General features: G+C 29.3%; 52 protein-coding genes, 1 pseudogene and 2 riboswitches (1 of these 55 running past the window's edge). Of the genes and pseudogenes, 8 read left to right on the top strand and 45 right to left on the bottom strand.

What is annotated here, in order from left to right; translation table 11 throughout:
* The 21 genes from HBE96_RS24700 to HBE96_RS24600 form a co-directional block, all read right to left on the bottom strand.
* Nucleotides 1-929, bottom strand: partial view of a universal stress protein gene (locus HBE96_RS24700; protein ID WP_169300370.1) — the 5' portion only. The gene continues 196 nt to the left of window position 1, outside the view; the window shows 929 of its 1,125 coding nt (coding positions 1-929); it begins with the start codon at nucleotides 927-929; the stop codon falls past the left edge of the window.
* A gap of 14 nt (nucleotides 930-943) precedes the next feature.
* Nucleotides 944-1,549, bottom strand: coding sequence for a response regulator (locus tag HBE96_RS24695; protein ID WP_169300369.1), 606 nt, complete (start codon nucleotides 1,547-1,549; stop codon nucleotides 944-946).
* Nucleotides 1,550-1,636: 87 nt separating this feature from the next.
* Nucleotides 1,637-3,445, bottom strand: coding sequence for an ATP-binding protein (locus tag HBE96_RS24690; protein ID WP_169300368.1), 1,809 nt, complete (start codon nucleotides 3,443-3,445; stop codon nucleotides 1,637-1,639).
* A gap of 114 nt (nucleotides 3,446-3,559) precedes the next feature.
* A complete protein-coding gene (locus HBE96_RS24685; RefSeq protein WP_169300367.1) occupies nucleotides 3,560-4,198 on the bottom strand; it encodes a K(+)-transporting ATPase subunit C in 639 nt (212 codons plus the stop codon).
* Between the two features lie 30 nt (nucleotides 4,199-4,228).
* Nucleotides 4,229-6,289, bottom strand: coding sequence for a potassium-transporting ATPase subunit KdpB (kdpB, locus tag HBE96_RS24680; RefSeq protein WP_169300366.1), 2,061 nt, complete (start codon nucleotides 6,287-6,289; stop codon nucleotides 4,229-4,231).
* 78 nt (nucleotides 6,290-6,367) lie between these two features.
* Nucleotides 6,368-8,050, bottom strand: a complete 1,683-nt coding sequence (gene kdpA / locus HBE96_RS24675; RefSeq protein WP_169300365.1) for a potassium-transporting ATPase subunit KdpA — start codon at nucleotides 8,048-8,050, stop codon at nucleotides 6,368-6,370.
* Between the two features lie 30 nt (nucleotides 8,051-8,080).
* Nucleotides 8,081-8,158 (bottom strand): K(+)-transporting ATPase subunit F, encoded by a 78-nt coding sequence (kdpF, locus tag HBE96_RS27025; protein ID WP_169300406.1) that lies wholly within the window; start codon nucleotides 8,156-8,158, stop codon nucleotides 8,081-8,083.
* 538 nt (nucleotides 8,159-8,696) lie between these two features.
* A complete protein-coding gene (locus HBE96_RS24665; protein ID WP_169300364.1) occupies nucleotides 8,697-9,182 on the bottom strand; it encodes a DUF6803 family protein in 486 nt (161 codons plus the stop codon).
* Nucleotides 9,183-9,370: 188 nt separating this feature from the next.
* Nucleotides 9,371-10,657, bottom strand: coding sequence for an efflux RND transporter periplasmic adaptor subunit (locus HBE96_RS24660; protein WP_169300363.1), 1,287 nt, complete (start codon nucleotides 10,655-10,657; stop codon nucleotides 9,371-9,373).
* On the bottom strand, nucleotides 10,647-13,733 hold the full coding sequence (locus HBE96_RS24655; protein WP_169300362.1) for an efflux RND transporter permease subunit: 3,087 nt from the start codon (nucleotides 13,731-13,733) through the stop codon (nucleotides 10,647-10,649). Before HBE96_RS24655 ends, HBE96_RS24660 begins: the two co-directional genes overlap by 11 nt.
* Nucleotides 13,734-14,026: 293 nt before the next feature.
* Nucleotides 14,027-14,653, bottom strand: a complete 627-nt coding sequence (locus tag HBE96_RS24650) for a TetR/AcrR family transcriptional regulator (protein WP_169300361.1) — start codon at nucleotides 14,651-14,653, stop codon at nucleotides 14,027-14,029.
* A 698-nt stretch (nucleotides 14,654-15,351) separates the two neighbouring features.
* On the bottom strand, nucleotides 15,352-16,335 hold the full coding sequence (locus HBE96_RS24645; protein ID WP_169300360.1) for a type I phosphomannose isomerase catalytic subunit: 984 nt from the start codon (nucleotides 16,333-16,335) through the stop codon (nucleotides 15,352-15,354).
* Between the two features lie 112 nt (nucleotides 16,336-16,447).
* A complete protein-coding gene (locus HBE96_RS24640; RefSeq protein WP_169300359.1) occupies nucleotides 16,448-17,398 on the bottom strand; it encodes an ROK family protein in 951 nt (316 codons plus the stop codon).
* A 265-nt stretch (nucleotides 17,399-17,663) separates the two neighbouring features.
* Complete coding sequence (locus HBE96_RS24635; protein WP_169300358.1) at nucleotides 17,664-19,052, bottom strand: glycoside hydrolase family 1 protein; 1,389 nt, start codon at nucleotides 19,050-19,052, stop codon at nucleotides 17,664-17,666.
* Between the two features lie 11 nt (nucleotides 19,053-19,063).
* Nucleotides 19,064-19,369, bottom strand: coding sequence for a PTS sugar transporter subunit IIA (locus HBE96_RS24630; protein ID WP_169300357.1), 306 nt, complete (start codon nucleotides 19,367-19,369; stop codon nucleotides 19,064-19,066).
* Between the two features lie 67 nt (nucleotides 19,370-19,436).
* Nucleotides 19,437-20,768 (bottom strand): PTS cellobiose transporter subunit IIC, encoded by a 1,332-nt coding sequence (celB, locus tag HBE96_RS24625; RefSeq protein WP_169300356.1) that lies wholly within the window; start codon nucleotides 20,766-20,768, stop codon nucleotides 19,437-19,439.
* Between the two features lie 25 nt (nucleotides 20,769-20,793).
* Nucleotides 20,794-21,108, bottom strand: a complete 315-nt coding sequence (locus tag HBE96_RS24620) for a PTS sugar transporter subunit IIB (protein ID WP_169300355.1) — start codon at nucleotides 21,106-21,108, stop codon at nucleotides 20,794-20,796.
* A 399-nt stretch (nucleotides 21,109-21,507) separates the two neighbouring features.
* Complete coding sequence (locus tag HBE96_RS24615; protein WP_169300354.1) at nucleotides 21,508-24,237, bottom strand: sigma-54-dependent transcriptional regulator; 2,730 nt, start codon at nucleotides 24,235-24,237, stop codon at nucleotides 21,508-21,510.
* A gap of 286 nt (nucleotides 24,238-24,523) precedes the next feature.
* Nucleotides 24,524-27,043 carry an FAD-dependent oxidoreductase gene (locus HBE96_RS24610; protein WP_169300353.1) on the bottom strand — a complete coding sequence of 840 codons (2,520 nt, stop codon included), beginning with the start codon at nucleotides 27,041-27,043 and terminating at the stop codon, nucleotides 24,524-24,526.
* A 34-nt stretch (nucleotides 27,044-27,077) separates the two neighbouring features.
* Nucleotides 27,078-27,365, bottom strand: coding sequence for an ArsR/SmtB family transcription factor (locus tag HBE96_RS24605; RefSeq protein ID WP_169300352.1), 288 nt, complete (start codon nucleotides 27,363-27,365; stop codon nucleotides 27,078-27,080).
* Between the two features lie 149 nt (nucleotides 27,366-27,514).
* The gene (locus HBE96_RS24600; RefSeq protein ID WP_169300351.1) at nucleotides 27,515-27,871 is read right to left on the bottom strand and encodes a C-GCAxxG-C-C family (seleno)protein; all 357 of its coding nucleotides are present in this window, start codon (nucleotides 27,869-27,871) and stop codon (nucleotides 27,515-27,517) included.
* Between the two features lie 539 nt (nucleotides 27,872-28,410).
* Between HBE96_RS24600 and HBE96_RS24595 the strand changes: the two genes are divergently transcribed.
* From HBE96_RS24595 to HBE96_RS24585, 3 genes are all read left to right on the top strand, one after another.
* Nucleotides 28,411-29,271: a MurR/RpiR family transcriptional regulator gene (locus tag HBE96_RS24595; protein WP_169300350.1), complete on the top strand. Its 861-nt coding sequence runs from the start codon at nucleotides 28,411-28,413 to the stop codon at nucleotides 29,269-29,271.
* 290 nt (nucleotides 29,272-29,561) lie between these two features.
* Nucleotides 29,562-30,950 carry a 6-phospho-beta-glucosidase gene (locus HBE96_RS24590; protein WP_169300349.1) on the top strand — a complete coding sequence of 463 codons (1,389 nt, stop codon included), beginning with the start codon at nucleotides 29,562-29,564 and terminating at the stop codon, nucleotides 30,948-30,950.
* A 188-nt stretch (nucleotides 30,951-31,138) separates the two neighbouring features.
* Complete coding sequence (locus HBE96_RS24585; protein WP_169300348.1) at nucleotides 31,139-31,501, top strand: NifB/NifX family molybdenum-iron cluster-binding protein; 363 nt, start codon at nucleotides 31,139-31,141, stop codon at nucleotides 31,499-31,501.
* Between the two features lie 129 nt (nucleotides 31,502-31,630).
* Here HBE96_RS24585 and HBE96_RS24580 read toward each other — a convergent pair whose 3' ends face one another.
* The 21 genes and pseudogenes from HBE96_RS24580 to HBE96_RS24480 form a co-directional block, all read right to left on the bottom strand.
* The gene (locus tag HBE96_RS24580) at nucleotides 31,631-32,146 is read right to left on the bottom strand and encodes a C-GCAxxG-C-C family protein (protein ID WP_169300347.1); all 516 of its coding nucleotides are present in this window, start codon (nucleotides 32,144-32,146) and stop codon (nucleotides 31,631-31,633) included.
* Nucleotides 32,147-32,199: 53 nt separating this feature from the next.
* The gene (locus HBE96_RS24575; protein ID WP_169300346.1) at nucleotides 32,200-32,586 is read right to left on the bottom strand and encodes a DUF134 domain-containing protein; all 387 of its coding nucleotides are present in this window, start codon (nucleotides 32,584-32,586) and stop codon (nucleotides 32,200-32,202) included.
* 274 nt (nucleotides 32,587-32,860) lie between these two features.
* On the bottom strand, nucleotides 32,861-33,781 hold the full coding sequence (locus tag HBE96_RS24570) for a SufB/SufD family protein (protein ID WP_169300345.1): 921 nt from the start codon (nucleotides 33,779-33,781) through the stop codon (nucleotides 32,861-32,863).
* Entirely contained in the window at nucleotides 33,782-34,513 is a 732-nt protein-coding gene (locus HBE96_RS24565) for an ABC transporter ATP-binding protein (protein WP_169300344.1), read from the bottom strand. It abuts the gene before it with no gap.
* A gap of 277 nt (nucleotides 34,514-34,790) precedes the next feature.
* Nucleotides 34,791-35,111: a thioredoxin gene (trxA, locus tag HBE96_RS24560; protein ID WP_169300343.1), complete on the bottom strand. Its 321-nt coding sequence runs from the start codon at nucleotides 35,109-35,111 to the stop codon at nucleotides 34,791-34,793.
* A gap of 109 nt (nucleotides 35,112-35,220) precedes the next feature.
* Nucleotides 35,221-35,520, bottom strand: a complete 300-nt coding sequence (locus HBE96_RS26905; RefSeq protein WP_342590224.1) for a HesB/IscA family protein — start codon at nucleotides 35,518-35,520, stop codon at nucleotides 35,221-35,223.
* A 277-nt stretch (nucleotides 35,521-35,797) separates the two neighbouring features.
* Nucleotides 35,798-36,625, bottom strand: coding sequence for an AraC family transcriptional regulator (locus HBE96_RS24555; RefSeq protein WP_169300342.1), 828 nt, complete (start codon nucleotides 36,623-36,625; stop codon nucleotides 35,798-35,800).
* Between the two features lie 89 nt (nucleotides 36,626-36,714).
* A complete protein-coding gene (locus HBE96_RS24550; RefSeq protein WP_169300341.1) occupies nucleotides 36,715-37,104 on the bottom strand; it encodes a cupin domain-containing protein in 390 nt (129 codons plus the stop codon).
* Between the two features lie 241 nt (nucleotides 37,105-37,345).
* Nucleotides 37,346-37,792, bottom strand: a complete 447-nt coding sequence (locus tag HBE96_RS24545; RefSeq protein ID WP_169300340.1) for a DUF134 domain-containing protein — start codon at nucleotides 37,790-37,792, stop codon at nucleotides 37,346-37,348.
* Complete coding sequence (locus tag HBE96_RS24540; protein ID WP_169300339.1) at nucleotides 37,776-38,234, bottom strand: Fur family transcriptional regulator; 459 nt, start codon at nucleotides 38,232-38,234, stop codon at nucleotides 37,776-37,778. The genes HBE96_RS24545 and HBE96_RS24540 overlap by 17 nt, the downstream gene beginning before the upstream one ends.
* A 16-nt stretch (nucleotides 38,235-38,250) precedes the next feature.
* Nucleotides 38,251-38,607 (bottom strand): NifB/NifX family molybdenum-iron cluster-binding protein, encoded by a 357-nt coding sequence (locus HBE96_RS24535; protein WP_169300338.1) that lies wholly within the window; start codon nucleotides 38,605-38,607, stop codon nucleotides 38,251-38,253.
* 31 nt (nucleotides 38,608-38,638) lie between these two features.
* Nucleotides 38,639-39,544, bottom strand: coding sequence for an ATP-binding protein (locus HBE96_RS24530; RefSeq protein WP_169300337.1), 906 nt, complete (start codon nucleotides 39,542-39,544; stop codon nucleotides 38,639-38,641).
* A gap of 20 nt (nucleotides 39,545-39,564) precedes the next feature.
* Nucleotides 39,565-39,931, bottom strand: a pseudogene (locus HBE96_RS24525) (NifB/NifX family molybdenum-iron cluster-binding protein).
* Nucleotides 39,932-40,768, bottom strand: a complete 837-nt coding sequence (locus tag HBE96_RS24520; protein ID WP_169300336.1) for an Mrp/NBP35 family ATP-binding protein — start codon at nucleotides 40,766-40,768, stop codon at nucleotides 39,932-39,934. It abuts the pseudogene before it with no gap.
* A gap of 185 nt (nucleotides 40,769-40,953) precedes the next feature.
* Nucleotides 40,954-41,325 (bottom strand): NifB/NifX family molybdenum-iron cluster-binding protein, encoded by a 372-nt coding sequence (locus HBE96_RS24515; RefSeq protein ID WP_169300335.1) that lies wholly within the window; start codon nucleotides 41,323-41,325, stop codon nucleotides 40,954-40,956.
* 56 nt (nucleotides 41,326-41,381) lie between these two features.
* Nucleotides 41,382-42,014, bottom strand: coding sequence for a Rossmann-like domain-containing protein (locus tag HBE96_RS24510; RefSeq protein ID WP_243187059.1), 633 nt, complete (start codon nucleotides 42,012-42,014; stop codon nucleotides 41,382-41,384).
* Nucleotides 41,983-42,606 (bottom strand): DUF1847 domain-containing protein, encoded by a 624-nt coding sequence (locus tag HBE96_RS24505; protein ID WP_169300405.1) that lies wholly within the window; start codon nucleotides 42,604-42,606, stop codon nucleotides 41,983-41,985. The genes HBE96_RS24510 and HBE96_RS24505 overlap by 32 nt, the downstream gene beginning before the upstream one ends.
* A 242-nt stretch (nucleotides 42,607-42,848) precedes the next feature.
* On the bottom strand, nucleotides 42,849-43,022 hold the full coding sequence (locus HBE96_RS24500; RefSeq protein ID WP_169300334.1) for a hypothetical protein: 174 nt from the start codon (nucleotides 43,020-43,022) through the stop codon (nucleotides 42,849-42,851).
* A 306-nt stretch (nucleotides 43,023-43,328) separates the two neighbouring features.
* On the bottom strand, nucleotides 43,329-44,084 hold the full coding sequence (locus HBE96_RS24490) for a prolipoprotein diacylglyceryl transferase (protein ID WP_169300333.1): 756 nt from the start codon (nucleotides 44,082-44,084) through the stop codon (nucleotides 43,329-43,331).
* A 61-nt stretch (nucleotides 44,085-44,145) separates the two neighbouring features.
* On the bottom strand, nucleotides 44,146-45,885 hold the full coding sequence (locus HBE96_RS24485) for an ABC transporter ATP-binding protein (RefSeq protein WP_169300332.1): 1,740 nt from the start codon (nucleotides 45,883-45,885) through the stop codon (nucleotides 44,146-44,148).
* Nucleotides 45,886-45,969: 84 nt separating this feature from the next.
* Nucleotides 45,970-47,262: a hemolysin family protein gene (locus HBE96_RS24480; protein WP_169300331.1), complete on the bottom strand. Its 1,293-nt coding sequence runs from the start codon at nucleotides 47,260-47,262 to the stop codon at nucleotides 45,970-45,972.
* 455 nt (nucleotides 47,263-47,717) lie between these two features.
* On the opposite strand from HBE96_RS24480, the gene HBE96_RS24475 reads away from it, so the two are divergent.
* Nucleotides 47,718-48,035: a hypothetical protein gene (locus HBE96_RS24475; RefSeq protein WP_243187058.1), complete on the top strand. Its 318-nt coding sequence runs from the start codon at nucleotides 47,718-47,720 to the stop codon at nucleotides 48,033-48,035.
* 310 nt (nucleotides 48,036-48,345) lie between these two features.
* Here the strand turns inward: HBE96_RS24475 and HBE96_RS24470 are convergent, their stop codons facing one another.
* From HBE96_RS24470 to thiC, 3 genes are all read right to left on the bottom strand, one after another.
* Nucleotides 48,346-49,635: a glycoside hydrolase family 18 protein gene (locus HBE96_RS24470; RefSeq protein WP_169300329.1), complete on the bottom strand. Its 1,290-nt coding sequence runs from the start codon at nucleotides 49,633-49,635 to the stop codon at nucleotides 48,346-48,348.
* A 135-nt stretch (nucleotides 49,636-49,770) separates the two neighbouring features.
* A complete protein-coding gene (gene purF / locus HBE96_RS24465; RefSeq protein ID WP_169300328.1) occupies nucleotides 49,771-51,147 on the bottom strand; it encodes an amidophosphoribosyltransferase in 1,377 nt (458 codons plus the stop codon).
* Nucleotides 51,147-52,460, bottom strand: a complete 1,314-nt coding sequence (gene thiC, locus HBE96_RS24460) for a phosphomethylpyrimidine synthase ThiC (RefSeq protein WP_169300327.1) — start codon at nucleotides 52,458-52,460, stop codon at nucleotides 51,147-51,149. Before thiC ends, purF begins: the two co-directional genes overlap by 1 nt.
* Nucleotides 52,461-52,687: 227 nt before the next feature.
* Nucleotides 52,688-52,795: riboswitch (TPP riboswitch) on the bottom strand.
* A 210-nt stretch (nucleotides 52,796-53,005) separates the two neighbouring features.
* Between thiC and HBE96_RS24455 the strand changes: the two genes are divergently transcribed.
* From HBE96_RS24455 to HBE96_RS24440, 4 genes are all read left to right on the top strand, one after another.
* Complete coding sequence (locus HBE96_RS24455; RefSeq protein ID WP_169300326.1) at nucleotides 53,006-53,890, top strand: DegV family protein; 885 nt, start codon at nucleotides 53,006-53,008, stop codon at nucleotides 53,888-53,890.
* Nucleotides 53,891-54,041: 151 nt separating this feature from the next.
* Nucleotides 54,042-54,182, top strand: a riboswitch (cyclic di-AMP (ydaO/yuaA leader).
* A 4-nt stretch (nucleotides 54,183-54,186) separates the two neighbouring features.
* Complete coding sequence (locus HBE96_RS24450; RefSeq protein ID WP_169300325.1) at nucleotides 54,187-54,957, top strand: cell wall hydrolase; 771 nt, start codon at nucleotides 54,187-54,189, stop codon at nucleotides 54,955-54,957.
* A 532-nt stretch (nucleotides 54,958-55,489) separates the two neighbouring features.
* Nucleotides 55,490-56,260, top strand: a complete 771-nt coding sequence (locus tag HBE96_RS24445; RefSeq protein ID WP_169300324.1) for a CpsB/CapC family capsule biosynthesis tyrosine phosphatase — start codon at nucleotides 55,490-55,492, stop codon at nucleotides 56,258-56,260.
* Nucleotides 56,261-56,626: 366 nt separating this feature from the next.
* Complete coding sequence (locus HBE96_RS24440; RefSeq protein ID WP_243187057.1) at nucleotides 56,627-57,229, top strand: hypothetical protein; 603 nt, start codon at nucleotides 56,627-56,629, stop codon at nucleotides 57,227-57,229.
* Nucleotides 57,230-57,671: the final 442 nt, after the last annotated feature.

Raw genomic sequence — 57,671 nt, 5'->3', positions numbered from 1 at the left:
TTAGCATCTAATTTGTTACATAATACTACTATTTTCTGTAACTTTTCTAACCCCTGCTGTTCTTGTGTTTCACATTTATTATTTATATATAAAACATAAAGCTTAGCTTTAAGCATTTTAGCTATTCTATACCCCCTTCTTATAAGATATTCAGCATTAAAATTGAGACTAACACACACCAAAATCTTTTCATTTGCTCCTACTAATCCATCTACTTTCTTTTCGTTTTTATAAATAGTAAGTCTTTCGTCTACCTCATTTGCTACCTCTCTTAAAGCCAATTCTCTAAGAGCAGTTAAATTACCAAGACGAAAAAAATTATGAAGAGAAGTTTCAATTTTATCTTTTGAATATATTTTCCCATCTTTTAGTCTCTCTCTAAGAGCATCTGGTGAAATATCTATAACTTCTATTTCATCAGCAATATCCAAAATTTTATCTGGTATTGTTTCTCTAACCTTTACTCCTGTCATTCTAGCTACATGATCATTCAAACTTTCTATATGTTGAATATTAACCGCTGTCATTACGTCTATTCCATTACTTAAAATTTCAAGCACATCCTCATAACGTTTCTGATTTTTGCAAGTACTTACATTAGTATGTGCCAATTCATCCACAACAACAATCTTTGGTTTTCTTTTTATTATTTCTTCTAGATCAAGTTCTTTCAATATTACACTTTTATATTTTATTTCCTTTAAAGGAATCATCTCTAACTCACTAATTTGTTCGATAGTTCCTTTTCTCCCATAGGTCTCAATCAAACCAATAACAATATCTGTATTGTTTATTCTAAATTCATTTGCATCTCTGAGCATTTGATAAGTTTTACCTACTCCTGGCGCTGCACCAATATATATTTTAAGCCTTCCTTTTTTTGTTTTCTCCATTTCATCTAAATCTTTTTTAGACGGTTTATTTTTCATATTGACATTATCTCCTAACTATTCTCTTTTTCAAAAAGCTCAGCTATAGCATAAAATCTCTTTGCTTCTTTTTTATTATTAATATTTTCATTAACTTTACCAATTAAAAAATATATTTCTTTATTATAAGGATTAATTGCCAGTGCATTCTTTAAATTATTTTCAGCTTGTACAAAACTACATTTTTCAATTAATACTTTTGCTTTTTCAACTAAAACATTTTCATCTTTATTTTCTATAAAATAATTTTCATTGTTTACATTAAATATTTCATCTAAAACTGAATTTACTCTCTCTGGAGAAAATGGCTTTTGAAGATAAGCAACAGCTCCAAGTTTAGTACAATCTATTGCATTTTTTACTGTAGCAAAAGCAGTCATAATAATAACAGGACACTCCATTCCCATATTTCTAATATCTTTTAATACCTCAGTGCCATTCATTTCTGGCATTCTAATATCTAAGAAAATTAAATCAATATTGCTTTTTTTATTTTTTATAATATTTAAAGCTTCTTTACCGCTATCTGCAGTAATTACCTCATATTCTCTTAACTCAAGACAGGTAGTTAAAAGTACCCTTATATTTTTTGTATCATCTACTATTAGAACCTTTTTCATACTTAATTCCCCCATTAATTTATATATTTTCACAGAAATAGTAAGTCAAAAATACCTCCTATATTTTTCTGAAGATACCCTAACACATTATTCTTCAAGTGGCAGTGTAAAAGTAAAGGTACTACCTTCACCTATTTTACTCTCACACCAAATAGTTCCTTTGTGAGCCTCTACTATTCCCTTTGCTATGTATAGTCCTAACCCTGTACTCGCTAATTCCGAAACATATCTATTAGACTTTACAAACTTCTCAAATATTTTTTTTGTATATTCTTCTGGTATTCCTTTCCCTGTATCCTTAACATAAATCTTCATTGTTTTATCCTCTATATAAGCCCCTATAGTTATTTCATCTCCTGAACTTGTATATTTTAATGCGTTTGACAGCAAATTATTCAATACCCAGGTTATTTTTTCTTCATCTACATTTACTTTTGGCAAACTTTCATGCACAACATTACAGAGTTTAACTTTACATCTTTCTGCTTGCTCATAAAAATTACTCATACTGTTATTTATAATTTCATTTATAAAGGAAGGTTTTATATCAAATATAGCTCTATCAGATTGGATTCGTGATAATTTAAGAAGATTACCAACAAGGTCTGTAAGCTTCTGAACTTCTTCTTTTATAGTATCTAAAAGTTTTTTCTGTTTATCATTTAATATTCCAATATTTTTATCAAGTAAAAGACCTGTTCCCATCATAATTGAAGTAAGAGGTGTTTTTAATTCATGAGATATAGTAGCAATAAAGTCTGTTCTTATATTTTCAAGATTTTTAAATTCAGTAATATTTTTCAAAAGTACTACCACACTATTTATTTTTCCTGATTTATTTCTTACTGCTGTTACTATAGTATTAAAATAATAAATTTTATCTTTTATATTAATACTTATTACCTTTTCATTATCTATTGCATTGTTATTAATAACATAAAAAATGTAATCATATAATTCTCCATTTCTTATAGATTCTAAAAAATGTTTATTACAAACATCTTCTTCCTTTATCTGAAAAAAATCTTCACAACAGTGATTTATTAATGTAATTTTATAACTTTCATCTAATACTATTAATGGATCAGATATACTTTTTACTATTGCCACAGATTTATATTTTTCTGTTAACAAATTTCCTTTTGTGCTTTGCTCAAACTCATGAAGTCTTTTGGTCATATCATTAAATTCCCTAGACAACATACCAATTTCATCATCATAAACAATAGGAGCCTGCTTATTAAGCTCTCCTTCTTTAACAGATTTTATAGTTTCAGTTAAAAGATATATAGGCTTTAGTGACTTATTGGTACATATAATTGATACAATTAATCCTAAAAATGATAAAATTGCAGATACAATTAATATTATATATAAAGATATTTTAGCATTAACTTTTACTTTATTTTTACCATTAAACATTGCTTTTTCATTAAGCATTGATAAATCCTTTAGATCATTTTCTAACTTATTAACTTTTAAAGTAACCGTTGTATTATAAAATTCCATGGTTTCACTACTATTATGACTGCTTTGATACTCCTGAAGATTAGAAAATACTTTTACAAAATCAATATAATCAGCATTAATTTTTGTAACACTTTCCTTTTCTCCAGCTTCAGTTATATTATTTTTTTCTATATTAAAGCAGCTATAAAATTCATCATTATTTTTATAAAACAAATCTACAGCACTTTTTTTTTGAAATTGAATATATTGTAGTATTGCTTTATCTTGTAATTGTATAGACTGGTTCATATTATTAGCAGCAGCTATACTTTTGTAGTTATCTGTCATTAAACCTTCAATTGATTTTTCTAACTTATATACATTAAAACTAGAAATAATACCTACCATAGCTATGATAAATATCAAAAAACAATATATATAAGTCATTTTGCTTTTTAATGTTTTTATAAAAACGCCCCCTCTTATGAATTGACACTTTGAGCAAATTCCGTTGCAATTTGCTCAAAGTGCCTATGATTTAACAGTTATTAGATTTTACTTTTATTGTAGTTTTCCATTGTGTTTAAGAATATTGGAAATTTCTAAATTAGCTAAAAGTACATTTACTCTAGGTTCTCCAAATAATCCTAATGATCTACCTTTAGTATATTTTACTATTATTTTCTCTAAATCGCTAGATGGTATATTAGTAGCTTTTGAAATTGAATCAATTTGTATTCTTGCTGATTGTTCTGATATATCTGGATCTAATCCTGAACCTGAACTAGTTATTAAATCTACTGGTATATCTTCTTTCTTTACTTTAGGATTAGCTTTCAAAAAATCCTCTATATCTTTCTTTACTCTATCTTCTAATGCCTTATTGGAAGGCGCTAAATTTTGAGCTCCTGACCCTACTCCACTATAATTAATTTTTCCATTTTTATCTGGCTTTGTATCTGCTTCAGTATAAGTATTATAATTTACTGAAGATACTCTTCCTCTAAAAAATCTTGTATCTGTAAAATTTTGTCCTATAAGTTCTGATCCTACTTCCTTACCATTAACAACTATCATACTTCCATTAGCTTTTTTATTAAAAACAATTTGGCTTATTCCTGTCATAGCTAATGGATATATAATTCCACATAATACCATTAAAACTACTGTAAGAATTACTGATCTTTTTAACATTTTCATTACTTTATTCTCCTTTACTAAACAAAGTCATTAACCCAAACTTAATACTTGCAAAATTGGAGTTATAATTAAGTCTATAGCTTTTATGCCCACAAAAGGAACTACTATGCCTCCAAGTCCAAATACTAACATATTTCTAAGTAAAAGCATTTCTGACTTCATAGGTTTGTATTTTACACCTTTCATAGCTATAGGAATTAATAATGGTATTATAATAGCATTAAATATTAATGCTGAAAGTATAGCACTTGATGGTGTCGATAACCTCATAATATTTATAGCTTGCATTTGTGGAATTGCTACAGTAAATATAGCCGGAATTATAGCAAAATACTTAGCAACATCATTTGCTATACTAAAAGTAGTTAAAGCTCCCCTAGTAATAAGTAATTGCTTACCAATCTCAACAACTTCAAGTATTTTTGTTGGATCTGAATCTAAATCTACCATATTTGCTGCTTCTTTTGCAGCAGTAGTTCCACTATTCATGGCTAAACCTACATCTGCCTTAGCAAGGGCTGGAGCATCATTTGTACCATCTCCAGTCATTGCTACTAATTTTCCTTCTTCCTGTTCCTTTCTAATTACTTCTATTTTATCTTCTGGCTTACATTCAGCTACAAAGTCATCAACACCTGCTTCCTTTGCAATAGTTGCTGCAGTGAGCGGATTGTCTCCTGTACACATTATAGTCTTTATTCCTATTTCTCTAAGTCTTTCAAATCTTTCCACCATTCCAGGTTTTACAGTATCTTTAAGGTATATAACTCCATATATTTTATTATCTACACATACTACTAATGGAGTACCACCTTCTTTTGACACTCTAGTCAGGCTTTCATCTAAATCCTCTGGAATTTTTCCACCTGCATTAAGTACAAACTTTTTTATAGCATCCTGAGCACCTTTTCTTATTTTTCTTCCATCTTTAAGATTAACTCCACTCATCCTTGTTTGTGCAGTAAACTCTACAAATTCTAAATCTTTATATTCCTCAATGTTTACTACGGATCCTAACTTTTCACCTAAATCAACTATAGACTTTCCTTCTGGAGTATCATCTTTTAAAGAACATATCACAGCATAATTTATCAATTCTTTTTGATCAGCACCCTTTGCTTTAATAAACTCAGCTGCTAATCTATTACCATAAGTTATAGTACCTGTTTTATCAAGTATCATTGTATTAACATCACCACAAGCTTCAACAGCTTTACCTGACATTGCTATAACATTAAATCTAGTAACTCTATCCATACCAGCTATTCCAATGGCAGATAACAATCCTCCTATAGTAGTAGGTATAAGACATACGAGTAGCGCTATTAATGTTGAAATTCTAATAGTAACCCCTGAATAAACAGCTATAGGATACAATGTAACAATAACTATCAAAAATATTAGTGTTAAACTTACAAGGACTGTGTTCAAAGCTATTTCGTTGGGTGTTTTTTGTCTTGATGCTCCTTCAACTAAAGCAATCATTTTATCAAGAAAAGATTGTCCTGGAGTAACTGTTATTTCTATTTTTAGCCAATCACTAACTACCTTAGTTCCACCTGTAACAGATGCAAAATCTCCACCTGACTCTTTAACAACTGGTGCTGATTCACCAGTTATAGCTGATTCATCTACGGATGCTATACCTTCTATAACTTCACCATCATTAGGAATTAAATCTCCTGTTTCAACAAGGACAATATCTCCTTTTTTTAATTCATTAGCACTAACTACCCTGAAATTTCCATTCCTATCTAAAAGTTTTGCTGATGTATCTTTACGAGTTTTCTTTAAACTTTCTGCTTGAGCTTTCCCCCTTCCTTCTGCTACAGCTTCTGCAAAATTGGCAAATAAAACTGTTATAAATAAAATTACAGATACAATTAAATTGTAAGTTCTTAAACCAACACCCTTGTCCCCAAATATATTAGGAAACAGGGTAAGAAATAATGATATAACAAAGCCTATTTCAACTATAAACATAACAGGATTTTTAATCATATATTTAGGATTTAACTTTATAAAAGAATCTAATACAGCTTGATTCATTATTTCTTTAGTAATAAGTTTATTTTTTCTTTCCTTACTCATATAAAATGCTCCTTTTTAGTTTTCTCTATTTTTACTTCTGCCTCAAAGATTTTGCTTCTATACTTAATTTAATTATTTCTATTTAAACAACGTTAAATGTTCCGCAATAGGTCCCAGTGCAATTGCTGGAAAGAAAGTTAACGCACCTATTATTAAAACTATAGAAACTAATGTAATTGTGAACATTGCATTATCTGTTCTAAAAGTTCCATAAGTTACTGGTACAGCTTTCTTGGAGGCTAATGAACCTGCTACTGCAAGCAATATTATAATTGACAAATATCTACCTAAAAACATTACTATACCTGTAGTTGTATTCCAAAACATAGTATTATCTGCCATACCTTCAAAGCCTGACCCATTATTAGCAGCAGAAGAAGTAAATTGATAAACTATTTGAGTTAAACCATGAAAACCTGGATTTGATATTCCTGCTAATCCTTGTGATGAAATTAACGCTATTGCTGAGAACATTAATATCAAAAGTGGATGTATTATAATTGCTAGTGCTACTAATTTAATTTCTTTTCCTTCTAATTTTTTTGTTAAAAATTCTGGTGTTCTACCAACCATTAATCCACACAAGAAAACAGTAAGTATTGCGTACATAATCATATTCATAAGTCCTACGCCTTCTCCTCCAAATACAACATTAAGCATCATATTAACTAAAGGTACTGCACCACCAAGTGGCATTAAGCAATCATGCATATTATTTACTGAACCTGTAGTAAAGGCTGTAGTTACTGCAGTAAATAGCGTAGAACCCGGAATTCCAAATCTAAGTTCTTTACCTTCCATATTTCCGATTATGTTATTTAAACCCAAATGAACAAACATAGGATTTCCTGCTTTTTCTGCAAAATAACAAATTGGTAAACCTATAAGGAAAAGTATTCCCATTGCAGAAAATATTGACCATGCTTGTTTTCTATTTTTTAACATTAAACCAAAAGCGTAAACAATGGCACCTGGCAATAACATCATTGATAACATTTCTATTAAATTTGATATGGGCGTTGGATTTTCAAATGGATGTGATGAATTTGCTCCAAAGAACCCTCCTCCATTAGTTCCTAAATGTTTTATAGATTCAAGTGATGCTACAGGACCTACAGCTATATCTTGAAATTTTCCTTCTATTGTAGTTACTGTATGATTAGCTGATAAGGTTTGAGGAACTCCTTGTGAAACTAGAAGTAAAGTAACAATCACCGCTAATGGAAGTAATACTCTTGTAGTAATTCTTACTATATCCACAAAAAAATTTCCCATTGTCTTTTTCTTTCCAATTAATCCTCTCATAAATGCCAATGCTGCTGATATACCGGTAGCTCCAGAAGTAAACATGAAAAAAATGATTACAATCATTTGGCTTAAATAAGATAATCCTGATTCACCACTATAATCTTGAAGATTTGTATTTGTCATAAAGCTTATAACGGTATTAAATGTAAGTGATTGTTCCATATTGGCTATTTTATTTGGATTTAAAACATGAATGAATTGAATTCTTAGTATTATATAAGTAATAATAAGCATAACTCCATTCACTACTACTATTGATAATACATATTGCTTCCAATTCATTTCTTCTTTCTTATCTATTTTACATACCTTAAATATAAAATCATCTATAGGATTAAACAATTTATCTCCCCAATTTTTTTCTCCTGTACTTACATAATATAAATACTTACCAACAGGAATTATAAGTAATATAAATATGATTAAAGGTATTATTATTTGCAAAATATCCATTTTTATAGTTGCCTCCTTTATTTAACAATTTTAAAATTTTTCTGGATTAAAAAGTGCATAACACAAATAAACAAAAAGTAGAACTATTATTACAATTAAAGCCAACATAATTTTATTCCTCCTATACTACTCTTTTTTATTTTTCAATTTGAATTTCACATAGCTTTATAAATAATGCTAATACCCACAGTGATCCAAAAAGTACTATCAAAAATATTAAATCTAGCATTTGCTTTCCCCCTTCTAACTATGCTCTTATTTGTGATGTGTCATATCCTCTCTTCAAATATGATAGATAAATTATATATCCATAATATGAAAAACTAAAACCTTACATACTTTCATGAGAAAATTTCTTGCTATCGTTAGAGGTTGTCTATATAAATTAATGTTACTTTTCATATCATACTCTTTATTTTTTTCCATTTTAGGGCATTGTTAAAAATGAATAAGCCTCAAAAAATACTGCAATAATGCAAAAATTTAGTCATATTTTAATATGCACTCACAAAACTTAGTAAATTTCTGTATAATAAAAAAGCTATATTTTCAATGATTATTAATCATAACAAAATATAGCTTTCCTTATTACATAATTATATAACATTATATTTTATCTAAATCATGGTTAACTTAATTATTCCTATTACATCTTCATATTTGACATACTTCCTACTATTTCAGGGTTCACCATACCAAATATCATTGCCACATGAGCAACCACTAAAAATCCACTCACTAAAATAAAATGAATTTTCATTCTTTCTTCATCAGTTTTTCCCCTAAATAGAATTCCAAGTTCCATAAATGCTATTGGAAGAAGGAATAGAACTCCACTTAAATAAAAACCTACTGCTACAACATCTACCCAAGTATGCCATCCAGAACTTTGAGTTAAAGGTATTACTGCATTCATAAGTAAATATATAAAAATTCCTGTAAAATAGAATCCATCAAAAATACCTACAACTTTATTTAAAGTTCTAATTCCACCACTTTTCAACCTATTGAACACAATAAAAAATTCTGTAATTGTAAGAGTTTCCGCCATTATAACTGGTATTGCCATAAATATTATAAGATTCCATGGCTGATTATCTGCCAAAAGAGACATATAATGTGTCATATTCATAATTTAATTACCTCCTGTTATTTGTTTGAGGTAATAATAACATTTTTTTATGAAGATATTATAAAGAAACTACACACCAATTTTAAATATGATATTTAAAAAGAAGCTGTTTATAGCAACTTAAAAATTGCTATAAACAGCCCCAATTTACTATACTTAACTCTTCTCTTTACTTAAAAGTTAAAACCTTACTTGACTATATTAACTTTTTCACCATCACTTAACAAACTTTGGCCTTCTGTAATTATATCATCATCTGATTTTACATTACCTAATACTTCAATTGATTTATCATTTGAAATTCCAGTAGTGACAGCTGTCTTTTTTATCTTTCCATTTTTAACTTCATAAATGTAATTTACACCATTTTCTACCTTTACGGCTTGATTTGGAACAATTAATACATTGCTCTTATTTTCAGCCTGTAATGATACTTTAGTAAACATACCAGCTTTTAATTCACCACTTGCATTATCAATTTTAACTTTCACAGTATAAGAATTATCTTTTGAATTAGTATTAGGACTTATATTATCTATTGTACCTGTTAACTTTTTATCGTCTAATGCGGTTATTATTACAGGAACTGATTGTCCTACTTGGATTTTTTCAACTATTTTGTCTGGAACATTTATTTCTGCATTTAAACTGCTTGAATCTATGATAGTAACTGAACCAGATTGTCCACCTGCAATTTGACCTACTTCAACATTTTTTACCGATACAACTCCTGAAATTGGTGCTGTAACTGTAGCATTGTTTATTTGTATTTGTGCTGTGCTCACACCTGCTTGGGCTTGTGTAACAGCAGCTGCTGCAACTCTAGTATCTTCAGTTCCTATTTGATTCTCGAACAAATTCAAATTTTGCTGTGCTGTTTGTAGATCCGTGTCAGCAGTATGGTATACATCCGCTTTCTGATCGAAATCATTTTTTGATGCAGCACCTGCATTGTACAATTTCTGATAATTTTCATAATCTCTCTGTGCTGCATTATACTTTATTTGTTTACCTTTAAGATCTTGTTCATAGCTTGCTAATTGCTTTTGATAGTTTGAACCACCTGTTTGTTGAAACTTAGCATTTGCAGAATCTACCATTGCCTGCTGTTGCTGAAGAGTAGCTCTAAGCTCTGAAGTATCCAATGTGAATAATGTTTGCCCAGCTGTAACCTTATCTCCAACATTAACATTTACACTGGCAACTTTACCACTGCTCTTTGGCAAAACCTCTACCTGTTTTGTAGGTTTTAAAGCCGATGCATACTGTACATCAGAAGATATTGAACTAACTTTTATTTTTTCTGTTTTTACGTTCTTAACATTCTGCTTTATTTCTACTTTTTTATTACCTTTACCTAGGAAACGGGAACCTATTGCTACAACAACTATCAAAACTACAAGTATTATTATATTTCTTTTCTTTAGTAAGCTTTTTAACTTAGCAGCGTTAAATTTAATACCTTTAAACTTCATACTGTCCTCTACCCCCTACATTCTTAGATTTTCTTTTTCTGAAAATAAAGTTTTTAAAATCTTCCATTAATGTGTAAACTACTGGTATTACAAAAAGGGTAAGTACCGTTGACATAAGCATACCACCTATTATTACTATGCCCATACTCTTTTTCAATTCAGCACCTTCTCCAAGAGATAATGCAACTGGAAGCATTGAAACTATTATTGTAGATGTAGTCATTACTATAGGTCTCAATCTGGTAATTGCTGATTCTACAAGAGCCTCTCTTAAGCTCATTCCTCTATCCATAAGAGTATTAGTATAATCTATAAGCAGTGTACCATTTTTAGATGATAATCCTTCAAGCATGATTATACCAATGAATGACATTGTATTTATACTTTGCCCCGTTAGTGCAAGTGCAATAAGCGCTCCCATCATAGCTGAAGGCAAAGATAACATTCTTATAGCTGGAGTCAAGTATGATTGATAAAGTACTACTAATATCATATAAACAAGGGCTATTGAAGCTGCCAATGCCTTTCCAAGAGACGAAAATGAGTCATCCATGCTTTTTCGCTCTCCACCAAAGCTTACAGTATAACCTGAAGGTATTGTAGTAGCCTTTATTTTACTGTCAATAGCCTTTGATACTTCTCCTAAGGATTTTCCTTGAGCAATGTTAGCACTAACAGTAACTATGTCTTGTTTATCTTCCCTTGATATTGATTGTTTAGTATCTGCTTTCTCAACAGTAGCAACTTGACTTACTGCTATTTGCTGACCTGATTGATTAGCTATTTTCATATTTTTTATATCTTCAACACTTTTTATTTGTCCATCCATAAACTTAAGAGTTATGTCATTTTCATTATCATTTGCTCTATATGTTCCTGCACTGCTGCCTGCTAATGCTACTCTAATAGTACTTCCTATATCTGTAGTAGAAAGACCATATTGAGAAGCAGCAAGATTATCTATATTTACCTTAATTTCATTATCTGTTTGCTCAGCCGAACTTCCAATATCTATAACACCTGGAACCTTCTTTATTATATCTTCAACCTCTTTTGACAATTCCTTTATAGTATCTGAATTACTACCTTTTATCTCAATAGAAATTGGCTTACTAGCACCACTTGAACCACCCTCTGATTCTGATACATTAAAGTCTACTCCAGTCAAATTTTTACTTCCAAAATCACGAACTTGACTTACAAGCTGACTTTGGCTTTTTTTACGCTTATCCTTTGGAACTAAGTTAACTGTAATTTGTCCTGATGCTGCTTGAGAATTTCGTCCACTTGCTCCAATTGATGAATAGTAACTTTTTACTTCCTTTAATCCATTTAAATAATTTTCTACCTGTGCTACTTTTTCATCTGTTTGCTTTAATGTAGCTCCAGCTGATAGTTTTATATCAATAGTAAATTCACTTTGGTCATACTTTGGCATATTTTCCAATTTTACTAATCCCATTGGAATAAGGGCCACACTAAATATCAATCCTATAACAAAAGCAATTATAACTTTCCATCTATGATGTAATGATTTTATAATTAAACCTCTATAAATTTCTATTGATTTAGTAAATAATCCACTTTTTTCTTTACTACTTTCTTCTCTCTTTTTAAGTAAACGTGCTGACAACATTGGAGTTACTGTAAAGGATACTATAAGTGAAAATATTGTAGCTACAACTATAGTTAAACCAAATTCCTTAAACATCTGACCTATTTGTCCAGACATAAGTGAAATAGGTGCAAATACAACCATGTCACAAAAACTTATTGCTATAGCTGCTAGTCCTACTTCTTTACGACCACCAATAGCTGCCTCTATAGGAGGTTTTCCCATATCAAAATGCCTCTGTATATTTTCTATTACAACTATAGAGTCATCCACCAGAGTACCTACAACAAGAGATAATCCCATCATAGACAGCATATTCATTGAAAAATGCAATTCATACATCATAAAGAAAGTAGCTATAAGTGATGTAGGTATTGCAACTAAAACAACTAAAGAAGAACGTAAACTACGGAAGAATAAGTAAAGTACTATTGCAGTAGTTATAATTCCTTCAATAAGATTGTGCTTTATTTGAACCAATGAAGAAGTAATAAAAGTAGTAGTATCCATTGCAATATCCATATTAATTCCACTTGGAATATCTTTTTTCATTGATTGTAATTCTTTTTTTACAGTATCTGCTACTTCTACTACATTAGCATCACTTTGCTTGCTAATTACAACTGCTAAAGTTTTCTTTCCCTTATACCTCATTATTGATGTATCTTCAGGTGCTTCCAAGCTTACTTTAGCAATATCACCAAGACGTACAGTTCCACCACCTGTTGTAGGAATTAACATATTTTTTACAGAATCTATATTATTAAATTGTCCAATAACTCTAACTGACTGATTCATATTATCCTGCTTAATTTGTCCTGCTGGTACTGTAGTATTAGCTGCTTGAATTTTACTAGATATAGTGTTAGTGCTCACTCCATAATACTCCATAGCAGTTTTATCAATCCTTATAACCAACTCTTTCTTTTGTGCGCCCATTATACTAACCTGTCCTACACCAGGTACCTTTTCTAATTTTTGCTTTAACGTATCTCCTTCATTATACAATTCATCAGAATTAGCATTTCCATTTAATGAAACCACTAGAATTGGAATAGCATTAGTATCCATTTTAAATATAGTAGGTTTGCTAGCATCTTTAGGAAGCTGTCTGGATGCATTGTCCATAGCCTTCTGCACATCTAGGTATGCAGTATTCATATTAGCACTTGACTTAAATTTTATCATAACAGAACCGCTTCCTTCTTGGGAAGTGGAACTAATAGTATCAACGCCGCTTATTCCTGATACTGAATCCTCTATGGGCTTAACTATATCTTTCTTTATATCTTCAGCACTTGCACCATTATATGTTGTCATTATTGATAAAATAGGCATATTCATATCTGGTAATAAGCTTGATCCCATGCTTTTATAACCAAATACACCTAATGCAAGTATTAATACTACAGCCATCCACACTGCAGTTGGTCTTTTTACTGATATTTCAGTTACACTCATGCCTTACCTCCATTAACAATCTTTACTATAATTTTTAGTATGTCTAAATTTAAATACTACTCAGTTAAAAAACTTTTACATAACCACCTCCGTAAATCCACTATTAACATCCATAATACATAGCCCTAAATTAATCATTTTATATTTCTAACTTTTGCTACTTTGTATAATTTAGTCATATTTACATGAATATATTAGTCTACAAGCTGTCTTAATTATAGTTACTTTTGTTATAAAAATCACTATGACTTTTGTCATATATTTAATTTGCTGATACTTAGTTAAATTCTTTATCACACCCACAAATTCAACATGAAATCTACTACTTTTTCTATTTCATCAACATCATTTTGTTTACATATATCATAAATTCCCATATACTCCAGTATAACTAAAGTTATAATAGTGCTTATAAATTGATATGCTACCATTTCAAAATCTAATTTTTTCATTTCCCCTTTTTCAGCTCTTTTTCTGAAAAAGTCTGCTAATATGTTAATCTGTTTCTTAAAAATTTGTGAAAGAAAATTAACATCATCATTCTCTAATAAATCTTTTTCACGAAAAATAATAGATGCAAACTCATCATCTTTTCTATAGTTTTCCTTGAAATTATTACCTAAATAAATCATTGCTTCTCTTAGTGTCATTTCATCTTTTATCCCTTTTAGTGTTTCATACAAATGCTTGTCTAAAGTTTCATTACCTTCCTTAAACAGACTTTTTAGTATTTGCATTTTACCATTAGGAAAATAGTAATAAATTAGTCCATCAGCCATACCTATACTTTTAGTAATAGATCGAACAGATGTACTATAATAACCATTTTGTGCAAACAATTTTTTAGATGTTTTAAGCAATTGTTGTTTTCTTTCAATAGCTTGCAATTCTCTACTGGTCATTTTTTTTCTACTATTCATATTCTCCTCCATTTTATTCATCGAGCGTTCAATAAAGTTATTGTAATCCTAAATATTACTACCGTCAACATATTTTTACTTTACTTAAAAATAAAACTTTTGCTTTAATTTTAATGCGGCAGCTCATTTCATTTAAAGTTAATTAGCATAATTGTTACTTTTAAGATAACTTTTTGTATCGAAAAGCCACACTCAAGCATTTTTTTCACTTCTCTAAATATACTTTTTCTTATCTTATCGGAATATAATATTATGAACTTCAATTTGGCAAGCAAATCTGCAAATTATTAATACTACTTAATTTCTCTATGGAAAAATTTTTATACCAAAATATAGCTATATCAATTCTTATATGGATTACTTGCCGAATTCAAGATAAACTCATTTCAATGTTCTCCAAAAATCTTTTTAATTACGCTCATTTTCTTATCCTCTAAAAAATACTTTAGTACATTTTACCTTATTATTACTTTTAAGTCCTGTTAATATTTTTAATTAAAGCTGCATATAAGTTTTTTTAAACTCTCTCGAACACCTTTTTTAGATCGAAAATAGAAAGTTTCTATATAATAAAAAAGCCTTCTGTTCCAATTGAAACAGAAGGAAAAAATTACAGTACCACCTCTAACTTAGAGAATATAAAAAGTAAATTTACAAAATAACATATTTATGAATCAATGCTAAATCCAAAATTTCATTTAATTTTTTACAACATATTCAAATATTTGATTCTTTAACTTTTCTATATCTGGTACATAGCTCTTTAATAATTTTACATTTCCTTCAATCATATATTCTCCAAGAAAAGCAGGAATCAAGATACTCTCTCCCTTTTCTATACTTTCAGTTCCATTATCATATTTAATTTTTCCTTTACCTTCTACACACGTAAATACATAGAATCTTTCGTTATCGCTATTCTCTGAAAAAGATTCATTCACATCATATAATTCTAATGAAAACTTATCACAGGCACAATAATATATTTTGTTGTACCCATTCATCTCAACTTTAATTCCCATACTTCTGGTACCTTTTAGATTTAAATTGACCACATCTAGTGCTTTTTCAACATGAAGTTCTCTTCCTCTGTTATAATCGTATACTCTATAGGTAGTATCACTATTCTGCTGTATTTCTGCTATAATTACTCCTTCACCAATAGCATGAATTAGACCACTTTTAACAAAATACACATCTCCTTTTTTAACAGGGATTTTATTCATATACATTTCTAATTTTCCATCTTCTATAGCCTTTTTAAACTGCTCCTTAGTGCATCCTTCCTTTGTTCCAACTACAAGATTAGCACCCTGAAAAGCTTCTACAACATACCATACCTCAGTTTTTCCCATTTCTCCTTCTGTTTCCATTGCATATCTATCCTCCGGATGAACTTGAACAGATAACTTATCCTTTGCATTTATAAGTTTTATTAAGAGTGGAAATGTTTCTTTGACTATTTTTGTACCAATTAGTTTTGAACCCGTAAGCTCAATTAACTCATCTAACTTTTTACCTTTAAACTTTCCATTTTTAACTACAGATGTACCATGTGAATGGCATGCCACATCCCAACTTTCCCCTATACTTCCTTTTGGCAGATTATCTCTAAATAATTCTAAGTCTCTACCTCCCCATATTTTATCAAAATAAATATTTTCAAACTTTATAGGATACATTAATTTTTCTCCTTTCATATATATAATCTACTTTACACATTACAACTAAAGTTTATGTAGACTTTATCAAATAGTTGCACTTACCTTAATTTCTAGTAATTTAAGTTTACCTTTATTTGCTTTCGGTAATGGCAACTGCTGCTGCACCAATTATTCCTGATTTTGTTTTTAGTGATGCTTGAACAATCTCACAGCTTTCATTTAAAACCTTAAAGCATCTTTCTTTTACTACTTTCCTAACTTTATCAAATAGCATATCACCAGCCATAGCTACTCCTCCACCAATAATAACCTTTTGTGGATCAAAGGCAGTTATAGCATTAGCAATGCCTATTCCAAGATACCCTAAAGCTTTATTAACAACTTCAAGGGACATTTTATCTCCTAAACTAGCTTCCTTAAAAACTTCATATGAAGTAATCTTCTTGTAATTATTTAATGAACTTTCTATACCATGTGCCAAATTCTTATTAGCTTCTCTAGCAATTGCTGTGCCTGATGCAAGTACTTCCAAACATCCAAAATTGCCACAGTTACATCTTGGTCCATCTGGTAGAATAGTAACATGTCCTAACTCTAATGCATTGCAAGTAGCACCTCTATATATTTTTCCATCTATAATAGCTCCTGCACCAATGCCTGTACTAACTGTAATATATACCATATTTCTTGTTTCTTTACCTGCACCAAACAAATACTCTCCTATAGCTGCAGCATTTGCATCATTTTCCAAATAAGTCTTTATTTTAAATCTATCTTCTATATACTTAACGATATCAACATTTTTTAAAGGCAAATTAGGAGGATCTAAAATAATTCCTTTATCCGAATCTAATGGACCTGGTGAACCTATTCCTATTGCTTTAATTTCATCAGAATTCTTTTTACTATCTTCTAATACTTTTTCTATTACTAAAAACATTCTTTTTAAAACTTCCTGTTCTCCTTCTTGAGCATTAGTCGGAATAGTGTTTTCATTTATTATATTTCCTTCTAAATCAGTAAGAGCGCAAGCAATTTTGGTTCCTCCTAAATCTACAGCTATTACATACTTTTTTTTCATATATATCCACTCCAATTTAAAATATATTCATAAATATAAAAATCTTTAATCTACAATGACAGCATAGAACATTATTTTTTCAACCACTTTTATAATAATTTATACTTTTCTTATATTTCTTTACCTAGAAGCTTGGTTAAAATATTATTTTGTTTAGATTTATCTCATAATATATACATAAGACTTCCGCTTATTTTTTAAGCGAAAGTCTTATCTAATTTTAACTCACAAACTGTTATAAAACTATACAATATTACTAATTAACTTAAAATCCATTGTTCTTCGATACTTCTCTTATCCAATATCCACTCTTTTTAATAATTCTCTTTTGAGTTTTTAGGTCTAACTGTATGAAACCATATCTATTTTTATAAGCATTACTCCATGACCAGTTATCTATAAATGTCCACATATGATAGCCTTTTACATTACAGCCTTCCTCAATAGATTTATGAAGCCATATTAAATGATCTCTTATAAAATTTATTCTATAATCATCTTCTATTCTACCGTTCTCTATAAATCTCTCTTCATTCTGTACTCCCATACCATTTTCTGATATATATGATTCAATATTCCCATAATTTTCCCTTAAATTTATTGCTATATCATATATACCTTTTTCATAAATTTCCCATCCTCTATACACGTTCATCTTTCTACCTGGCATCTCATAGTTATCAAAGAAATTATCAGGCATGAGGGGTGCTTCTGGATTTGGCATACAAGCTTTAGCCTTTACTCTTCTTGGCTGATAATAGTTAACTCCTAAAAAATCTATGGTATTGCTCGATAGCAAACTCTTATCTTTCTCTTCTACAACTGGCATTAAACCTTCTCTTTTAATTATTTCAACTAACTCTTTAGGATATTCTCCCTTTACTGCTGGATCTAAGAAGCTTCTATTAAAGAATAAATCTGCTATATTTGCTGCTTTTAAATCTGCTGGATTGCTGCTTCTTGGATAAGAAGGAGTTAAGTTCAATACTATACCTATTTTTGCATCTTTAATACTTAAACTTCTAAATGCTTCTATAGCTTTAGCACTAGCTATCATAGTATTATAAGCAACTTGAACTGCTCTATTAAAATCTACTACGTTAGGATAATGAAAATCATATAAATATCCACCTTCTACAGGTACTATAGGCTCATTAAAAGTTAGCCATCTTTTAACTTTATGTCCAAATAACTCAAAACATACTTTTGCATACTCAACATAAGCATTAACTACTTCTCTGCTTTCCCATCCGCCCTTTTCTTGCAGTTCTAAGGGCATATCAAAGTGAAACAAATTTATAAAAGGTTCTATATTATTTTCTAATAACTCATCTATTACATCGTTATAGAATTTTACGGCTTTTTCATTGACTTGTCCAATTCCCCCAGGAATCAACCTTGCCCATGAAATAGAAAATCTAAAACTATTATGTCCTATCTCCTTCATAAGTTTTATGTCTTCTTTATATTTATGGTAAAAATTCGAAGCAATTTCTGGTCCTACTCCATCAAAAAATCTGTTTGGCTCTTTTTCATACCAATAGTCCCATATATTTAAACCCTTTCCATCTTCTCTTGCAGCACCTTCCATTTGAGTTGCAGAGGCTGCACTTCCCCACCAAAATCCTTCTGGGAATTTATATTTAGCAGTCATTTTATATCCTCCTATTTTAATCTGTATAATTCGACTATTTCTCTTGCCAAATCCCTAACTGTCATTGCTGTCATAAGATGATCCTGTGCATGAACTAATAATATATTAACAGGATTTGATTCTCCATTTGCCTCTCCCTGTATTAACTTAGTTTGAAATTTGTGAGCTTTTCCTAGTTCTGTTGTTGCTTCTTTAAGCAAATCTTCAGCCCTTTCAAAATTTCCTTTCTTGGCTTCTTGTATTGCTTCCATTGCATTAGATCTTCCATTACCTGCAAATAATATTAGTTCAAATGCTATATTATTTATATCATCCATAATTTATTTCCTCCATTATCATTTATCAACAATTTAATATATAATCTATCATAAATCAATTGGTATGTTATTCATTAACTACACTATCTTTATCAGTAATTTCAGCTTCTTTTTCTGATTTATGATATTGTCTATCAAGCATTATTATAAACGGCGTCCATATTATAAACACTATTAACAGGTTCACAAGCTGTAATATTCCTCCTGCTATAGAACCAGTTGCTAGCATTCCGCTAAAGAATATTGGTACTGTCCATGGCACGTCAACTCCTATTGGTACAGGAACAATGCCAATTGACATTACAAAATATGTGAATGCTGTTACAACCATTGGTGCTAAAATCCAAGGTATTAGTATCATTGGATTTAAAACTATTGGTAATCCAAATATTACTGGCTCATTTACATTAAATATACCCGCTGGTCCTGCTAATTTACTTAGTTCCTTTAGCTGTTTGCTTTTTGCAAATATTATTATTCCAATGATTACTGCTAAAGTCATACCCGTTCCACCCATTCCAACAGTAAATGTATCCATAAACTGCTTGTTAACAATATGTGGTAAATGTTTTGCTCCCGCTTGGTATGCCTGAAAATTTTCAAGTGATAATGCTCTCCAAATTGGATCTAAAACTGAGTTTACAATTATTTGTCCATGTAACCCAAAGAACCAAAATAACTGTATAAAGAAAATTGCAATTAGGCTAGCAACTAAACCCGATCCTAAAGTCATTAATGGAACTTGTATTATTTTATATATAAAATCATGTATGTTGTTCCAAGGAGTAAATGTAAATAATATTCTTACCATAAGAAAGAAAGTTAATGTTATAAACGCAGGAATAAGTGAACTAAAGGACTTAGAAACTGCTTCTGGAACTCCTGCCGGCATCTTGATTGTCCAATTTTTTTGTATTATTGTTCTATAAATTTCTATTGCTATAAATGATGCTATTATTCCAACAAACATTCCCTTAGCTCCGAGTCTATCAAGTGGAATAACTCCATCTACTACATCCTTTGCTGTTTTTCCAAACTGAAATGTTGTAGGTGTTAACACTACAAATGAAGCAACAGCTACTGCCGCACCATAAACACTCTCCACCTTATATTGCTTACTTAAACTATACCCAATACCAAATACTACAAACAATGTCATTATTGACATTGTGGAATTGGATGCTGCACCTAATAAGTTCTTTAGCTGATTTAAACCAGCAGTACCTAAAACCTTATCTAAATATGGCAAATTAGATATAACTACAAATATTGAACCAAATATGATTAAAGGCAAACTCAACATAAATCCTTCTCTTAAAGCAGCTAAGTATTTATTATTGTTTAGTTTATCTGCTATAGGCATAAGATGTCTATCAAGAAAATTCATTATATTATCCATAAATTAATACCTCTTCTTTCTTTAGTTATTTTGTATTATTTTTTATCATAGAAATTGCTGTGTTTAAAATAGCGTTTCCATCGCATCTTCCATAATCCATAGGTTTAATAACATCAACTTTTATTCCAACTTCATTGGCCTTTGGTTCTAATTTTCCTTTCAAAAATCTCATTTGTGGTCCTATTAATAAAACATCTGCCTTTTTCATTTCTTCCTCAACTATATCCTGAGAAACTGCCCAGATCTTACAATCTATGCCTTTTTGCTTTGCTGCTTCCTCCATCTTCTTTACTACTAAACTTGTTGACATTCCTGATGCACATGCTAATAAAATATTCATAAGTAATTCCTCCTAAAAATTTAATTTTTACTTTAGTTTTTTTATTTCTGTTTGTTACACTTATTTATATAGCAATACTCATGCCAAACTTTTTTATATTTAATGAATTATAATATCTTTTTGATAACCTTTCCACCATTTGTACTACTCACATAGCTATTTAAGCTAATTTAAATATTTTTATAACCTAAAAAATTTTATAATTTTTATAAAAAATGTAGGATAACTAATATTATTTATCCTACATAAATTCGTGTTTTTTATACACATTATATATTTTTTATACACATTGCATATTTTTTATACACATTCTACTGTTTAGTAACACTTTATATAATTCATCTTATACACATAAATAAATACATAGAAAGTTAACTAATTCTATACTTATCTATATAGCTAAATACTTAAAATAATCATAAGCATATAACATAATTCATCCTGTGAAAACTGTATGTTATAATGACTTTCTATTGATATCAATGCTTCTTTTAAACTAGTATATTCTTTTATATATGTATTTTTTATTTCTTCTCTTCTCGAACACACTGAAGTTGGTTCTTTATTTATCATTCTCACCACTGCACATGCTAAATGCAGTATAAACCCAGATACTATATATATATCTAAATTTGTAGTAATGTTTCTCCTAATAGTATCTATAAGGTTTACACATAAAGGTTTAAAATCACTTATGTTTAATTCTTTTACCTCTTTCTCTAAACTTTCAAAAATATCCTTATAAATATCCTCTGGAATCTTTATTCTTTCAACTATATTCTTAATTCTAGTATAGCTGCTATCTAAAAATAATTCCGAAGTAGGAATAAATGGTATATCATAAATATTAGGATTCACTGTTCCTACTATTGCAATTATCTTCTTACCTTTAGATAAAACATTTATAGTGTTATACATTTCTTTCTTGTCACCAGCTGATATGGCGATAACTTCTATATCCTTATTGCTTAAATTTACTTTTTCTTCTATCATATTTTTTAATTTAATAGCACTACCTTCGCCTGTAATACAGTTTGTTATTATTATGTTATCTTTGCTAGGCATATAAGTTTGAGTTAAACTAGTGTTATACTTATTCAAGAAACTTATTGAATATTTTACTTCCTCATATATTTGATGTATGTTATTAATTGTCTGTGCTTTTCTTAAACACTCAATAACTAAAAGAGTAGATACCATATCTATAACTCTTATTTCTATACCTGTTTCCTCAGTTATTAATTCTCCAAACATTCCTAATGATCCCATATCCACTAGAAGCATTACTCCTGCCCCTTGATGGTTTTCAACTATTAAATCTTTCAGTTCCCTATATGCTATTTCAGATTTTTTATCAAGGTTCATATCATAAGCATAAATATTATCTCCACCAACTAATTTGTTAGCCACTTCCGCCATTGAGGATGCAGTATTTTTCCCATGCATTGCCACAACAATAATTGGTTTACTTCTTTCTGCAGCTTCATCTATATCATCTATACATAAAAACATAGCCATAAAACCTACTTCATCAGCAGGGATTTTAATATTAAATTCTTCTTCCAATTTATTAGCTATAATTAAAGCCAAACCATACTCTTCTCCATGTTTTTGTATTATCTCTTCTAAATTATAGTTTACTATTTTCTTATGTTTTAATATTCTCTCAATACTAGAACTTATATGAAGGCATAAGCCATAAAATACTTTAGCTTGGAAAATTCTTTTTAACTGTTCAGAAGCAGTTTTTAAAAAATCTTCTACTATAGTGATAATATTATTATCTACAATTTTAGATAGTTCTTTCTTATTTACTGATTGCTCAAACTTTCTTATATATTTATTAAAATAGTTCTTTATATCAAAAGACATTATAAAATCTATATCCTCTTCTTCAACTCCACGCTCTTTAAGTTCCTGAATTCTCTTTTCAATACTCTCATAAAAATTATTTGGCAGTAAATCATAATTAGACTCAACATGAAGTTTTGTACCCTTAGAATTAAAACTAAGCTTCATATCATCTCTTATAATTTCATCTACCTTTTGAGAATATTGCTTATACATAACCAATCCATGTCTCACATTACTGGAAAAATCCGTACTATGTACTTCTATATTCTTTTCACCTTTAGATACATATTTTAAAAATGCATTTGCACATCCCAACTGAATGTCACTTTTTAACTGACCAATGTTTCCAGTACAATTGTAAAGTAATAAAGCTCTTATTGCATCTGCGGATACTGTTATTTCTTTACCTATTCTTGTAGATTCAGTTTTGAAGAATCCACCAATAAGTTCAAATCTTTCATTTAATGTTCTCTCCTTTAAGGAAGGTATATTAATTGTAATGGGAATTCTTCTTGTAAATGTGGATAAAAGAGTACTATCTGCATCCTCAGTAGTAGCACAAATTATAAGTACTTTGCTACTTTTCTTTTTATCTATATCTCCTAAAGGTGTATACACCCCTTTATCTATAAGCATAAATAACATTTCCTGTCCTTCAGGCGGTAGTCTATGAATTTCATCTAAAAATAAAATTCCATCATTAGCTTTATCTACAAGTCCTAACCTATCTCTATCAGCTCCAGTAAAGGCTCCTTTTTTACATCCAAAAAGATGAGCTAGAAGCAACTGTGAATTATTTGCATAATCTGAACAATTAAACGCAACAAAAGGTGCTCCTTGTGGGAAAACTGACTTTTCTATAGTAAACTTATACATTAATTCTGCAAACATTGTTTTTCCAACACCAGTAGGTCCTAAAAGCAATGTATGAAGTCCATTAGGAGGATATAATATAGCTGCTTTGGCCTGTTGAATACATTTTTTTAAGCTTCCATTTCTTCCAATAAGGGTTTCAAAACTCCCTTGAACCTTCATGGATTTTTGCATTTCATCAGTTACAGCTACTGCATAAATAATAGGTTTACCCTTTATTTTATACACTTTTCCTGAATTACAAAGCTTATTCAAAATAGTACTAACATTTGTCCTTTGAAGAGATAATGCATCTGTAATTTCCTTAGTAGTACATCCAATAACCTTACTTTTACCTTCTAATCTTTGTTTAGTACATTTATCATTTAAATAATCAAAAATTATATCCTCAGATTTTTTCATAATATCACCTACTAAATTTAAATATTTATAGTCTCATCTTCCCATTATTATATCTTAATATATCAAAAAGTTACACCTTCAAAACAAAAATTGTATCTTTTAATAAATTATATATGATTCTTCTTCCAATAAATTGAGACTCTTTAGCTATTTCTGATGCCATATACTTTATATCTGAATTATTTGTTATAATGATTAATTCATTGAAAAACATAAAGCCAGTTAGAATAATTTTTAAAACTATTCTAACTGGCTTTTAATAAAGATATAGAGAACGTACATAGATTTATATAAACAAGTTAACGTTAGAATCTTCTGCTTCCCCTAAATAGTACCCTACTCCACCTATTTTAACACCATCTATTAGCTCTTCCTGTTTAAGTCCCATTACATCCATACTCATCTGACATGCAACTATTTCTATTCCACTATCAATAGCTGATTTAATTAGTTCATCCAGTGATGAAACATTTTTGTTCTTCATTACCATTTGCATCATTTTTGTACCCATTCCAAGCATATTCATCTTAGAAAGTTTTAATCTTTTAGCTCCTCTAGGCATCATAAATCCAAACATACTATCCATAAATCCCTTTGAAACACTAACCTTTTCATGCTTTCTTAAAATGTTTAGTCCCCAGAAGGTAAAAAACATTGTAACCTTTTTACCCATAGCAGCTGCTCCATTTGCTATTATAAAGGATGCTAAAGCTTTATCTAAATCTCCACTAAATACAACTAATGTTTTATTATCCTTCTGTTGAGTAGTGCAAGCATTTACAGAACCATTATTTTGAGTTACCTTACTTTTATTACCTTTTCTTATAAATGCTATTATGTTACCTTTATCTTTTTCTCTAGAAACCAGCTCATTATCAGTTCTTTCACACCAAGATTTTATATCCACATAAAATCCTTGATCTGATGCTGTAACCTTTAATACTTCTCCTTCTTTCATGTTCTGTATATCCGCATTAACACGCATTAGAGGTCCCGGACAACATAATCCGCAAGCATCAAGATTTTTGTCAAAGTATCCCTTTTTATATGCCTCGTCAACTTCTTTATATTCATTTAAATTACTTTCTAAACTTACACTAGCTTCTCTTCCCCTTAAATCCATAAAACCATCTTCACCTTTCTTATTCATTACAACATCTCTTGGTTTAAACTTACTCATAGTATAAGTTTTATATCCACCTGTTAGATTCTTTACCTTAAATCCATTTGCCTTTAAAATTCTTGAAACTATATATCCTCTAAGTCCTACCTGACAATAAATTAGTATTTCTTTATTCTTATCTAACTCATTCATTCTAGCTCTTATATCAACTGAAGATATATTTATAGATCCTTCTATATTGCCATTACTATATTCTAATTCAGTTCTTACATCTACAAGCTGTGTTTTATCTTTATCTCTATTATCTATATCCTCTGGAAATATTACTTCAGACTTACCACTTAAAACATTTTCTGCAATAAATCCAGCCATATTTACAGGATCTTTAGCTGAAGAATAAGGTGGAGCGTATGCAAGTTCCAGTTCTTCTAAATCATAAATTGTACCCTGCAGCCTCATAGTAACTGCTATATCGTCAATTCTCTTATCTACTCCAACATATCCAAAAGCTTGCGCTCCTAATATTTTTCCTTCATTATTAAAAATAAGCTTTATTGTCATTGGTGCTGCCCCTGGATAGTAACCAGCACTTGAATTAGGATGAAGATAAATAACTTTATATGGTATGTTCTTTGATTTTAATGTTCTCTCGTTGTTTCCTGTACTTGAGCCAGTAAGTCCAAATACTTTAATAATTGCTGTTCCCATAGTTCCTTTATAAATTGAATTTAAACCACATATATTATCTGCTGCAATTCTTCCCTGTTTATTCGCTGGCCCAGCAAGTGCAATAGCAGTTTTGCTTCCATTTACAAAATCAACTATTTCAATAGCATCTCCTACAGCATATACTCCTTCTATATTAGTTTCCATTTTATTATTTACTATTATGTGACCTTTAGGTCCAAATTCTATTCCTGACTCTTTTAAAAATTCTGTATCTGGTTTTACTCCTGCAGCAAATATAACCATATCTGCATATAAAGCTTTTCCACTGTTTAAAATTACGTTTAATCCAGTTCCTTCTTCTTTAAATTCTTTAACTCCATCATTTAGTACAATTCCTACACCATTATCCTCTAATTCCTTCTCTGCAAAGGTTACCATTTCTGAATCAAAAGGTGCTAATATATGTGGTGCTGCTTCAACTAAAGCTACATTTAAACCTCTTTCTTTAAGGTTTTCTGCCATTTCAACCCCTATATATCCTCCACCAATAACAACTGCATTTTCTATATTTCCCTTATCAACATAAGCTTTTATTCTATCAGTATCTGGTATATTTCTTAGTGTAAATATCTTATCACTTTGTATACCAGGGATAGGAGGTTTAATAGGGGATGCTCCAGGTGATAAAATTAAATGATCATAGTTTTCTTCATACTTGCCTTTATCTTTACTATTAACCTTTACTTTTTTATTTTTAGTATCTACTGTTATCACTTCACTATTTACTCTAACATCAATATTAAAGCTTGCTTTCATAGCCTCAGGAGTTTGTACTAACAGTTTTTCCCTTTTCTGTATAGTTTCTCCTGTATAATAAGGTAATCCACAGTTTGCAAAAGATATATATTCACCTTTTTCAAATAATACTATTTCTGCATTTTCATCAAGTCTTCTAAGTCTTGCAGCTGCCGATGCTCCTCCAGCTACTCCACCAACTATTAGTATTTTCTTCATATACATTTCCTCCTAATACAAAAATTATATTAATCTATTTTTCTCCATTTAAAAGCACACTTATTAAATCAGATACTTTTTCATCACAAACAGTGTAATATATTTCAAGACCATTTCTTCTCCCTTCAATTATCCCAGCCGTTCTAAGTTTTTGTAGATGTTGAGAAACAGTTGACTGAGGAGTATTTAAACAATTTTGCATATGACTAACATTACGTTCCCCATTATCTAAAAGACCTTTCACTATACAGATTCTTACTGGATGTGCTAATACTTTAAGCATGTCAGCAGTTTCACTATATTTATTAAAATCCTTCTCCATGATTTTTCCCTCCCCGTCAAAAATTATGTTTTGTCTTTACATTTGTATATATTAATATAACGATTTATAAAGTAAAATTTTTTATATTTAACTAATATTATATTTAGGTAAGATAGATTATATTAACCTATCCTACCCTAACTTCTATTTTATAGTATTTTATTTAAAGTTTCATAAGTGTAATCTACAATTTCAGCACAACTAACACCATTTTTCTTTAAATCTCTACAAAGCTCTGTTCCATATTTTTCTTTTATATTTATCATTAGATCTTTTGCATAACCTCTAGCTTCATTAGCTTCAGCATTACTTTCTCTTCCCTTTAAAAATCCTATTACTGCTGTTGCTCCTCCTATAGCTCCACATAAACTTCCTATAGTATATCCAGCTCCCATACTACTTCCAATGCTTACTGGTATATTAGTGTTATGTTCCTCATTATATTTTTTTATTATAGCTTCACCACATGTAAATCCTTGCTTATGATATTCTGATGCTTTTGTCATATTAACAACTCCTTCTTATATTAAAACATTATTAGACATTTTCATATTATCACTTTTCTGATAATCCTGTACACTAGTAATTTCACTAGCTGCATTTTATTTCTAGTTAAGAATATATAATTTAACATTATTTTTTAATATAATCTTCGGTATTAATTTAAATATTTATATGCAATCCTTATATTTATATATTACGATATAATGATGTAAAAAGCAATAGTTTTTTTTACTTCTAATTAAACTTTTAATACTAAACATGAATGCGCTTGTAATCATCTATCCTTAGGCATCTTCAAAAAAATAACAAGTTTACATACCATTTCATTTTTTGTAATAATGGATTGTTTTTGTTTATTCAACTTTTCCAAGTATACAACTTATAATTAGTATTATAAATATTTTTAAAGCTACTATAGGCGAAGGGAAAATCAAAAAAATCCAAATCTATAAGCGAAAAAAGCAATTTGATATAATAAAAAGAATGTATTTGTGCTAAGATTAAATTAAAAATTTAAGATGAATCAACCTAGGAGGTTATTATGACAATAGAAAATATGATTAAATGCTGTGATAATTTAACCCCAACAGAAATTCAATTAGCACAATACATTCTGCAAAATAAAAATCAAATTAAAAAATTATCTATCCAAGAACTTTCTGAGGAAACCTTTATATCAAAATCTGGAATTCATAGGTTTTGTAAAAAAATAGGAATTAACGGATTTAATGATCTTAAGGTAAAGCTTGCTCAAGACATTGTGGAAGAAAGTAAAGTTGATAATCAAATTGATGTTAATTTTCCGTTTAATTCTAATGATACTCAAAAAATAATAGCTCAAAAGCTGTTAAAATTATATGAAGCATCAATAGCTGATACTTATAATTCTATTGATTTAGAGGTGTTAAATAAATCTGCTAAACTACTAAAGAATGCAGATATTATAGATATATATACACATGCACATAATATTAATGTTGCTGAAAATTTTCAAGATAAGATGCGTACAATTGGAAGATTGGTTAATTGTCCAAAATCATTTTATGATCAACGTTGTACTGCAACGGCATCTAAAAAGAATCATGTATCCATTATTTTATCATATTCAGGAAGGGCAACTTTTTTACCTTCTATTGTAGAAATATTACATAAAAAGTGTATAGAAATAATTTGGATAGGTAGACTTGGAAAGAGTGTTGAATCAAATCATATAAAGCATAATTTATATATAAGTAATAGAGAGAATTTAAGAAATAGAATATCTCAGTTTTCATCGCATATTGCAATGCAGTACATGTTGGATTTAATTTTTAGCTGCATTTTTAAAATAGATTATGAAAAAAATATACATTATATTAAAGAAGTTGAAAATATTGTTGATGATAGAAATATTAACGAATAGGAAAAATACTATTTTTATTACATTATTATAAAAGCTCATTAGAAAAAATTTCTGATGGGCTTTTTTCAATTTGGAATGCGAAAATTAATTAAAAGTTTCAAAAAGTTTCAATATAATGTATCGATTAATGATAATTTTAAAAAAAAATATCAGAATAACTTACATCCATTGATTTAAGTAGTTGTAGAGAATATATTATAACCATAAAAATGTTCTTCTACTTAAAATTTAAGAAATTAAAAAATTATATAAGTAAATAAATTTATAATATTAGATTGGAGGAGAAATACATGAAAAAACCTATAAAAATTGTAACTATTGGTGGAGGAAGCAGCTATACACCAGAATTAATTGAAGGTTTTATTAAGCGATATGATGAAATGCCAATAAGTGAAATTTGGTTAGTTGATATTGAAGATGGAAAGGAAAAGTTGGATATAATCGGAAGACTAGCTCAACGTATGTGGGATGCTACACCATATGATGTAAAAGTGATTACAACCTTAAATAGAAAGGAAGCATTAAAAGGTGCTGATTTTGTAACAACGCAGTTTAGAGTTGGTTTACTAGATGCACGGATTAAGGATGAAAGGATACCCTCATTACATGGAATGTTAGGACAAGAAACTAATGGCGCAGGTGGGATGTTTAAAGCATTCAGGACAATTCCAATAATAAAAGAAATTGTTGAAGATATGAAAGTATTATGTCCAAATGCATGGCTAATTAATTTTACTAATCCTAGTGGAATTATTACAGAAGCAGTAATTAAACATTTTGAATGGAAAAAGTGTATTGGATTGTGTAATGTTCCTGTGATCGCAATGATGAATGAACCAAAAATTATTAAAAAACAGACTTCAGAGTTAAATTATCAATTTGCAGGACTAAATCATTTCCATTGGCATAAAGTATTTGATGAAAATGAAAAAGATATAACTGGTCAGTTAATTGAGCATATTAATGAAAAAGGTGGTGGAACACCAGTTAACATTTATCAAGCTGAATTTTCATTAGAATTATTACATTCTATGGGTTTGCTTCCTTGTGGATATCATCGTTATTACTACTCAGAAAAAGAGATGTTAGAGCACAGCATAGAAGAATTCAAAAAAGGTGGAACCCGTGCAGAACAAATGAAAGAAGTAGAAGCTTCTCTCTTTGAAATATATAAAAATCCAAACTTAAATAAAAAGCCTGAAGAACTTCAAAAACGTGGGGGAGCATATTATAGTGATGCAGCTTGTGAATGCATAAGTGCAATATATAATAATAAGGGAATTCGTATGGTGGTAAGTACACAAAATAATGGAGCTATACCTTGTCTTAGTCCAGATTCTATTGTTGAGGTTTCATGCATAATTTCTGCTAAAGGGGCTGAACCAATTGTATGGGGTAATATGGGACCGTTTGAAAAAGGGCAGCTTCAGATTATGAAAGCAATGGAAGAATGTACAATAAACGCTGCATTATCAGGTGATTACGGAACAGCGTTACAAGCATTTACAATAAACCCATTAGTTCAAAGTGGGCGTGAAGCAAGGCAAATATTAGATGAATTATTGGTTGCACATGAAAAGTATCTTCCTCAATTTAAAGGAAAGATAACAGAATTAAAGAAGCAAGGGATAGCATCAAAAGATCCTGTGGTAGTAGATTTAATGAAAAATGGACATTAAAAGACTTATGTAAATAAGCATAATGACTAAGTTATCAAGGAGGAAAGAGAAATAGGTATTGGCTTTACTTTGAGCAATTTTATTTTATTATTATTGACATATGTCGGATATAAGTTTATTATATATATAAAGAGCATATGACAATAACTTATAATATGTTAAATAATTTAGAAGGAAGGTATTTATACATGAAAATTGCATTGCCATCTCGTGGAAATAAAATTGATGATCATTTTGGTCACTGTGAATATTTTACGGTTTTTACAGTTGATACAGCTGCTAAAAAAGTAGTTGATTCACAAGTTGTTCCTTCACCAGCAGGCTGTGGCTGTAAATCAAATATTGCACAAACTCTTGCATCAATGGGTGTTACACTTATGCTTGCAGGTAATATGGGAGAAGGTGCAGTAAGAGTACTAAAGAATTCTGGCATTAATGTAGTACGTGGATGTTCAGGTGACATAAATGCAGTAGCTAATAGCTGGCTTCAAGGTTCACTTGTAGATTCTGGTGACTGCTGCCATGAGCATGAACATGGATGTCATAGTTAATTTCTATTTAACATATACCCATTAAAAAGCCAGTTAGAATAGTTTTTAAAATTATTCTAACTGGCTTTATTAATTGCCTAGATATGAAAAATCCACTTTGTTACTACAACACATCTATTTTATCCGATGCTAAGAACTCTGTTTATTGGATTTTATATATTCATACATAATTTCTGCGGCACTGCCAACAATCTCTACACAGGGACGTTTTTTATAATATTCCTTTGTTCTTTCTTCAGGTATGTAGCTTTCACTTTGAACAGATAGTCTTAAAAGTTCTCTACAAATTAATGAGCCGTTATTTTCTTTAAATTTCTCAGCAAGCTGTTGAATACGCTTATAATGTTCCACTTTTGACAATCTATCCTTTGGATCAACATAACCATACTTCATACCAGCCACCATAAACATGCCACTTGCTGCTCCACAAACCTCTCTCAGCCTACCCATACCTCCGCCAAAGGAAGATGATATTTTAAGAGCTGTTTCAAAATCCATTCCACATTCTTCACAAAAAGCTGCAAATACAGACTGTGAGCAATTATACCCTTGCTTAAACAATTCCAACGCACGCTCCTTAAAGCTGTTAATCTCACTGTATTTACTACTGCATATATTATGATTATACTTACAATTTTCGCTCATTTTTTGTAACTCCTTTTACTTCATATTATTAATTATGCTTTATAGAAGTACTTCTATTTCAATACACCTTTATCTTCATTTCTTACAAAATTTCTATTACAATCATGTCTGCAACATCTTGGACCACCACAAAACTTTTCAAATCCATTACAAAGTTTATAATCTCCTCCCTCAATTCTTAGCCCCCTGCCATTTACTAGTGATTCTGCAAGTTTTCTTCTCGCATCATTATATATACCTTGAACTGTGGTACGTGCAATATTCATTTGATTAGCACATTCTTCCTGAGTAAACCCTTCCAAATCAATTAGTCGTATGGTTTCATATTCATCAACAGTCATAGTTATAAAATCATCTTCATCAACAGGAACATTAAGTGGCCCATATATATCTCTTTGTGGTAAGCAACATACTCTTCTGCATTTTCTTGGTCTAGGCATAAAACATTCACCTCATTTACAACAAAGTCAGCACTTCATTTAGTTATTGACATATATCGTTTTGATTTTATTTTACTCTTTTTATGATATATGTCAAATAAAGATCTACCATATATAAACAAGTTCGTCTATGGAAATGAAAAACGAATAACCTATATTTTATTAAAGTACCACTTAAAATAAGATATAGGTTATTGTTTTTAGTATAAAAACTTTGATATTTAATTTTAATATACTACTCTATACAATAAAAAAGTTATATATCAATTTTTAATTATTTAAGAAATCCTTTTAATATAGTATCTTCCGCTTCTTTTTCTGAAAGTCCTAAAGACATAAGCTTTATAAGCTGATCATTGGCAATTTTTCCTATGGCAGCTTCATGTATAAGTTGTGAGTCTGAATGAAATGCTGATATTTTAGGTATAGCTTCTACTTTAGCTTTATCCATTATTATGGAATCACATTGTATATGACCCCTGCATCTTTCATGTCCAGACATATTTAAATAAAATATTTGTTTTGATTCATCTCGTGCTACAGAACGAGAAATTATTTGTGCCGAAGAATCTACCCCTACCATTTCTACATTTATCTTGGATTCTGCATCTTGATTTTTGTATGTAAGCATTCTTTCTACTACTACTACTCTAGCATTTCTATGAAGTTTTATTTCTGTATCCCTTTTAGTACTATCTACTCCTTTTATTTGGACTAGTTCTAATTCTGCATATCCTCCTTCTTCAACCTCTATTATTGTTTTAGGATTCAGTACTTTTTCACCATTACCATTCCCTTCTCCAAAGTGCTTTTCTACATACTTTATACGAGCACCCTTTCTAACTAAGAATTCATGTACTCCATCATGTTGGGATTTTTTATCACCAGGATTATGTATACCACAGCCTGCTACTATAAGTACATCTGAGCCCTCACCAATATCAAAGCTGTTATAAACAAGATCATTTAAACCTTCTGCTGTTATAATTACCGGTATATGCACACTCTCACCTACTGTTCCAGGTTTCACTATTATATCCATTCCAGGCTTATCTTGTTTTGTTACTATATCTATATTTGCTGTAGTATTTCTTGCAGCCTTTTCTCCATTTTTTCTTATATTATAGGCACCAGCTGGCAATTCATGAAGTCCCGTCATTTCGTCTAACATATTTTTATCTAATGCATCCAACATCTAAAATGTCCTCCCTTTTTCACATGTTTCACCACAGTTACAACTATCATTTTTTATTATTTGAGCAAGTATATTCTCTTTTGAAGTTATTTCTTTAATTTGTCCATCTTTAAGTACAATAACTTCATCTGCTAAATTTAAAATTCTCTCTTGATGAGATATTATAATTATAGTTGTTTCCTTACTTTTATTCATACTTTCAAAAGTTTCAACTAACTTTTTAAAGCTCCATAAATCTATTCCTGCTTCTGGCTCATCAAATAATGCGACTTTAAGATTTCTCGCAAGTATAGTTGCTATTTCTATTCTCTTAAGCTCTCCACCAGAAAGACTTGAATCCACATCTCTATTTATATAGTCTTGAGCACAAAGACCTACATCCAAAAGCAAATTACATATACTTACTTCCTTATCCTCTGCAGCCAAAGTTAACAATTCATTTACTTTTATACCTTTAAACCTTGCTGGTTGTTGAAATGCAAAGCCTAATCCTTGTCTAGCCCTCTCTGTGATATCCAAATCTGTGATATCTTCCCCATCTAATAATATACTTCCAGAAGTAGCTTTATATATTCCCATTATTGTCTTAGCCAGGGATGACTTTCCTCCGCCATTGGGACCAGTTATTGCATATACTTTATTTCTTTCAAACTTCAAGTTTATATTTTGTAAAATATCAATTTTTTTATTATCATTTTCTACTTCTAGGGATAAATTTTTTAATTCTAACATATGTCCAATCCTCCTTGCTACGCTTTTAATTGCAAAATTATTTTGTATTTACATCAAATTAGTATATTGTGCTACTCTTAATAGTTATTATATCATATGCATACTACAGTCCTATATGATATAGAATTTGTATACCCGCTTGTTATACAAATTCTATACCATAAAAAGCATTTTTATGATAATAGCCTATATCTTAAATTACCATGTAAAATAAGATATAGGCTTTACTTCATTTACTATATAATTTTAATTCATAAATATTAGCTACTTTAATTTTTTAATTTGAATATTGTTGTAATTTAGCCTTGAGCGTTTCTTTAGGTTGAAATCCTACTATTTTGTCAACTTCTTTACCATATTTAAAAATTATTAGTGTTGGTACACCTGAAATTCCATATCTTTCAGCTAAATCACCACTTTTATCTACATCCACTTTAAATATTCTAGCTTTTCCCTCCATTTCTGTACTTAATTCTTCTAAAACTGGAGCAACCATCTTACATGGTCCACACCACTCTGCAAAAAAATCCACTAATATTGCTCCATCACTGTTTAAAACGTTATTCTGAAACTCATTACTGTTTATTATTTTAGCCATGATTAATAAACCTCCTATATATCTTTTCCATTTTATTCAACTCAATTTTCGCACATAAAAAATTTTGACCTAATGTTCTTAAACTGCAAAAATTGACTTATTTAATATTTTAATATGAAGAAGAATTTCTTCCACTTATAGTAAATCCTTGTCCAAACCAACTATTTGAATAGTCAATAACTGATCCATTTATATACGCTTCAAGATCTGTACTATAAACAACATTTATACCTTCTGATTTAACAACTACGTCATTATTATTTTCTAACTCATCCAGAGTTACCTGTAATTTTGGACCTCCTCAACCATAACCTGCAAAAACAACTCTCAACATTGAATTTTCAGAATTTTTAGTCTTTTGCAACATTTCATTAAACTTTTCAGCTGCCTGTTTAGTAACCTTAACCATAATAACATCACCTTTCTTTCATTTGAAACTTTTTATTTCAATTAATATTTATATAATTAATTTCTGCCTAGCTTATAATTTTTATAAGTATGAAAATACGGTTGATTAACAAGTATTCACATAAACTTGCATATAACAACATATTTTCAAATTCATCCTTTTATCTTTATATTTATATTTATATATTATGATATTGTAATGTACATGTCAATATGTTTTTTTTTAATGTTTTAAAAAATATTCCCACTTAAGAGACTACCTAAATTTAAAACTATTATTACTTTTTCATTTCATTAAAATATTTACTAGAGATGATTCCTACACTATTTTTAAAATGTTTAATCATATGGCTTTGATCAACAAAACCTACTTCTAATGCTATATCTGTCATTTTCATTTTTCCATCTTTTAAAAGCTCTTTCACCTTCCTTATTCTGATATTATTCTGATAACAATGGGGAGCAAATCCATATTCATTGGAAAAAAGCCTAATTAAATAGTAAGGACTTAAACCTGAAATTTGAGATAGTTGGTTTATTGAAATATTTTCTTTATAATTATCTTCAATATATTCTTTTAATAACTTTATAACTCTTTGTTCATTACCTGTACTTTTTAAGCTATATATTCTATCCAAATAGTTTATATTTAATTGCTCCATAATTTTAAGAAACAAACCTTTACTTTCAGAATCTATATTTTTATCTAAAAGATTACAGCAAAGTTTATTTATTAAGACGTACAAATGTGAATCATCAATTATATTGTGAAAAAATAATTTTCTTGAACTTTTTTCTTTTGTATCTCTTAAAACATTTTTAATACAATCTTTATCAAAACAAATACACATATAATCATGCGTCCTTCTATTTAAAGATTTAAATGAATGAACTTCACCTGTATTAAGAACAAATACTTTACCTTTATCAGCACATAATTGCCTTTTATCTATGGAGTATATTCTTGTCCCCCTATTTATAACTCCTAAACACATACTGCTGTGTGAATGTTTAGGAAACGCTCTTCCTACATTAATACCTTCAATTACATCAATATTATAAAAGTCATTTAAATGACGAAATTTAATTTTTTCCTTATCTATCAAGTATACTCCCCCATATTTTTATTGATTTAAAACAAAAACTTCCAATATAGTAATTATATCAGAAGCTTTACATATAATATAACTTTTTTCTATACCAACGCAGGTATAAATTTAGCAAACAAATATAGGTCACCATTAACAGCTTTAACTTTATGTTGTATGCCTTGTGGTATTACACTGAGTGTTCCAATAGAATAAATTATTTCTTTATCCTCTAAAAAGCATTTTCCTTCACCGTCAATTACCTCATGCAGTTCCCAATTGCCTTCATGAATATGTTGTCCTATTTCACATCCTGATTCAATCTTTACAATATGACAACTAAACTTTCCAGCTGTGTCCTCACCTTTAACAATGTGCTTTAGATACACACCTTTATTAGGATTTTTGTTCCATTCTAACTTTTCAATATTAATTTCCTTGTTTTGGTATATCACCTTACCACCATTAAAAACTTTAACAATACTATCATTTATCATAATTAGCCTCCTTGTATTCCTATGAAGTACCTGAAAGATATTTAAATCTTAAGGTCTCCAAAATGTTTTTTTATTTTTATAATAAATGAATTTAAAAGCTTCGTATTGTACGTTATTGCTATTTCGCAACTAATTTTCGCTAAATTTTATACCTATTTGTATTACATATATGTTTTCTTGATAGCTACAATTCATATTTTTTCAAAGTAGTAGTTTTTAAAGCCATAAAGTTTTCATTATTCTATGTTAAACTTTCTGTATTACACCATCGTCTGCAAAATGCAGCCTTTTTGCTGCACACCACTCTCTGAGATCCGCAATTAGGACAAACTAATTTATCATGCTTATAATTTATTTCATAAATTTCTCCACAGTCCATACACTTGAATTTACAATGATTTGTAGTATAATATCCTCCACTGATTCTTATAGCCTTCCCTTCTGTTAGTGCCATTGCAATCTTTTTTCTAGCACTGTCAATTATATTTTGAAAGGTTTGGCGGGATATTTCCATTTTTTCAGCACATTCTTCTTGATTCAGTTCTTCTATATCCTTAAGCCTCATCGCTTCAAGTTCTTCTACCTTTAAAACTATTTCTTCAGTTTCACATTTAGGTTTTCCCCATGGTACAAAATAATCATCTTTTGGAAAAAACTCAACTTTTCTAAATTTAGTTGGTCTTGGCATTTTCATCCTCCCTGCATTTATTGCATAATCCAATTAGCATTATATCAGCATCAGATACAATTAAATTATTTTCCTTTTCAATTTTACTATTTAATTTCAAATAGTAAAGCTTTAAAGATTTATTATCTATATCTATTATACTATTACATTTAACACATTTAAAATGTATATGCAGGGGTTTTCCACTAAATATTTTCATTTCATAATAATTTGTACCATTTATATTTATTTCTTTTATTATATTTAATTTGCTAAATACTTTCAAACTCCTATAGACTGTAGCAATGCCAACAGAATACTTTTTAACATCCTTACTTATTTCTTCAGCACTTAAATGAATATTAGATTTAATTAAAGTTTTTAGTATATATTCCTTTTGTCTTGTAAACATATATCCGCTATCTTCAATCATTTTTTTTAAAAAAATTAAATCTTTCTCCATTTAATTCTCCTTAATATTAATCTTCACAATGGCCTTCATGCTGATGTTCTGTACAAACACTTCCTGTGGATTTTAAATCTCCCTTTACATACTGCTGCACTAAATCATCACAATTACCGCTTGCTCCAACAACTACTTTTATTCCATTTTCCTTAAACAATTCTTGAGCTGTTTCTCCCATACCACCTGCAATAATAACATTTATTCCTAAATCCTTTAAAAATACTGGCAAAAATCCTGGTCTATGTCCTGGGTTTTGAACAAATTTTTTCTTTAAAGCTTTTCCTTCCTCAACTTCATAAGTAGTAAAACCTCCACAATGACCAAAATGTCCACTTACTAATTTTCCTTCACTTGCAATTGCTATTTTCATTTTATATTCCTCCTAGAATTCATTTATATTTTTAATAAATAATGGCTTTTATATTATTCCACATATGTTCTATTGCCTTTCTAGCTTCACTATTTTCATAACAAATTATAGGCTTTAGTTCATTAATGGATTTCATAACCATATCATCATAAGGTATTTTTCCTACTACCTTAAAACCTTTTTCAGTACAAAAGTTTTCAATTTCTTTTGCTATTTCTTCATTAATATCATATTTATTGATACATACCAATGCAGGAATCTCAAAATGCTGACAAAGAGACATTACTCTTATAAAATCCTCCATACCTGACTTTGTAGGCTCTGTAACTATTAAAGCAAAATCACAACCTGTTATTGATGAAATAACTGAACATCCTATACCAGGAGAACCATCTGTTATAATCAAATTGGATTTCTTATTAAACATACCTTTAAAGCTATTTATTAATGAATTACCACTCTCTAAATCCTTTTTATTAAATTCTCTACCATTTTTTCTTAATATGCTAATAAGTTTTCCTGAACCTTCACTTCCAATTTCCATTTTTGCTCTAGACAGTATTCCTTTTGACGTTTTTGTTATGAATACATCTGCACTTTTCTCATATGATAGCTTAACAGCCTTTTCAGGACAAACAATAGTACAAGCTCCGCAGCCCTCACATTTATAAATATTTACTTGATTATTATCTATAGCATCAAAATTACAATGATTTTCACATACTCCACACTGAGTACAAAGAGTTTTATCTATTACAGCTTTTTTATCTCCAAAAAAATCTTCCTTATGTAAATCCTCACCTTCATAAAACAAATAGAAATTTGGAGCATCCACATCACAATCCACTCTTATAGCATCCTTAGTAAGCTCTGACAAAGCAACAGCAACTGTAGTTTTTCTTGTTCCTCCTTTTCCACTTAATACTGCAATATTCAAATTCTCATCCTCCTTATGGATTATTGATCCATTTTATTATGTGATGGACCTACAAGCTTTATTTCATCTAATTCATTATTCTTTAATTTCTTCAAAGCGGATTTTATAGCAATATTTCCACACTTATATGCTTTAATTCCTGATTCTTCAATAATTTTAAAAGCATTAGGCCCAAGACTTCCTGTAATTATCACATCTATCTTTTCATTCAATTAATTGCTGAGATGCTGCTATTCCTGCTGCTCCATTTGCAATTTGACCCTTATTATCAACAACTTTAAAATCTCCATTTTCACTGTCATGGATTTGAAAAAATTCACATCTTCCAAATCTCATGTCAAGTAAACTTTCAATATCCTTTCCTGTAGCAGAAACTGCAATTTTCATCTATTTTTCCTCCTCTAATTTTTTTAAAATATTTGTTACTATTGGATTAAACAACTCCTCTAAGCCTTCACTTGAATTTTCACATCCACAGCTTGATAAGTTGCAAATTTCGCTAACCATTGGTAATTCACCAAGAAGCTCTAAATCAGATTCTTCTAAAAATCTATCTATACCATCTCCACTAAATAGCTTTATCTTTTTATTACAATCTGGACATACTATGTAGCTCATGTTTTCTACAACACCTAAAACTTTAATATCCATTTTTCTTGCCATATTTATAGCTTTGGAAACAATCATTGAAACTAAATCCTGTGGTACAGATACCATTACAAGTCCACTAATAGGAATAGATTGCATAACAGTTAATGCTACATCTCCTGTTCCTGGAGGCATATCAATTATCAAATAATCTAGTTGTTCCCAAAGTACATCAGTCCAAAATTGCTTAACTGCTCCTGAAATTACTGGACCTCTCCATATTACTGGTTGATTTTCATCTTCAATTAGTAAATTTAATGACATAACTTTTATTTTATCTTCTGTTTCCACTGGATATATGATTTCATCTCTAACTTCTGCATTTTTTCCTTTTAATCCAAGTAATCTTGGTACACTTGGTCCTGTTATATCAGCATCCAAAATTCCCACTTTATATCCTAACTTTCTCAATTGTTTGGCAATCATCACTGATATAGTAGATTTTCCAACTCCACCTTTACCACTCATAACTCCTATAACATTTTTAATACTATTCATTGGATTATTTTCTATCATGCACTTTTCCTTATCTTTGCTGCATGAATCACCTGATGGACATGAATTACAATTTGACATAATTCCCACTTCCTATCTGTTATTATTGGCATTTGCTAATTACATATTACATCAGCTTTTTATCATTGTCAAATGCCAATAATAAAAAAATAAAATGCCTTTAGAAAAATCACAGGATTATTTCTAAAGACATTTTTAAAATAAATAATAATAACTTTTATATTAATTAAAAAAACTACTCATAATTAATGATGATGATTACCACCACAACTATCTGTTCCATCATAACTTCTAATTAATTTTAATGATCTTTTTTCCACTAATTCAAGAACTTTTTCAACTGAATAGTCAGCACCCAAAAACCTTGTTACTCCAGCATCTGCTAAAATATCAAATGCTGCTTTTTCTATATCACCCGTAATCAGCACCTCACAATCATACTGCAATATATCATCAGCAAGATTCTTAGGGTATGAATCCTGAAACAATTCATCATTTTTTATAACTGTAATATTTAAATCATTCATATCAATAATCAGTAAATACAAACATTTTTCAAATTTTCCAGACACTTTACTACTTAAATTTTCTCCATCTGCCGCTATTGCAATATTCATCTTTTTACCTCGCTTCATTCATATAAATATAGAATTTTGCTAATTAAGTTTCTCTACTATTTTGAACAAGAACAAAATCTTTCAAGCTTCATTAAAGCTGCTGCACCTGCAAGAGTAGTTCCGAAAAATATAGTTGGTTTATCAATCAAAACATTGGTTATTGTTTTATTAGCTACAGTACTGCCTGTAGCAACCACAATATCACACCAATCCAAAAGATCATCAATTGATTTGCTTCCATCTTCAATCATTACTTTATATTTAACTTTTCCTATATTATTCTTATCTAGATCCACAATTCTTACCTTATAATTTTTACTCAAATTTTCTAACATAGCTGGCTGAAATCCTATTAATGCAATCTTAGGACTGTCATATTTATTTTTTATGTATTCTACTAACTCCAAAGCACAGCTTTCTGGTTCTCCATCTTTACAGTGTACTGTATTGTTTGTCATTCCTAAATATCTGCATACAGCATTTAAAGTGGCAATATACACAGCTGTATCAAAATTTGTGTTAAGCGGCATTTCAATTATTTGTTTTAAATTTCCTAGGAAATTATTCGGCATATCTGTAAAAGCTTGTCCTTTAACGTTTTTAAAATCTCTCTGCATATTCATATTGAAGTCTATCAACTTTTCTATAACAATTTCATTATTTATATAACTTATTTTTATAGTATCCATCTGAAAGATATAGTGCCCCTATAGGATTATGTGCAAGTACTCTATCTTTAACTGCAAAAACAGTTATTGGTGCATCAGAATATTTTATAAATAATGAATCGTGACCTACACATAATCCTAAAATAATATTTAAATCAGTTTTAGCATTATTTAGAAAAATAGCTTGTCCTATAGGATTGCACATTGCTTCATAAGTGCCAGGTCTTACCTTCTCACTATCCTTAATATTTAAAAATTCTTTAGGTATACTTCCATTTTTACACACTACTGATTCGATGTGGAATCCATTGTGTTTTAATATTGTACACAACATTTTTGCTTCATTACTTAATCCTACACAAAAAGCTACACCTAATTTTTTAAAGTTACATTTGTTAGCAAAATCCATTATCTCTTCAAGCCTTGTTTTTTTGCAATATCCTTCTGCTTCAACTAACACTGAATTATGTGCTAATTTATAATTTTCATCTTCAGAATATAACTTTTTTATTTTCTCTTGCTCCTCTTTTTCATTACAAGGACAATTAACAGGTAATTTTTTAAGTTCTCCTTTTTTACAATAATGTTCGCTACACATAGCACAGGTATACATATTACCACCCCAATCCTTCTTCATTTTATTTTAAAAATCAATTGCACCCTTAAGAAAGCCTTTTCAAAATAGTGTGTTAGATAATTAACATAATTATTTAACACACTATTTACTTTATATAAGTATAATTATAGCATATGCTAACTATATATCAATTTGTATTTTATGAAATATTGCTAAATCACTTTCTATTTAACAAATAAGGGGCTATATGCCCCTTATTATTAGATAGAAAGTAAACACTATTTTTTATTATTGTTCTCATAATTATCATCAAACAAATCATCAAGTGGTGCCAAGTGAATTTCATCAAAATCTACATGACCAGCTGGTATTTTCGCAATTTTAGGATCAGAAATAAATATGTTATCGAGGTCAGTTATTGGATTTTTATCTGTATCATTTTTATCTCTCATAATATCGCCTCCAATAATATTATGAGAAAGAATTTTTAAAATATGTATAATTAAAAATTGTATAAAATCATAAGTCTGTTAATATTATTGCATATGATTTAAATGCTAAAGCTCCTTTTAAAATTGTTGCAGAATCCGTTGGATATACACTGTGTGCATACCTGTTATTTCCAGTTGATAGAAATCACTTTTCACTCACAATTTATAGTTACAAGTTTAAATACAAAAAATCAAGCTGCAATGCAATCATACTTTTACAACTTGATTTTCCAACATGTATTATTATTTTAAAATTTATAGCGCCAATTAATTACTTTTTTCTTTATTAGCAAAACAAAAAACATAAATGCCTATAAAGAATATAAATACACAAATAAATTGTGAAGTTGATAAAAATCCAATATTACCTCTTGGATCTCCTCTAAATATTTCGATAATAAATCTTCCTATACTGTATAAAATCATATAAAGTCCTGATACTTGTCCTTTTCTTTTAGATTTTGATGCATAATAAAGAAGTATACCTGCTATTATAAAATCTCCAGCACTTGAAAAAAGTTGTGTAGGTATTAATGGAACTCCATTTGGAGCATATAACGAATTTTGAAATACTATACCTAAAATGCTATCCGTTTCCCTTCCATAGCAGCAACCTGTTTCAAAACATCCTATTCTTCCAAAACCTTGGGCTAATGCAATTGATGGTATTATTAAATCTAAATATCCCCAAAAATCTAAGTTCTTTTTTTTACAATATATATACCCTGTTAAAACGCCTCCCATTATACCTCCATAAACTACAAAGCCACTAGTTAATGTTTGAAAAATGTATTTAGGATCATGAATTATACTTTGAAATTCTACTATCCAAAATAAAAGTTTGGATCCGATAAAACCTCCTATTATTCCATATATGCCTAAGTCTATAATTACATCCTCATTAAAGCCTAATTTCTTTGCTCTACATATTGATAGCAGTAATGCTACTACTATACCTATGGCTATCATAAACCCATAAGTGTATACAGTAATTGAACCAAATTTAAATAGTATTGGATGCATTCTTATGTTCTCCTTTTCACATCTCGTGTACTTTCCTAGTAAAATTCATTGATAGTTTTAACTATGAAACTTCATCAAACTGCATATTATATAAGGACGCATATATTCCATCTTTACTAAGAAGCTGCTGATGAGTTCCTGATTCCTCTATTCCATCCTCTGTAAGTACTAATATTTTATCTGCATTTTTTATAGTACTTAACCTATGCGCTATAACTATAGTAGTTCTATTTTTAGAAAGTTCATCTAAAGATCTTTGTATAAAGTATTCACTTTCATTATCTAATGCAGAAGTTGCTTCATCTAGAATAAGTATAGGCGGATTCTTTAAAAAAGCTCTTGCTATGGATATTCTCTGCTTTTGACCACCTGAAAGCTTTACCCCTCTTTCTCCAACAAAGGTATCATACCCATCCTCTAAACTCATTATAAAATCATGAGCATTAGCTCTTTTAGCTGCTTTTACTATTTCTTCAAAAGAAGCACCTGGTTTTCCATAGGCTATGTTTTCTTTTATAGATCCTGCAAACATATATACATCCTGCTGCACTATACCTATAACTTTTCTTAATGACTTTAGTTTTATATTTTTAATGTTTACGCCATCTATACTTATACTTCCTTCAGTAGCTTCGTAAAATCTAGGTATAAGACTGCAAAATGTAGTCTTTCCTCCACCTGAAGGACCTACTAGTGCTATATTTTTACCTGACTCTATATTTATACTTATATTATTTAAAATATTACTGTCATCACTATATCCAAAGGATACATCTTTAAACTCTATTTCTCCCTTTGGATTTTCAAGTTCAACAGCATTAGGCTCATCCTGTATATCTGGCTCAGTATTCATTACTTCTAAAAATCTCTCAAAACCTGTAATTCCTCTTTGAAACTGTTCAGTAAAGTTTACAAGTTTGTCTATAGGATTTAAAAATACATTTATATAAAGTATATAAACAACTAGATCCGAAACCTTTAGACCACCGTTACCTATAAATACTCCTCCTAACAATATTACAGACAAATATAATATTCCTTGAAAAAAACCATTTCCACTAAAGAATCTTCCCATTATAAAATAACCAGCTTCTTTAGTTTCTAAAAATTCCATATTTCCTTTTTGGAACTTGGATTTTTCAACACCTTCATTAGAAAAAGATTTTACCACCCTTATACCTGAAAGACTATCCTGAATTTGAGCATTTACATTTGCAATTTTTTCTCTATTTTTTTTGAATATATATTTCATCCTCTTGTTATAAAAATAAGAAAAATATATCATTACCAAAGTTACAAAGAATAATATTATAGTTATTTTAGTATTAATACTTAAAAGCACTATAAAAGATCCAAGTATTTTTAACATAGATATAAATATATCTTCTGGACCATGATGTGCTAATTCTGATATATCAAACAAATCTGTAATAATTCTAGACATTAACTTTCCTGTATTTGTATTATCATAATATGAAAAGGAAAGTTTCTGCAAATGATTAAATATATCACTTCTCATATTTGCTTCCATTTTAGCTCCCATTATGTGTCCCCAGGAAGTTATATAGTATTGACAAAAATATCTTATTACATAAGTTAAAAATAAGCCTAACCCTATAAATATCACATAATGAAGTAATTTTACACCATCTTTTAAAGTATATACATCATTTAGAAGATACCTTACCACAAGCGGAAAAGCCAAATCTATAGCTGATAAAGTAAGCGCACAAAACATGTCCATAAAAAACATACCCTTGTAGGGTTTGTAATAGCCAATAAACTTTTTTATTATACTCATATTTTCCCCCCTTATAATAATTAATAATTTTAAATTATTGACTGCTTAAAATCAATGCAAAAATATAGTACATTTTCAAACTTACTACTGTAAAATTTTTTTAATTAAAAGTTTAGATATCCTTTTTCCATTGCATTTACTTACTATAAAGTCATAGTCTTTATAAGTAACTTTGCCTCCAACCTGAGGAGGTAATTCAACTTTTGAATACACCCATCCACCAATAGTATCAATATTTTCTGTTTCCATAGGAATATCTAAAAGATCTTCAATATCATCTAAAATCACTTTACCATCTACAATATAACTTCCATCATTAAGTAATTGAATTTCCTCTAAGCCCTCATCAAACTCATCCTGAATTTCTCCAACAATTTCTTCTAAAATATCCTCAATAGTTACCAATCCTGAAGTACCACCATATTCATCAATTATTATTGCCATGTGTTCCTTTTCCTTTTTAAACTTCTTAAATAAAACACTAATAGATGTAGATTCAGGCACTGATAATATACTTCTAGTAATTTTTTCTATGCTCTGTTCTTTACCTTCGATTTTCTGTTTATATAAATCTTTTATATGTATGAAACCTACAACTTCATCCTTACTGTTTTCACAAACAGGGTATCTGGTTAATTGCTCCTTCATAACAACCTCTAAAATTTCATCAAAGGAATCTTCTTTAAAAATACATACCATATCAGTTCTTGGAATCATTATATCTTTTACTGTTTTTTCAGAAAAATCAAAAATATTATCCACAAAAGTTAGCTCTGTTTTATCTATTAATCCATGTTTATAGCTTTCTTCTGCTAACAGCTTAATTTCTTCATCAGTATGTGCTACTTCATGTTCCTCAGTAAGAGAAATATTAAATATACCTAAAATGAAATTAGTACTATGATTAAATAACCATATTATTGGATAAGTTATTTTGTAAAAAAATATAAGGGGTGCAGCAGTAAATAATGCTATTTTTTCAGTATTTATAATTGCTAAAGATTTAGGTGCAAGTTCTCCAAGTACAATATGAAATCCTGTTATTATTGTAAAACCTATTATAAAAGCTATTGAATGCATAGCAACCTCTGATAGGTTAAACAACTTAAAAAGCGGCATAATCATTTTAGCTATTGAAGGTTCTCCTATCCAACCTAATCCTAAAGATGCTAAGGTTATCCCTAATTGACATGCTGACAAATAGGAATTTAAATTATTAACGATATTTTTAGCATATTTTGCACCTGCATTTCCTTGTGACAATAAAGTTTCTATTCTGGATTTTCTAACCTTAACCATAGAAAATTCTGCCGCTACAAAAAATCCATTCATAAACACAAGAAAAAATATAATAAAAACATTAAGTAACATTATCATGTACTAATTTCCCCTTTCATTGCTTCACTTAATAAGTAAATGTATTATATCATAAATTTAGTATATATAAATCCTAACTTTAGAATTATTTTAAAATAAAAAAATAAATTATCCTTTGAAATCTTTATATGATATTTTCAAGTAAACTATAAAATAAGGATTCAGTACTAAATTAATTTGATGCTCAGTACTAAATCCCTTTTGTGTTAATTCATTAAGGCCCTAATATAATTCTTTCATAAATTTTAACTTTTTAAACAACTTATTATTCTAATTTTCTATTGTATTGTTTTATTAAACATTTTACATAAATTTTAAAAGTATTATTAAAATTTAAAGCAATTATCTAATAATTTTCTATACTTAATACAAAAATATATATTGGCAGCAATACAAATACTCAGTATACTATAATAAAGGAATCAAAATATTGTAAATTTATATAAGAGGAGATGATGAAAATTAATAGTTTAAATTATTTTAACAATAGAGAAGATTGTAAAAAACTCTTAGATAGTTTTGATTTTGAATACTTTATACCTTATTTGCATGATTGGGAAGGATTTAATAGGTATACTGTTCACCTTAATGAAAAATGTACAGAAGTAATATATTGCTCCTTGGATTTAGTTATAGATGGAATAGTTAAAGATTCTTTTCCTTTTTTTGACGTTGAAAACTTGAAAGTAAAAAATAAAGAGGGAATATTAGTAAACGCTTTTTATCTTGCTCAAGCAGGGGAATCCATAAGAAGATATGTACGAGGGAAATAGTATTTAATCCTATTCTTAAATGTAGAAATTTCTATTCGAACATAAACAAAATTTTTAGTATTAGATTTGATTTGACTACGACCACCTAATTAGATCAAGAAGTCCTAAGATAAATATCATAAAAGATGATTAATTTAAATAGACCATGTTATCTCCTTATAATCTATTAAGATTCCATATAACATGATCTATTTTAATGTACTTTTTCAGGTTATAAACTTATCAGTACAAATAGTTATGCTCTTTGTATATTTAAATGAAAGTAAATTAAAAAAGATATGAAGCTCAAAATAGGTACTTCTATAATAAACTATTTAGCAATCTTTGTTATTTGAAACATACTATCTAAAACCTGCCAATTTTGTGGGAACGGTTTTGCTAATACCCAATAACTAACCCCTCTAAGACCATACCTGTTAACTAAATTGTACTTCGCCTGAACACTTCTAGCATCTTCAAACCATACTACATGTTCTACTCCTTTTTCATCTCTGTAGTTATAGAACGGTGATTGTGATTTTTGATCATATTTTATTATTGCACCATATTTTCCTGCCCTATCTATTGCCTCTTGATTTCCTATACTTTCAGCAAATTCTCCACCTGGAGTATAAGGAAGAGACCAATCATAACCATACAATGCCATTCCCATCATTATCTTTTTAGGTGGCATAACAGATACTGCATAATCAATTACTTTCTTAACTTCATTTATTGGAGCTACGGCCATAGGTGGGCCTCCTGACCATCCCCATTCATAGGTCATAATTATTGCAAAATCCACTATTTGTCCTAGAGTTTTATAGTCATGAGCTCCATGCCAGGCTCCAGCCGTAACATCATAGGTTTTTGGTGCTAGTGCAGTAGCTACAAGATAATTTTGGGCATGAAGTTCAGCAGTTAATTTTCTCATAAAATTGTTATACGATGTTCTATTTTCTGGAGAAATTCTTTCAAAATCTATTATTACTCCATAATAACCTTTACTTTTTAATGTACTAAGTATGTTATCTATTAAATTTCTTTGAGCACTATTGCTGTTTAAAATATCATTAATAAGTGTAGTATCGAAATTTTTTTCAGACAAATTGGTAACAGAAAGCATTGGTGCTACATTATTAGCTTTAGCTGCTTTTAATACAGCTTCATCATCTATACTTTTTAGACTTCCATTAGGCTGGACATGATAGCTAAAAGGTGCAATATAAGTTAAATATTTTCCTGCTTCATTTACTCTCTGTGTATCTTTTTCCGGGGTAGAAGGTTGTATAAAAGCATTTACCTGTATAGGACCATAATTTTTTTCCTTCATAGGAATTCTTATTATACGTCCCGGATAAACCCCATAAGGACTTGAAATATTATTTAATCTTATAATACTTCCTTCAGAAACTCCAAATTTTCTTGATATAGACCATATAGTATCTCCCATTTTCACTCTATACGCTTTTTCTGTTGTTGGAATTACAAGTGTTTGCCCTACAACTAATTTAGCAGATGACTCTAAACCATTTGTATCAATAATGTCTTGAGGTTTTAACCCATAAATTCTAGATATAGACCATATGGAATCTCCTGGTCTAACTATATATATTCTCAATGTATCTCCTTCTATATTAATTACTGCTAATAATCATTATATTCCATACTTTTATTTAAGTTCTTATTTTCTGCAATATAACTTACTACAATTTAAATAAGCATTGGTATCTTTTCCAATGCTTATTTACTATAATTATTGTGGATATTTTCCATTAAAACATCCTTTACATAAATTTTGTTTCCCATCAAAAAGTTCACAAAATTCTTCTAAACTTAAATATTCTAAGGTAGTAGCTCCTATCTCTTTTCTTATTTCCTCTATACTTTTAGCTGCTGCTATAAGTTCCTTATTTCTTCCTGTATCAATACCTAAATGACAGCAACATTTTATAGGAGGTGATGCAATTCTAAAATGAACTTCTTTGGCTCCATTTTCAAATAAAATTTTAACGACTTTTTTGCTGCTAGTTCCCCTAACTATGGAATCATCTATAACTATTACTTTTTTTCCTCTTACTTCATTAAGTAAAGGATTTAATTTTATGTCTATCATACTTTCTCTTAAATTTTTATGAGGAAGTATGAAACTTCTCACCGCATATCTATTTTTTATAAAACCTAATCCATAAGGAATTCCAGAAGTTTTTGAATAGCCTATAGCTGCTGGTATACCTGAATCAGGTACACCAACAACTATATCTCCTTCTATAGCATGATTTTCATATAACTTTTTTCCTGCATTAATTCTAGATTCATATACACTTATACCATCTATAATACTATCTTCTCTAGCAAAATATATATATTCAAATGAACACAACCCATAATTTTTTTTATTAAAAATATTAACACTTTCTACTAATTCATTATTTATAATAATCATTTCTCCAGGATTAACATCTCTTATAAATTGTATTTTTAGAGAAGATAGAGCACAGCTTTCTGAGCTTACAACATAATTATCATTTAACTTTCCTATACATAATGGTCTTATACCTAAAGGATCTCTTACTGCTATTAAAGTATCTTTAATAGAAAAAATTAGAGAATAGGAACCTTTTAAATATTTTAATGCATTAATAAACTTTTCTTTTATTTCTACATGTGACTCCATTTCCAAAAGCTTTAAAATCACTTCTGAATCAGAAGTAGTTTTAAAAACAGCACCTTGATCTTTTAATTTTTCTTTAAGCTCTTCTGCATTAGTTATATTTCCATTATGAGCAACAGCAATTTGTCCTTCATTAAATTTCTCACAAATTGGCTGGGCATTAACTTTATCACTACTACCTGTGGTAGAATAACGCACATGTCCTATAGATATTTTTCCTTTAAGATCCTGTAATTTTTCTACATTAAATACCTGAGAAACTAATCCCATATCTTTATAGCAGTTAATCTGTTTTCCATTTGAAATTGCTATTCCTGCACTTTCCTGTCCCCTATGTTGAAGAGCTGAAAGACCATAATACATAATATTCCCCAAAGGAATACTGTTGCTAGAAAATATACCAAAAACTCCACAAGCCTCTTTTAGTTTATCTTCTTTAATTTTTTTAAGCGTGCACATTAATCATCATCTCTTAAAACATTTAAATTTTTTCCTTCCATAACCTTGTTCATGTTTCTAACAGCACACATCTTCCCACACATAGTACATGTATGTTCATCTTCCGGCTTTGATTCTTCCCTATATCTTCTTGCCTTTTCTGGATCTATAGATAAATCAAATATTTTTTCCCAATTTAGCTCTCTTCTAGCTTTACTCATAGCATTGTCTAAGTCTCTTGCGCCTTTTATTCCCTTGGCAATATCTCCTGCGTGAGCTGCAATTTTTGCGGCTATAATTCCTTCCTTCATATCATCTAAGTTTGGAAGTCTTAAATGCTCTGCTGGAGTTACATAACATAAGAAATCCGCTCCTGAAGATGCAGCTATTGCTCCTCCTATAGCTGATGTAATATGATCATAACCTGGAGCTATATCTGTAACTAAAGGTCCTAATACGTAAAATGGCGCATTATGACACAATTTTTTTTCTAACTGCATATTTGCTTTTATTTCGTCTAAACTCATATGTCCTGGCCCTTCTATCATAACTTGTACATTTCTCTTCCAAGCTCTTTTTGCAAGCTCTCCTAAAGTCATAAGCTCTTTAATCTGTGAAGCATCTGTAGAATCTTTTATAGCCCCTGGTCTGCAAGCATCTCCTAAACTTATAGTTACATCATATTTTTCACATATATCTAAAACTTTATCAAAATACTCATAAAAAGGGTTTTCTTTTCCGTTTAATTCCATCCATGCGTATATTAAGGCTCCTCCTCTGGATACAATGTTCATAAGTCTTTCATTTCTCTTAAAAACTGCTGCAGTTTCCCTATTTATGCCTGCATGAATAGTCATAAAATCCACACCATTTTGTGCATGTTTTTCAATTACTCCTAAAAGTTCTTCTTCAGTTATATCTTTTAATTCTTTATCGTAAAATCCTACTGCATCATACATAGGCACTGTACCTATCATAGCAGGTGACATTTCTACTAATTTAGTTCTAAATTCTTCAGTTTTTCCAAAGCAGCTTAAATCCATTATGGCTTCTGCTTTCATTTCTAAAGCTACCTTAACTTTTTCTAATTCATCATCTACACAATTACAATCTTTTGAAATTCCTAAATTTACATTTATTTTAGTTTTAAGTCCTTGTCCTACACCTTCTGGATCTAATATCTTATGATTTTTATTAGCTGGTATTACAATTGCTCCTTGGGCAACTAATTCCATTAATTGTGATGGTTCTATATTTTCTTTAGCAGCCACCTTTTCCATTTCCTTTGTAACTATACCTTTTTTAGCAGCATCCATTTGTGTTGTGTAATTCACATTAAACATCTCCTTTAATATATTTTTTGAATATCCTATATCAAATTTCTATGCTATACGCATCATACAAGACTTGGATTCACTCATAATTATTACGTTAAATAAGTAATCATCTTAAAACTATAAATTTAAAATATCTGCTTAAATAAAAAAGGAAGATTTTTCATCTCCCTCATATTGATCCTCATATAATAAAAAAATATACAACCTTATAAAGTTGTATTTTAAAACTATATAAAGCACTTTCCTACGTTGGAATTATCCAAATCAGGTATGAGGGTCAGAACTAACAGTTCTATCTCAGCCTATAAATATAGGCCCCCCTAGTATTATTTAATTTTACGTATAAAGTGTACCACACCTGGTTAATTTTTGCAACTATGCATTCCTATATTTAATATATAATACATAAAATAACTTTAAATGAAATTTTTATTTGATATTTTTAGATTTTACACCTGATTACTATTGAAGTTTGTAAAATTACATTATAAAATAAGTTGAAACAAGTTTTCATCAAAAATAAAATTTATGAGGAATTTAACATGAATAATTTTATAATAATTACAGATTCTTGCTGTGATTTACCACTAGACTATATTAGTACTTTAGAAATACCTTATGTTAGCTTAACTTGCAGCTGTAGGGGTACGGAGGTATTGGATGATTTTGGTACAAGCTACCCTTTTAAAGACTTTTATGAAGATATGAGAAGAGGCGAAATACCTAAAACATCTCAACCAAGTAGCCATGCTTTCTATACTTCTTTTAAAGAAATTTTAGAACAAAAAAAAGATATCCTTTACATTGGTGTCTCTAGTGGCTTAAGTGGAACTACTAATAGTGCCCACATAGCTAAGAATATGCTAGAAGAAGAATATCCTGATTCAGAGATTCATATAGTTGATATTTTAACAGCTTCTCTTGGACAAGGTATTATGGTTTTACAAGCTTACGAAATGCAAAAACAAGGAAAAACTTTAAGTGAAATTATAAATTATCTAGAGAGTACTAAGAATCATCTAAATAGTTACATTATAGTAGATGACATTAATCACTTAAAAAGAGGCGGACGAATATCTAGTACTTCTGCTCTTGTTGGCATGTTATTAAATATAAAACCGTTTTTAACTATAAGTAATTTAGGTAAAGTATTACCTATAGGAAAAATTAGAGGTAGAAAAAAAGCTCTAACTGCACTTTTTGAAAAATTTGTTGAAAAGGTAGAAAATCCCGAAGAACAAATTATAGCAATTTCTCATGGCGACTGCATAGAAGATGCTCTATCTTTAAAAGAACTTATATTAAACAAATTTAAAATTAAAGATATAATTATAAACTATGTTGGTCCTGTAGTTGGCACTTACGGTGGACCAGGATCTTTAACCCTATTCTTTTTAGGTAAAGAAAGAGAAACTGATTTAGCTTAGTAATAAAAGGTACTGGTATAATTAAAATTTTACCGGTACTTTTTTTAATTTTTTACAAAACATTTGTTTAAATTTAACATTTATATAATTAATTTTCCTTGCTTTCCACAAATCTACCATAGATGCATTATTGAACTTCTGTTACAATAGAACTCAAATTATGCCGAATCTCTAAAATGAGTACGGGGGAATATATTATTTGGGGTGAATCTTCTTAATAACTTAATAAGAGGTAGGGTAACTCACAGCCCGAACCCGTCAACTAACCTCGGAGGCAAAATGGAGGGATAAACTTTATGATTAATTTTAAAAAAATTAGAAACTTATTAGCTGCTGCATCGTTGTGTTTAATGATAAGTAATCCAGTACAAGCTGCCAGTTATACTGTAGCTTCTGGTGATTCTCTTTACACCATAGGAAAACTTTTCAATACAACAGCTAACACTATCATGAAAGATAATAATCTTACCAGCACAACAATATATCCTGGCAAGGTACTTACTGTGCCTGGATACATCTACACAATAAAAAGCGGAGACAGTTTATATCTAATATGCCAAAGATATGGCATATCTATTTCTTCTTTGAGACAAGCTAATAATAAATGGGACAACTATTTAAATATTGGAGATAAGCTTATTCTACCAGGTGTAACTGCAACAAATACAAATTCTACAGCAGTTTCTACTACAAATAATTCCTATACAGCAAATGATTTAGATCTTCTTTCAAGACTTATAATGGCTGAAGCCCAAGGTGAACCTTATAATGCTAAAGTAGCTGTAGGTGCTGTAGTATTAAATAGAGTTAAAGATTCACGTTTTCCTAACAGTATATATTCTGTAATATATCAAAAATCTGATGGATATTATCAATTTACTCCAGTTGTAAATGGATGGATTGACAGATCTGCATCAGCAGAATGTGTACAAGCTGCCAGGGATGCTCTTAATGGCACTGATCCATCTAATGGAGCTGCTTACTATTTTGATTATAGTACTACTAATCAGTGGCTTTGGTCCAAGCCATTAGCTGCTAGAATTGGTAAACTAGTATTTGTTTATTAATAATCAGTTAAAGCTGTTTATTTTTTAAACTCTTCATTTCAACACAATTGATAAAACACTATTAGTCCATTGTACTTCAATAAACTAATAGTGTTTATTTTTAATTGTGAAACTTTATCCGATGCCCATATACCTTAATACTCCCCCTTTTATGAAATTGGGAGTTAACATCAGCTACACCTTTGGATAATTCATCTAAACTCAGTAGAAGAAACAAGCCTTCACTAAATATATATTTAGCATTTGTAATTCTTAACTCTTTACTTTTGTTTTATTAATCCTATTTTTATCACTTTACATCCCCTGCTTAATTTTATTATATGAGCAAACTTAAAAGTTGCCACAGAAATTTTTGATTCATTTTTATTGTAAAATTGCAAAATTGTATTTAATTTTCTACATCTTTTAGATGATAATTTTATTTACATTTTTCTTGTTTAGTTATATTATATATGTATAGCAGTTTATTACTGAAAATATCTTACATTTAAAATATTTAGAAAATATTTTAAATTGAAAAGGGGCCTTTGATGTGGATTTAAATTATATAGACTTTATGGATTTACACAATCATACAATTTGGTCAGATGGAACACATTCTCCAGAAAAAATAATAGAAAACGCTATAGAACACAAATTAACCGCAGTAGGTATATCAGATCATTTTCAAACTGATAAATGTGCTTCCGTGTCTATTCAAAATTTAAATAATTATATAAAAGACTTAGAAAGATTAAAATATAAATACAGAGATAAGATTCAAGTATACTCAGGAATCGAAATATGTATGCATAAAGATTTATGTGATTTAAATAACTTACCCTATGATCACTTTAATAAATTAGATTATGTACTTTTAGAATATATAGATTGTTTTAAAAAAAGCATAAAACTAAACGAAATAGAACAATACACTAAAAACTTAAAATGTAGTATTGGTCTTGCACACACTGATTTACTTCACTTTTATAAAAACTATGGATTAAACTTTTTAATAAATAAATTAAAACGAAATAATTTATTTTGGGAACTTAATGTAAATGAAGGATATGAATATTTTGATGAAATAGTAAGTTCCATAGATTCTTGGAAGACTAAAAGATTATTTAAACATTTAAAAAAGAATGACATAAAAATATCAGTTGGTTCCGATACTCATTGTCTTGACAGTTATAATATAGAAAAACTTAAGATAGCAAATATGTTGTGTAAACACAAATCTATTAAAATTCTAAAATATGATTTTTCTATTTCTAGAGCACTAAAACTTAATAACAGTATAACAAGTCATTATGGTATCTAGGGTATTTATATTAAACATTTATGATATATTTTATCTTAATATTGTAAGATTATTTATTATAAAAATTCAAGTTAGTTTTTATAATAAATAATCTTCTAACTTATGAAGTTTAGAATTTATTTCTAAGCTTTTTTGGTCTTTTTATACATAAGTTGTAATGATATAATAATAAAACCTAGAATATTTTTATCCCATTGTTACCACATAATTACTTGATATGCTATAAAATTTTTAATTATTTAAAATTGCTTGTTACATGGATTTTACTATTTACTAATTATCACAGATAAGACTTTTTATTTTAAAATACCAATTAAACATTTGTAAAATCTGTATAAATTTATTTAACTTAGGAGGTTAGTTTTTTTGGAATACATATTTGGTAAGAAAAATAAAGGTAAAGAAACTTTTATATACAATGATGGGAAGGCTGAGGCATTCTTAAATACTTATAATATGAAAATAGGTCAAAATAAATCATTCAGTAATAAATTATTAAAGCGTTTAACTAAAGAAAATTTAATCTCCAGATCCGTAAGATGTGTATACCTTGTAGATAATTTCATAATAAAAACCTCGTCAGATGCTACCTGCTCAAGACTACCATTAGGCGCAGACCAATGTCTTAATGAATTTAATATATTTCACTCAAATGATGAACGGCTTAAAGTTTTTAAAGATATTCTCTGTCCTGTATATGCTATATATGAAAGTAGGTATATATATATAACAGTACACAAACGCCTAACAGCTTTATGTACAAATAGCAACTCCAATGAAACCATCTATAGTTATCTAAAAAAGGGGCTTAGATTTAGAAATGAAGATACCTTTTTTTATACTCTTGAAAAATTCAAAAAACTTTGGGTAACAGATTCAGTAGAATTACAAAATGAATACTGCAAATTAAGTACTTTTGGATATGACGAAAATAGAAATTTACTCTTACTTGATTATGGAATGTTATAGTAATAATAATTTTATATATATTTAATTTTTTGCATTATATCAATAAATTGTTTTTATTGTCGTATTTACATTTATACTTTTTTATTTAAAAACTACACTAAACAATGAAAAATATGATATGATAATATATAATATAAATTTTTTATCCAATGGCTACCATTCGTAATATTCCCACTATAGGTTTGGAATATTAGAACTATTTGACTTCTGCGATTTAGAATTTTTATGCTGTGCATAACGGCTGATACGCCCCTGGATAAGTTCTTCTACGACTCAAATGTAGAAAGGTATTCCTCATAAGTAAGCCTCATATGAGTCTAAAAATCACTTGATACTTAGTAATTTTAAAATTGTAGGTTCATGAATTAATTAGGCTGTTACGCTTTAGTACATTTGGTATTTGTGATGGGAGGGAAATATCTTGAAAAAAGATATTATTAAA

The sequence above is a fragment of the Clostridium muellerianum genome (assembly GCF_012926525.1).
Classification (GTDB): Bacteria; Bacillota; Clostridia; order Clostridiales; family Clostridiaceae; genus Clostridium_AM; species Clostridium_AM muellerianum.
This window is presented reverse-complemented; position numbering and strand designations above follow the sequence as displayed.

Coding starts and splice junctions, on each gene's coding strand:
- HBE96_RS24585 (WP_169300348.1), top strand. CDS start 31,139: ATGAAAATTGCATTGCCATCTCGTGGAAATAAAATTGATGATCATTTT.
- HBE96_RS24480 (WP_169300331.1), bottom strand. CDS start 47,262: ATGATAATGTTACTTAATGTTTTTATTATATTTTTTCTTGTGTTTATG.
- HBE96_RS24575 (WP_169300346.1), bottom strand. CDS start 32,586: ATGCCTAGACCAAGAAAATGCAGAAGAGTATGTTGCTTACCACAAAGA.
- HBE96_RS24685 (WP_169300367.1), bottom strand. CDS start 4,198: ATGAAAATGTTAAAAAGATCAGTAATTCTTACAGTAGTTTTAATGGTA.
- kdpF (WP_169300406.1), bottom strand. CDS start 8,158: ATGTTGGCTTTAATTGTAATAATAGTTCTACTTTTTGTTTATTTGTGT.
- HBE96_RS24660 (WP_169300363.1), bottom strand. CDS start 10,657: ATGAAGTTTAAAGGTATTAAATTTAACGCTGCTAAGTTAAAAAGCTTA.
- HBE96_RS24620 (WP_169300355.1), bottom strand. CDS start 21,108: ATGAATATTTTATTAGCATGTGCATCAGGAATGTCAACAAGTTTAGTA.
- HBE96_RS24485 (WP_169300332.1), bottom strand. CDS start 45,885: ATGAGTATAATAAAAAAGTTTATTGGCTATTACAAACCCTACAAGGGT.
- HBE96_RS24630 (WP_169300357.1), bottom strand. CDS start 19,369: ATGGATGATATAAATAATATAGCATTTGAACTAATATTATTTGCAGGT.
- HBE96_RS24550 (WP_169300341.1), bottom strand. CDS start 37,104: ATGATAAATGATAGTATTGTTAAAGTTTTTAATGGTGGTAAGGTGATA.
- HBE96_RS24450 (WP_169300325.1), top strand. CDS start 54,187: ATGATTAATTTTAAAAAAATTAGAAACTTATTAGCTGCTGCATCGTTG.
- HBE96_RS24515 (WP_169300335.1), bottom strand. CDS start 41,325: ATGAATATTGCAATAGCGGCAGATGGAGAAAATTTAAGTAGTAAAGTG.
- HBE96_RS24590 (WP_169300349.1), top strand. CDS start 29,562: ATGAAAAAACCTATAAAAATTGTAACTATTGGTGGAGGAAGCAGCTAT.
- HBE96_RS24640 (WP_169300359.1), bottom strand. CDS start 17,398: ATGAAAAAAAAGTATGTAATAGCTGTAGATTTAGGAGGAACCAAAATT.
- HBE96_RS24605 (WP_169300352.1), bottom strand. CDS start 27,365: ATGGAGAAGGATTTTAATAAATATAGTGAAACTGCTGACATGCTTAAA.
- HBE96_RS24535 (WP_169300338.1), bottom strand. CDS start 38,607: ATGAAAATAGCAATTGCAAGTGAAGGAAAATTAGTAAGTGGACATTTT.
- HBE96_RS24580 (WP_169300347.1), bottom strand. CDS start 32,146: ATGAGCGAAAATTGTAAGTATAATCATAATATATGCAGTAGTAAATAC.
- HBE96_RS24655 (WP_169300362.1), bottom strand. CDS start 13,733: ATGAGTGTAACTGAAATATCAGTAAAAAGACCAACTGCAGTGTGGATG.
- HBE96_RS24600 (WP_169300351.1), bottom strand. CDS start 27,871: ATGACAAAAGCATCAGAATATCATAAGCAAGGATTTACATGTGGTGAA.
- HBE96_RS24545 (WP_169300340.1), bottom strand. CDS start 37,792: ATGCCAAGACCAACTAAATTTAGAAAAGTTGAGTTTTTTCCAAAAGAT.
- HBE96_RS24505 (WP_169300405.1), bottom strand. CDS start 42,606: ATGTATACCTGTGCTATGTGTAGCGAACATTATTGTAAAAAAGGAGAA.
- HBE96_RS24610 (WP_169300353.1), bottom strand. CDS start 27,043: ATGAAGAAAATACTAATAGTTGGTGGAGTAGCTGGAGGAGCATCGGCA.
- HBE96_RS24665 (WP_169300364.1), bottom strand. CDS start 9,182: ATGAATATGACACATTATATGTCTCTTTTGGCAGATAATCAGCCATGG.
- HBE96_RS24595 (WP_169300350.1), top strand. CDS start 28,411: ATGACAATAGAAAATATGATTAAATGCTGTGATAATTTAACCCCAACA.
- HBE96_RS24570 (WP_169300345.1), bottom strand. CDS start 33,781: ATGTTGGATGCATTAGATAAAAATATGTTAGACGAAATGACGGGACTT.
- HBE96_RS24690 (WP_169300368.1), bottom strand. CDS start 3,445: ATGACTTATATATATTGTTTTTTGATATTTATCATAGCTATGGTAGGT.
- HBE96_RS24565 (WP_169300344.1), bottom strand. CDS start 34,513: ATGTTAGAATTAAAAAATTTATCCCTAGAAGTAGAAAATGATAATAAA.
- HBE96_RS24490 (WP_169300333.1), bottom strand. CDS start 44,084: ATGCATCCAATACTATTTAAATTTGGTTCAATTACTGTATACACTTAT.
- kdpB (WP_169300366.1), bottom strand. CDS start 6,289: ATGAGTAAGGAAAGAAAAAATAAACTTATTACTAAAGAAATAATGAAT.
- HBE96_RS24455 (WP_169300326.1), top strand. CDS start 53,006: ATGAATAATTTTATAATAATTACAGATTCTTGCTGTGATTTACCACTA.
- trxA (WP_169300343.1), bottom strand. CDS start 35,111: ATGGCTAAAATAATAAACAGTAATGAGTTTCAGAATAACGTTTTAAAC.
- HBE96_RS24615 (WP_169300354.1), bottom strand. CDS start 24,237: ATGAAAAAATCTGAGGATATAATTTTTGATTATTTAAATGATAAATGT.
- HBE96_RS24520 (WP_169300336.1), bottom strand. CDS start 40,768: ATGTCAAATTGTAATTCATGTCCATCAGGTGATTCATGCAGCAAAGAT.
- kdpA (WP_169300365.1), bottom strand. CDS start 8,050: ATGGATATTTTGCAAATAATAATACCTTTAATCATATTTATATTACTT.
- HBE96_RS24500 (WP_169300334.1), bottom strand. CDS start 43,022: ATGAGAGATAAAAATGATACAGATAAAAATCCAATAACTGACCTCGAT.
- HBE96_RS24695 (WP_169300369.1), bottom strand. CDS start 1,549: ATGAAAAAGGTTCTAATAGTAGATGATACAAAAAATATAAGGGTACTT.
- HBE96_RS24650 (WP_169300361.1), bottom strand. CDS start 14,653: ATGAATAGTAGAAAAAAAATGACCAGTAGAGAATTGCAAGCTATTGAA.
- HBE96_RS24510 (WP_243187059.1), bottom strand. CDS start 42,014: ATGGATACTATAAAAATAAGTTATATAAATAATGAAATTGTTATAGAA.
- HBE96_RS24635 (WP_169300358.1), bottom strand. CDS start 19,052: ATGACTGCTAAATATAAATTCCCAGAAGGATTTTGGTGGGGAAGTGCA.
- HBE96_RS24645 (WP_169300360.1), bottom strand. CDS start 16,335: ATGTATCCTATAAAGTTTGAAAATATTTATTTTGATAAAATATGGGGA.
- purF (WP_169300328.1), bottom strand. CDS start 51,147: ATGTGCACGCTTAAAAAAATTAAAGAAGATAAACTAAAAGAGGCTTGT.
- celB (WP_169300356.1), bottom strand. CDS start 20,768: ATGGATAATATAATGAATTTTCTTGATAGACATCTTATGCCTATAGCA.
- HBE96_RS24540 (WP_169300339.1), bottom strand. CDS start 38,234: ATGGAGAAAGATTTAATTTTTTTAAAAAAAATGATTGAAGATAGCGGA.
- HBE96_RS24475 (WP_243187058.1), top strand. CDS start 47,718: ATGAAAATTAATAGTTTAAATTATTTTAACAATAGAGAAGATTGTAAA.